The organism is Microbulbifer elongatus (assembly GCF_020524885.1).
GTDB classification, from domain to species: domain Bacteria; phylum Pseudomonadota; class Gammaproteobacteria; order Pseudomonadales; family Cellvibrionaceae; genus Microbulbifer; species Microbulbifer elongatus_A.
This window is the reverse complement of the sequence record NZ_JAIVKJ010000002.1, coordinates 401689-459359: the sequence shown is the minus strand read 5'-3', so window position 1 is coordinate 459359 and position 57671 is coordinate 401689. Positions and strand designations below refer to the sequence as shown.

Below are 57671 nucleotides of genomic sequence, written 5' to 3'. Positions count from 1 at the left end.
TCCCCGGAATCGACAGGACACAACATACAGTTCTGATTGACGATAGCTACTGGATCGGAGGCATTCCGTGGACTGCCTCCACAGATGTAGAATGGCTCAATATCGACGACAGCGGCGTGACCGGACAACCCCTTACCATAAATGCCGTCACAGATGGTCTTCTGCAAGATACCCTGCACTTGGCAACCATCACTATTTCATCTACAAATCCAGCAGTTGAGGGAACAGAAAAAATCCATGTTAGTTTATGGGTTGGCAGCGCGGATCCGGAACCGAAGCGCTACGCCTCGGTTACGGATGACCAATATCGGCAAATAGCTTCCGACCCGCTAAGACCATTGCTCTACGCAAGTAGAGAATCGGAAGTGGATATTTATAACATCTACACCGGAGAACTCGTTGATAGCAAAGACCTAAATCTTAGCGCCATTAATTCTCTTACCATTTCTTCCGATGGGAAGTTCCTGTACGCCTCATCGAATGTGGATAAAAGAATCTCCCAAGTAGAACTTCACACCTGGAGTGAAAAATCATGGCAGTTTGATAGCAACTCAACGCTCCTACGACTTCGCTTCGGACGGGTAAACGGCACTCCCTTTGTAATACCGTACTATGCCTCTTCGCCATTACATGGTGAGACTGGCGCAGCGATCAATCAAAACTTCTCATTCGGCGGAGATGATGACTGGGTATTTAGCCCCGATGGTCGCAGCTATTGCCACACATTCTCCAGCTCCATACGCTGTGACTCAGTCACTTATTCAAGCCTGAGCAATACACTTAAACGAGATTTCCTCTGGCAGGATTCAAACCTTGGAGGAAACGACGTAGCTATTAGTAACGACGGAAAATATGTTTACTCCGGAGACGATGTAAACAAGTTCGATGCCTCAACCGGCGAATGGCTAATGGAATTACCCGTGACGGGACGCCTAATGGCACTGGACGCTGGCCCCGACGGCGAGCTTGCAGTAGGCACTTCCTGGATCTACGGGGAGCTGGATTTCTGGCGCCTCGACAGCGCCGGCAACGTTATTCACAGCGATCGTCTCAGCTCTTCTAGCGCGAGCATTTTACAGGGACAAATGTATTTATCCGCTGATGGTCTGATGGCTATGGCACTGTTTGGGAGCTCCGACAAAACCATCGTCTTCTCTCGAAATTACTGAAGGGCAACTCCTCCTCACCAATTAAAAGACATCCGGGGGGTGCACCTACATTGTGCACTCCCGTCACCCTATAAAGGGCTGGGATGTCCATTAGTGAAGGCGCTGCACGCCGGTGCCAGTTTTCAAGTCCAGAATGAGGGCTTAGCTCCGGCGCACCAAAATCATATCTTGCATACTTCTCCATCCTCCAACCGCTCCTCTCGGTGGTACTCCCCCTCATTGGTTAACTTCCCCGCCAAGTTAAGCCCCAGAGTGAGAGCCGGGTCTACAATTCTTCATGGACAGTAACGATAAATGCCAAGGACGTGCAGATTATGTTCACCCCGAAAATGCTCGCCCGCCTGATCGGCGTGGCAGCTCTCACCGCTCTGCCGCTGATGGGACTCAGCCAGGGCGACCAAAGCGATAGTGCCGAGCGCGCTGCACTGGACGCTGAATCCCGCCTGCCGCTGGAAGACCTGCGCAGCTTCGCCAAAGTCTTCGAGCAGATTCGCCAGGGCTACGTCAACGAAGTGGACGACAGTACCCTGCTAGAATACGCCATCAAGGGCATGCTGCAGGGGCTGGATCCGCACTCCGCCTATTTGGACAGCCGCTCCTTCGACGACCTGCAGGCCAACACCACCGGTGAATTCGCCGGCCTCGGCATCGAGGTGGGGATCGAAGACGACTACATCACCATCATCACTCCCATGGATGGCACACCTGCCGAGCGCGCCGGACTGCGCGCCGGCGATGTCATCCTGCGCCTGTCCGGCAAATCCATGCGCGGCGTCAGCCTGGACGATGCGGTGGAAAAAATGCGCGGCCCGGTGGGTTCCTCGGTAACCCTCACTATCGGCCGCAAAGGCCACAAGGAACCCTTCGATGTCACCGTCAAGCGCGACAAGGTGCGCGTGTACAGCGTGCGCGGTGAAATGCTTGAGGAGGGCTACGGCTACCTGCGCATCAGCCAGTTCCAGCTGGATACCGGTGGCGACCTGATGCGCGCGATGAAAAAGCTCAAGAAAGAGGGTGAGCTGAAGGGCCTGGTCCTCGACTTGCGCAACAACCCCGGCGGCGTGCTGCAATCGTCTGTGGAAGTGGCGGATGCATTCCTGGAAGAAGGCCTGGTGGTGTACACCGAGGGGCGCAATGAATCTTCCAACCTGCGCTACTCGGCCAGTTCCGGTGATGTCAGCAATGGTGCACCACTGGTAATACTGATCAACGACGGTTCCGCGTCTGCGGCAGAGATCGTGGCCGGCGCGCTACAGGATCACCGCCGCGCCGTGGTAATGGGTACCGACAGCTTCGGTAAGGGCTCGGTGCAGACGGTTATCCCGATCAATGAAGACCGCGCGATCAAGCTCACCACCGCGCTCTACTTTACGCCCAAGGGCCGCTCTATTCAGGCACAGGGCATCAAACCGGATATCACCGTAGAGCGGGTACAGGTGACCCGCCTTGACGGCCGTGCGCGCACTACCGAGGCAGATCTCGCTGGCCACCTGGGCAACGGTAACGGCGGCAAGGAAAGCGGCTCGGAAGACCGCAAGCGCGCAAAAGCGAAACAGGACGACTGGTACAGCCGCGACAACCAGGTATTCGAAGCGCTGAACGTACTCAAGGGCCTGAACCTGTATGTGCATCGCACTCCGGTCCGCGGTGATGAGAGCAGTGCTCCGAAAGCGAAAGGACAAGTAGCGCAAATTCGCGCCGAGGACCTGTAAAAAATCGGCGAGCGTAAACAGCAGCACCCGGTTATTGGCTAGCCTTTTAACTGGGTGCGCTTTATCCGTACTGAAGTATCAGCAGTAAAAGTGGTAGCAGTAGTTGTAGCGAGGTTGTCATGCAGCAGTATCGTCGTGGCGAAAATGGAACATCTATTCCCCCTCGCGCAGATCGCTTTTTCAAACTTGATGACGACTGGTATTTTACTGTGCGCGGCGGCAAGACCTTTGGCCCCTATGCCTGCCGAGAAGAGGCCGAAAAAGCGGTAGATAACTTTCTCAGCCCCATCAATAAATACACTGGCAACGTGCGACCGTTCGGTAGCCTGCGTGCAAGGCGCTGGCGCGACGCACACAAGTTCTAGTGCTCACTGCATTGCCGATCAACAGATCGCGATTTTCAAATCACTTTGCCACCAGAGGCTCAGATGTTGAAGTTTGGGGCCGCCGTATCGACTGGGGTTCCAGGTAGGTAAGGCTGCGCCATAGCCATTCGACCGGTCCGAAGCGGTAATATTGCAGCCAGACAGGGCTCCAAGCCAACTGCACCAGCCAGACAGCGGCAACGAAATAGTAGAGTTGATAGCCGTATACAGAGCCGTAAAGATTACCGGCAAATCCGTAAAAAACCAGCGCCCCAAAAAGCGATTGCATCAGGTAATTGGTCAATGCCATGCGACCGACGGATCGCAAGGAATGCTGAAGCCAACGCAGCAGATTAGACTTGGCAAACAGCGCGAGCGCTGCGATGTGCCCCAACGCCATGGAAAGGCGCCCTAAATCGTAGGTTAAATTCGTGATCGCCTCAGCCATTGGCGAAAAGCCATTACTGGCCAGGTACCAGCTCTCCCAGACCGAAACAGGTACGCCAATGCCATAACAGAGCAATAGCATCCGCAGGTAAAAGCCCATATTTTTTTGCCCAGAAATAATACCCGCTTTGAACAAGGCCATACCCAACAGAATCGCCATGAGCGCGTCACCGAACCACATGCCAGTGTGAAGCTGAGTCTGTACAAAACGGCTTTCACCTGCACGCAGCATCCATGTATCGACAAAACCGCCCCGCATGGCCGTCAGTGTCTTCTGATTTTCCTCGCTGGAAACGCTCTCAACTTTGCTCTCCCAAGTCTCAATTGCTTTTTCCTGCTCTTCCGTTAGCTGCACCGCTTCATTATCGTCAACCTGCTCGGCAGTTCCGCTATCTTTGTTCTGGGTTTCTTCCTCTCCGCTACTGAGAACGACCCTCCCTTCATCACGCACTGTGATTGCTGACTGGTAGGCGGCATGAGCCTGTACGGAGTCTAGGAGATCCAGCCCTCGCTTTGCTGTAACCAGAAGAACCGGAATCAGAAAGAGAAAAACCAATTGTCGGGCACTCAGATTGCGCAATGGAAAAAGCAGCAGCGCCGCAATTCCGTATACGTAAAGGATGTCTCCGGGCCACATCAGAATATAGGCGTTGAAAAGACCGAATAGCACCAGCCACAGGTTTCGCCGGTAATAAATATCCGCTGGTGCCAGCCCCTGGTTCCGCGCAGTAAGACGCTGCAGCAATAACATAGCGCCAGCGCCGAAAAGCAAACTGAACAAAGCGCGCTGGGAACCTTCGGCAAAAGTAAAAATTATTAACCAGGTGGCTACCGGCGCACCGTCAGTTTCACCGAAAAAATTGGGCGTTGTGTAGTACCCGAACGGAGCGGCAAAACCCCAGACGTTCATCAACAGAATGCCCAGCACAGCGACACCGCGCATCAGGTCGAGCGTGTGGTTACGTTCCCGCTCGGCGACGGGAGAGAGAGAATCCGACATGGCAACTCCTGTTTTTATATAAACTGGTCTGGGGACCCGGAGCTGCTGGGCCAGTGGTGGCACAACTGTGAAGCAGGTTTTGTATATCGCGATGGGACGGAGAGGTCAATCTCGGAAAATTACCCGATAGTCTGAATGGCAGTTGGTCTTATTTAAGGAGTTGAATTGAGCGCCAAGGAGTTAAAAAAAATTCCGCGGCGGCGGAAATTGGTCCTACAGACCAATTCCCTCTGCCGCCAGAATGCGCACTTTACAGCACATGACTACAGGCGCATCTCTATCCCCGCATCCTGCATGAACTGCTTGGCCTCACCCACAGTGTATTCACCGAAGTGGAAGATACTCGCTGCCAGTACCGCATCGGCACCGCCTTTGAGCACGCCGTCGGCAAGATGTTGCAGGTTACCTACACCACCAGAGGCGATAACGGGAACGGATACCGCATCGGAAATCGCGCGGGTCAGGGCCAGGTCGAATCCGTTCTTAGTGCCGTCTCTGTCCATGCTGGTCAGCAGAATTTCACCGGCGCCGTAGCTATCCATTTTTTTCGCCCATTCCACCGCGTCGATACCGGTGGGCTTGCGCCCGCCGTGGGTGAAGATTTCCCACTTGTTTTCCGCAACCTGCTTCGCATCGATGGCGACGACGATGCACTGACTGCCGAAGCGGTCAGCGGCTTCGCGCACGAAGTCGGGATTGAATACGGCGGCGGAGTTGATTGCTGTTTTATCCGCGCCCGCATTCAGCAGGTTGCGAATATCCTGAAGCTCGCGCACGCCGCCGCCAACGGTCAGCGGAATAAACACCTGCGAGGCCATTTTCTCCACGGTGTGTAAGGTGGTATCGCGGCCTTCATGAGTGGCGGTGATATCGAGGAAGGTGACTTCGTCGGCACCGGCCTCGTTGTAGCGACGGGCGATTTCCACCGGGTCACCGGCATCGCGAATATCGACAAAGTTCACACCCTTGACCACGCGGCCGGCGTCAACGTCGAGGCAGGGAATAATGCGTTTGGCGAGTCCCATTGAATTCTTCCGCTTAATGATTCCAGTTATCGCACAGCTGCTGGGCGGCGCGCAGATCGAGCTTGTCTTCGTAGATTGCACGGCCCGTAATAGCACCGAAAATTTCGGTCTTGCCGTCGCCCGCCTGAAGCAGCTGTTCGATATCTTCTATACAGCTAACGCCGCCGGAGGCAATGATGGGAATCTGCACGGCGCGAGCGAGATCCATGGTGGCCTCGAGATTGACGCCCTGCATCATGCCGTCGCGGGCAATGTCGGTGTAGACGATCGCGCTGACACCGCAGTCCTGGAACTCTTTGGCAAGCTCTGTGGCCTGCACATCGGAGACCTGGGCCCAGCCTTCGGTGGCTACCAGGCCGTCTTTGGCGTCAAGGCCAACGATGATGTGACCTTCAAATTCACGGCAAGCTTCCTTGACCAGCTTGGGATTCTTTACCGCGGCGGTGCCGATAATGGTCCACTTTACGCCGGAGTCGAGGTAGTGCTCGATGGTTTTCAAATCGCGGATGCCGCCGCCAATCTGGATGGGGAATTGCGGGAACTGGCGGGCGATCGCGCTGACGGCGTCGCCATTGACGGGGTTGCCGGCGAAGGCACCATTGAGGTCGACGATGTGCAGGCGTTTGGCGCCCTGGCTGAGCCAGTGTTCGGCGGTGGCAACGGGGTCGTCAGAGAAGACGGTCGCGTCTTCCATTTCACCTTGGCGCAGGCGTACGCACTCGCCGTCTTTTAGATCAATGGCTGGAATTACAATCATTTTACTTAACTTCCTGTTGCCAGCTTTGCTACTTGCTAGTTTTTAGTTGCTGCCGTTCCAAGCGACAAAGTTCCTGAGCAGCTGCATACCCGCATCTGCACTTTTTTCCGGATGGAACTGGGTGGCGAAGATATTGTTTTTGGTTACCGCTGATGCGAGCTGCACGCCGTAGTCGGTCTCACCGGCAACGGTATCGTTGTTGTCCGCGGGCACATAGTAGCTGTGCACGAAATAGAAGCGGCTTCCGTTTTCGATGCCCTTCCACATCGGGTGGTCAATCTTTTGCTGAACCCGGTTCCAACCCATATGCGGCACTTTCAGGCGTTCGCCATTTTCATGCAGATCCCTGCCAAAGAACCTGACCGGCTGCGGGAAAATACCGAGGCAGTCGACGCCACCGTTTTCTTCACTGCTAGCCATCATGATCTGCATACCAACGCAGATACCGAGTATGGGCATACCGGTTTCGATGCACTGGTTCAGCAGCGGCACAAAACCGGGGCGAATAAAGCCTTCCATGCAGTCGCGGATGGCACCCACGCCGGGGACGACCAGACGGTCCGCGCCTTCAGCCTGCTCCGGGGTGGTGGCGAGGACGACCTCATCATTGGGGGCAACTTTCTGCAGGGCGCTGGCAACCGAGTGGAGATTGCCCATGCCGTAATCGAGAACAACGATCTTTTGCATCTTCGCTCCCGCCTTACAGCACACCTTTGGTGGAAGGCATGGCGCCTTCCATACGTGGATCCGGGGTCAGGGCCATACGCAGGGCGCGGCCGAAGGCCTTGAACACGGTCTCGATCTGGTGGTGGGCGTTGAAGCCACGGATGCAGTCGATATGCAGGGTCACCAGAGCGTGGTTCACGAAACCCTGGAAGAATTCGTAGAACAGCTCGGTATCAAAGTTGCCTATGCGCTTCTGGGTAAAGGGCACATTCATTGTGAGACCCGGGCGGCCGGAGAAGTCGATAACCACGCGGGACAGCGCCTCGTCCAGGGGGACGTAGCTGTGGCCGTAGCGGGTCAAGCCCTTCTTGTCACCAATGGCTTCGGTGACGGCCTTTCCGAGGGTGATGCCGATGTCCTCCACGGTGTGGTGGTCGTCGATATGAATGTCGCCATTACAGGTGATGTCCAGGTCGATCATGCCGTGGCGGGCTATCTGGTCCATCATATGCTCGAGAAAGGGCACGCCGGTGTCGAATTTGCCGGTGCCTTTACCATCGAGATTGAGGCTGACCTTGATCTTGGTTTCCAGGGTGTCGCGAGTGACGCTGGCGGTGCGCATGGGCTATACATCCTTGATGACGATTGGGGCATGCAGAGGCCCCTCTGAGACAGAAGGCGCGAATTATACGCCCAAATGCCCCCGAATTTGGGCGATAGTGTCAGATGAAACTTGATTCGTCATAGAGATTAAATATCATACGCCCCATGACTATGCACCCCCGCCAAAAGACCCCTGCCTGGGTCAGCTTTGTACTGCTGTTCGCGCTGTTGCTCGCGCAGCCGGTGCTGGCGGAGCATATTCACATCGATGACAAGGCGCACGCCATGTGTGACCTGTCCCACAACCACACCCCTGCACCCGCAGGTAGTGAGTTTACCTTCGAGTCCTCAGACCTGGCCCCGCTGTATATCGAGCAGCAGGCCCCGGTGGCCCTCGACTGCCAGCCGGAACGCCAGTCTGCCCGCGGCCCGCCCGCACTCCTGTCACTCAGCTGATCGCTCTCGCTGCTAGCCCCGGCTCGCCTGCTTTGGCCTGCCGTACCAGCTCGCAGCTTAATAACGCATAAGTTTTCGGGCACCGGCCTTTTGGGTGGCCGCTGCCTGTGATTGACAGGAATAATTCGAAATGTTTCTTGAAAAGTACCGAGTAAACACTCTGGCGCTGGCCGTTGCCTGCGCATTCTCTTCTGCTGCGTCTTCTGCCGTTTCCGCCGAGACCGTCGACAGCAAAGAATCCATTGAAGAGGTGAACGTCACCGTCTCGCCGCTGGCGAAGCCGGCAGACGCGGTAGCTGCACCGGTGACGGTGCTGTCTGGTGAAGCGCTGCGCCAGGAGGCCGCGGGCACACTGGGCCAGACCCTGAACAACCAGCTGGGTGTAGCCAATGCCTCTTTCGGCAGCGGCGTGGGCCTGCCGGTCATCCGCGGCCAGAGCGCCAACCGGGTGAAGGTGTTGAGCGATAACCTGGACGTGGCGGACGCCTCCAACACCAGCTCCGACCACGCAGCCAGTGTTGAGCCCCTGCTGGCAGAGCGCATCGAGATCCTGCGCGGCCCAGCCGCCCTGCGCTACGGCAGCGGCGCCATTGGCGGTGTGGTGAACATCCTTGACGGCCGCATCCCCACTGAAGTGCCCGAAGAAATGGAAGGCGCGGTGGAAATGCGTCACGACACCGCCAACAGTCAGGACGCGGGAGTGTTCCGCCTGACCGGTGGTGCAGGCAATGTGGCCTGGTACCTGGATGGGGTCTACCGCGACAACGACGACACCCAGATCCCCGGCCTCGCCATCCTCGAGCACGAAGAACATGAGGAACACGCCGACGAATCGACCGGCGAAGAAGTGCACGAGGAAGAGCTCAACACCGACGGCTTCGTCGGCAACACCAACGCCCGCGCCAAGAGCGCCAGCGCTGGCCTGTCCTGGGTAACGGATACCGGCCTTGTGGGCTTTTCTGTCAACCGACTGGAAAACAATTACGGTATTCCGCTGGGTACCCACGAGCACCATCACGACCACGAAGACGCGCTTCACGAAGGTGAAGAACACGCCCTCGAGGAAGAGCACGAAGAGCCCGGCGAAGACGCCGTGCGTATCGATTTGGCGCAAACCCGCTACGACCTGAAGGGCGAACACCGCTTCAATAGCGAGTACTGGGACAAGCTGAGCGTGCGCCTGGGCTACAACGATTACGAGCACGTTGAGCTGGACGCCGGCGAGCCCGGCACCCGCTTTACCAACCATGCCTGGGAAAGCCGCGTGGAAATGACCCACGATAACGGCGGCCAGTGGCGCGGCGCATATGGCCTGCAGCTGACCGACAAGGACTTTGCCGCGGTTGGCGACGAGGCGTTTATCCAGCCCAGCAACACCCAGAGCATCGGTCTGTTCACCATGAAAGAGCGCGCCTGGGGCGATTGGCACCTGGACCTGGGTGGCCGTGTAGAGCAGGTGACTGTGGACCCTGAGCAAGGCGAAACCCAGGACTTCAACCTTCTCGGCCTGTCCGGTGCCATCCAGTATTTCCTTGCCGAACACCAGCACCTGAGCTTTGGCGCGACCCACGCCGAGCGCGCACCGGTGGCCGAGGAACTGTTTGCAGAAGGCGCCCACCTGGCGGAAGCCCGCTATATCGAAGGTGAAGAGGATCTCAATAAGGAGAAGTCCTTTAACCTGGAGCTGGGCTACCACCACCACAATCAGGAAGCCTCCGGCTGGCACGCAATGCGGGTTGAGACCAACCTGTTTTACAACCGCGTGACCGACTACATCTACGCCGCCAACAGCGGTGAAGAGAACCTCGACGAAGAGCTGCCAATCTACGGCTACACCAACCGCGATGCGGTGTTCTACGGTGCCGAGGCCTCCATGCGCCTCCCCTTTACCGGCGGCCACTACGTTGAACTGTTCGGTGACAGCGTGCGCGCCAGCTTCACCAGCGATCTCGAACTGCACCACGAGGAAGAGGAAGGCGAAGCAGACCACGCGCATGAGCACGAGGAACTGGCAGGTTACCACCGCGCTGTTCCGCGCATGCCGCCACTGCGTGTCGGCCTGGCGTTTGGCGGCAACTACGATCAACTGAACTGGGAGCTGCGCACTACCAGGGCCGCCGCCCAGGAACGCGCCGGCGCTTTCGAGGAAGAAACCGAGGGCTACACCCGCATGGACCTGACCGCACGCTACAGCCTGAATCTGGGCGGCACCGATGCGGTCCTCTTCGCCAGCGCGCGCAACCTGCTGGATGAAGAAATCCGCAACTCCACCTCACTGCTGCGCGACTTCGCACCGGAAGCGGGACGCAGTGTAGAAGCGGGAATCCGGTTTCAATTCTGACCGGCAACTGCTTCAATAGTCGCATCCGCGGTGCTGGAGCACTCTAACCAAGAGCGCTCCAGTACCGCTTCCCTATCGCCAAAGTCAGATTAAGGATGCGCTCTGTATGGCCTGGATCAAACGCGGTCTTATCACCCTCGTTGTTCTCTTTATCCTTTTCGCTGGTGTCATTGCCTGGTTTCTCTCCGGTCTCGACGCCAACCAGTACAAACCCAAGATCGTAAAGCTGGCCGCAGACCAGGGTATCGCCCTGACCCTCGACGGCGATATCGGCTGGCAGATCTGGCCGAATATCGCGCTCAAACTCGAAGGGGTAAAGCTCGCACCTTTGGCGCTGCCCAGTGAATCTTTGCTGGAAGCAGACAAGGTCGCGGTCGGCGTCGCGTTGATGCCGCTATTCGACAAGCGTATTGAAGCCAAGGAAATCGTACTCCTCGGCCCACAGGTAGCGCTCACCGTAGACAAGAACGGCAAGGGCAACTGGGAGTTGATCACCGAGGCCATGGAGGCAAAGGCAGCACAGGACGCCAAGACCCAACGGGAATCCCCACCCGCGCTGGATATCCCCCAAGAAGAACAGGCCGCTTCTGGCGGTGGCCTCGAGCTGGCGCTGGAGCAACTGCGCCTGGAAGACGGTGTGCTGCGCTATACCGACAAGCAGACTGGCACCGAGTACGCCATTAGCAAGCTGCACATTGCCGCGGACAACCTGGTTCCCGGTGGCAAACCCGGCGACGTGCGCCTGCAGGCGGAATTAGCCGGCAGCGACCTGCCCGAGCCCGTGAACCTGGATATCCACAGCAGCCTCGCCATCGATGAGGGCCTGAACGGTCTGCGCCTGCAACCCGCCAACATCAAGCTTACCGGCGCCGAAGGCGCAAAAGCCGAGGTTAATCTGCGCGGTAACATTCGCCGTGTCGAGGCCGATGCCCCCTGGCAAATCCAGCTAAACGTGAAGGTAGATGTAGAGCCGATTTCCGGCTGGCTTGCCGCTGTGGGTAGTGAGTACAAGCCCCAGAGCAGCAGTGCCCTCAAGCACCTGCGTATCGAGTCCGATATCAGTGGAACCGACAAGCAGATGAACCTGCAGCCCTTGGAACTGGTGCTGGACGACAACAAGTTTACCGGTAGCGCCAGCTTCCAGGCGGCCACCAACGCAAAAGCGGTGCCGAGTGTTTCCCTGAGCCTGAAGGGCGGTGAACTGAATGTTGACGACTACCTGCCCCCGCCCGCTGCCAACCCCGAACAGGACGAGCTGAGTGCCGATGTGGCCGCAGCCCAGCCGGTGCCTCTGCCCCTGGAGTCCATGCGCGGCTTCAACGCCAAGCTGGACCTCACCCTGGAGAAGCTGCACGCGCTCGATTTCGACATCGACAAACCCGAGCTGGCAGTGAACGTGAACAATGGCCTGTACCAGCTGAACAAACTGGCAGCCGGCGTTTACGGCGGCACCCTGAACAGTACCGGTGTATTCAACGCCCGCGGCAGTTCCGCTCGCGGCGAACTGAGTGGTGGCCTCTCCGGGGTCGAAATCTCCAAGGTGCAGGAAGCCCTGTTTGCCAGCGACGAGCCGGAAGCAGCGGACAAGAAAAAGGTCACCCTGTCCGGCAAAACCGATCTCACCTGGGTGGGCCAGACGACCGGTGCCGACACCCTGGCCCTGCAGAAAAACCTGCGCGCCGCGGTGCAGCTGAACTCCAAAGAACTGGCACTGGCGCCATTCAACCTAGAGAAAGGCATGTGCCAGCTGGTGAGCTACGCGGAAAAAACCGCAATGCCGGAAAAAGAGTGGCCCGCACAGACCCGCCTGCAGGACCTGCGCACCAGCGTAAACCTGACCGGTGATGTGGCTAAGGTTGAGGGCATCAATGCCGGTATCGAGAATATCGCACTGACCGGCGACGGCACCGTCGACCTGGAACAGCAGCAGTTCGACTTCGCCCTCGGCCTCGCACTGGTAGGAGAGAAGACTTCCGGCAACGGCTGCTCGGTGCAAAACTCCCGCTGGCGCAATCGCCCGCTGCCGCTGCGCTGCAAGGCCAAGTTCAACGAAGCCGGCGGCACCACCTGTAAACCCGACAGCCGCCGACTCGACGACCTGATCCGCGCAGAACTGAAATATCAGGCGGAGAAAAAATACGGGGACAAGGTGGAATCGAAAACTGAAGAGCTGAAAGACAAGCTGAAAGACAAGTTCAAAGGCCTGTTTAACCGCGGGGACTGATCCCCCTACCTCTTGCGGCTTTATCCCGTTAGCATGGGCACCCTCCGCGGTGCCCATTTTTGTTTCGACCTATGCCAAACCCTGCCCCCAAATCCCAAACCAAGCCCCAAACCAAGCCCAAGACCCCAGCCCGCTTCCAGCAGGCCCTGCTCAAATGGTTCGACCAGCACGGCCGCCACGACCTGCCGTGGCAGCAGGACATCAATCCCTACCGGGTGTGGGTATCGGAAATCATGCTCCAGCAGACACAGGTCACAGCGGTTATTCCCTACTACCAGCGCTTTATGGAATCTTTTCCCACGGTTGGGGCGCTCGCCAGTGCGAGCCAGGACAAGGTGCTCGCCCACTGGAGCGGCCTCGGCTACTACGCCCGCGCGCGCAATCTGCACAAATGCGCCCAGACGGTGGTGAGTGAACACGGTGGAGAATTTCCGCAAAGCGTAGCGGCCCTGTCTGATCTGCCCGGTATCGGCCGCTCCACCGCTGGCGCCATCGCCAGCATCAGCATGAACCTGAAAGCCGCCATTCTGGATGGCAACGTCAAGCGTGTGCTGGCCCGTATCCACGCCGTCGAGGGCTGGCCGGGTCAAACCGCGGTGGCCAACAAAATGTGGGATATCGCCGAGCGCTACACCCCCGGAGAACGCACTGGCGACTACACCCAGGCGATGATGGACCTGGGCGCCACCCTCTGCACCCGCGCCAGGCCCGCCTGCGAACGCTGCCCCTTTGAAAACCACTGCATTGCCCGCGCCCAGGGCAACCCCACCGACTACCCCGGCAAGAAGCCGAAAAAGGAAAAACCCGAGCGCCAGACTACCCTGTTGCTGATCGAGCACGATGGCGAACTCTATTTGGAGCAGCGCCCGGCTAGCGGCATCTGGGGCGGCCTGTGGACACCGCCGCAGCTGGAAGGGGACGATGGCGGCGAAGCCAGCGCCCAGGAATGGCTAGCGGCACAGGATCTGGACGCCAGCGAGATCCAGGCCCTGCCGCCCATGCGTCACACCTTCAGCCACTTCCACCTGGATATCCACCCTGTGTGGATAAGCCTGCCGCGCAAGCCCACTCAGGTGGCAGAAGGAGCCAGCGGCTGGTATAAACTGCGCCAGCTCGACCGCCCCAGATCCGGACAGGATCTGGGCCTGCCCGCACCAATCGCCAAGCTGGTCAAACAGCTCGTGGCTTTGCGGGCCCCACTATTGGCACCCTGTTAGGAGAACCCATGTCCCGCACCGTCTTCTGCCGCAAATACCAGGAAGAACTGGAAGGCCTCCCCAACCCGCCGTTCCCGGGCCCCAAGGGGCAGGACATCTACGACAACGTCTCCGCCAAAGCGTGGCAGGAGTGGATGGCCCACCAGACCATGCTGATCAATGAAAAGCGCCTCAACATGATGGAACCCTCCTCCCGCGCCTATCTCGCCGAGCAGATGACCAAGTTCTTCAGCGGTGAAGACTACGACGACGCGGAAGGCTACGTGCCGGAGCAAGACGGCGACAAGTAAGCAACCGCTTACAAACTGCAAAAACTATTTATCAATCAAGGGGTTGACTCCCCCCGATAGAGCAGGTTTAATACGCGCCTCGCTGCCGGGGACAACCCCGAACCAGCAACGCCCAGATAGCTCAGTCGGTAGAGCAGGGGATTGAAAATCCCCGTGTCGGTGGTTCGATTCCGCCTCTGGGCACCATACAAAAAGCCGCTCCCGAAAGGGTGCGGCTTTTTTTGTATCTGTTGTCCGGAGCCGGATGACAAAACGCCGGGAGCGTTTTGGTCTGCCGAAGGCACCCGAAGGGTCAGGCGCATGGATGCGCCTGAGACAGAACCACCGCGGTTCGACAAATCGCGAAAGCGATTTGCAACGAGCGCACAGCGTGAAGCCCGATTTATTAAAAATCTCACTGGACGGCCAGAGCTTGCGCGCAGCAGCTTTACGCCCGCAAATCAAAGCTTCATATCTCCGACCTGCCAGTACTCCCCGGTGAGCATTTAGAATGTCGTCATTACTTCGCAAATAACTCACTTTCAATATCGCGAAAACCTTTGAATTCCAGCGCGTTGCCGCTTGGATCCATAAAGAACAGCGTACCCTGCTCGCCAGTCTGACCGGCAAAACGCACATAGGGCTCAACGATAAATTCATCGACAAATCCCTGCGCTTTCTGTGCGAACACTTCCCACTCTGAGAATGGCAGGATCACACCAAAATGTGGAACGGGGACACCGTGGCCATCTACAGGGTTGGCGATGGTCGGAACTTTGCCGTTTTTGCCAATAGCCGGGTTCAGGTGGGTCACCAGCTGGTGGCCAAAAAGATTCCAGTCAACCCAATGCTCCGAACTGCGCCCCACTGAGAGCCCCATTTTATCGCCATAAAATTCACGCGCTTCGGCAATGTCACGAACCTGTATTGCGAGATGGAAGGGAGTAAGAGACATAAATTAGCCCATAGTTCCAAATTAATAGAGAGCAAGCATAGTACCGCAAGTTGCTGACACAGCAGTTTCTGTAAAACTGACAGACGTAAAACCCGTTGTAACACTCGTGTGCCCGCTGCTAGTGTGAAGGCCAAAATTACTAACTAACAGTCAGCCAGTAGTAATACTTGAGATACAAAGCCTGGCAAGCTGAGAAGGTCTTCTGGTTATAATCCACACACGATTTACAAAAATCTAACAATATAAGGAAACCATCATGCGCCTGCTCCCTCTCCTTATCCTGTTACTGAGCTCTGTAGTCCAGGCCAAGGAAAATAAAGTCAATGTCACTCTCAACCAGAGCTATGGAAAGCCAGAAGTGCTCGTTAGGGCAGATGGCGATATCGATCTAAAGCCGGTCTTTGCCGACGCAGAAATCAAGTGTCGGAAGCCGGGCTGGCGAGCCAGTGAATTAGCAGGCGAGTCATACCTTCCGACCAAGGTAAATGAGAGTGTAACCAAGAAAAAAACAGTCGCCTCTCTGGAGGACAAAGACGCCAGTCAATATAAGGCTCTGAAAAGCTGCGTTAGCGGAAAGCCCACCACGGTGACAGTTTCCTATGGAATTTGGGGGCAATGCCAGAAAACCAAGGCAGTGATACGCGGAAAGGAAAAGCCAATATGGGGGCGTGAAAAAGTCAACGTTCAGGTTTCCTGTGACAAGAAATTCCGAATGCTCAGGTAGTCACGGCAGTATTTGAAATACCGTAACTAAAGCGGGGAGACGCACCGGCAAAAACTGGATTGTCGCAATGGCGAACATGGTGAACTCTCCGTGTAATCCAGAGCGGGAATGGTTTACAAAGTGTTAACTCCCCCACATTATCCAGGCGCTCATTCAGCATAAATTCATCTGTACAAGCCAGAATTACCCCTACAAATTTTCACCACGTTTGGAGAGAACATGAACAAGTTTCTTACCGCAGCAGTCGTCAGCCTCGTATTTGCCACTCCCGCATTCGCCGACAAGCCTGAAGCCACCGGCAAGGAAATGAAGGAAGCCAAGGTGTCCGAAGAAGCCAAGGCTGGCATGGAGAAGCAGGCTGCCGTGGCTGCTGAAAAACGCCAGATGGCGGAAGAAAAGTCCAAGGAAGAAAAGTCCAAGAAGGGCAAAGAGAAACGACCCAGCGCAGACGAAACGGTAAAAGAGGCCAAGGAGATGCCTAAAGGTCTCGAAAAGCAGAGCGCCAAAAAGGCTGAACAGGAACGCAAGGAAATGGACAAAGGCTCCGAGAAAGGCCAGGCAGCACGCGCTGAAAACAGCAAGAAGTGGTGGCAGTTCTGGAAGTGATTATTTGAGAATCAGGGGCGGCATATTCCCTATCCGCACAAAGTGGAAGTGCCGCTTGCTTCAGGCGCCGGTAGTCTATTACCTTGACCGGAAAACCTACAACACGTTGTGGTCCACCAAGTTGCGACGCGCAATTGTGACCAACCCACTCCCCTATTCTGCAGCAAGCGTCACGCAGCGATAGTGGCTTTCACCATCCTCACTCAGCGCTTTGGCAAGCGGGGGCAATAGCGCTTCCATCTGCCCACGGAGCGTCCAGGGCGGGTTGATCACGATCATGCCTGCCGACGTCATACCGTGACCACCGGCATCGGCGCGAATTCCCAATTCAAACAGTTCGATATTGCGAATGCCGGTATCCGCCAGTTGCCTTTCCAGGGCGTCGATACGGCCACGTTCTACCACGGGGTACCAGAGGGCGACGGTGGCGGTAGCCATTTTGCGGTGAATCAGCTGCAACGCAGAGATCACCCGCTGGTAATCGGCTTTCTGCTCATAGGGCGGGTCAATCAGGATCAGCGCGCGGCGAGACCTGCTGGGTAACTGGCTTGCCAACGCGGCGAAGCCATCTTCTTCTCGCACCTGAAACTGTCGCCCGCGAGGCATGTTCCCGCGCAGCTTTTCGGCATCGCTGGGGTGCAACTCAAACAGCCAGGCCTTGTCCTGCGGGCGCAGGGTCTGGGAGGCTATCAGTGGCGATCCGGGATAATGCTGCAATACGCCCTGCGGGTTAATGCCCTCTATAAGACGCAGGTAATTCTGCAACCCGGGCAGGTCGCACTGATTGAAGAGGCGGTAAATTCCGTTTTTGTACTCACAATTCTTCTGCGCCATATCCGAGGCAAGCGCATATTTTCCGGCGCCGGCGTGGGTGTCGATGTAGTCAAAAGCTGCGTCCTTTTTCTGCAGATGGGAAATAATTTCCACTTGCACACAATGTTTGAGCACATCGGCAAAATTGCCGGCATGAAAACCGTGACGATAACTGAGCATGAGCCCCACCCGGGTACAGGTTCAAACGAAACCAGAGAAGGAAAACACTGCCAGGCTGTGAAGGTAGGTGCCGGCAGCGGCAGGTGAGCATCCTCGAGGAAGGGAGAGGGCCCGGACTTTTGGGCTCACCGGGAAGCCGGCGAACTTTAGGGGCCTTTGCGGCCCCTGTAAATCAATTTTTGAGCAAACTTACCGGGTGATCAGAACCACATGGACCAGAAAAGTCGCACTACATGGGCATTGAAGCTGTAAGTGGGCTCTTCCCCGGGCAGGTAGTCGGTGCTGCCGTCGTGTACCCGCACATCGTGGAAGTTGTCGTAGTCAAAAAATATGTAATCCCAGTAGAGATTCACCGTATTCCTGCGGTTGAACAGTGCCCAGCGCTCCGGCAATTGATAGGTCGCGCCGAACCCGATGGCGGTGGTGGTGAAATCACTCAGCTCCTTGTCACGGGCGCGGAAGTTGGTGGCATCTGCGTAGGGGAACAAATCGCTGTAGAAGTCTGCTCCCGCCTGCTTGTAAAAACGAAGCTTGCCTTCAAGGATCAGGCTCTTTTCTTCCAGCGGGTGGGTGTAGCGCAGCTCCAGATTGTTGGAACTAATACCCCAGCTGTCCGCGTAGCGCCGGTATTCGCTTTTGATCGCCGCCCGGTAGGGCAACATATACTTGGCACGCAGGGCTACCGCATCACTGTTACGGGTCCTCGGATACAGCTCGGACTGATAGGAAAACCCGAGTTCAGTACCCGGGTTGAGATAGCGCACGCTCCGATAAGGGTTGTTCAGGAACCCTTCGTCGGAGACGGTTTCAACACTCAGCTCGGCAATCAGTTTGGTGGTAAGAATCTGGCTCCAGCCGAGGGAGTAGCGGCGGTGCTCGGCGAAATCGGAAAAGTCGCCGTCGTCATTGCGCATGACCGTGTCGCTGCCGTAACTCGCGCGCATTGACAAGGTACTGAGATCGCCAAAGAAATCCTGGCTGATACCAAAACCAACCGTTTCCGCCTGGTAGTCACTTTCACTGGAGTTGGTGTAATTCAGGCTCATGGTGGTCTTCTCCACCAGATAATCCGCCCCCAGAGAAAACTCGTCCCGCTGTTCTTCATAGGGGCTGGCGGTGGCCTGCACGTCGATGGACGCACCGGAAATCATGTCCACGTAGTAGTTGGCAGACAATGAAACCGAGTTGCCAATGTTTTTACGCACCAGCACCGAGGGCCCATCAATGGTCACCCCGCCACCACTGTAGGCGTGGTACATCGTGTCCGCACGCTCTTCTGGCAACACAGCGGCAAATGCATTGGTCGTCAGCAGGGAGACCGCCAGTAGAGACAGCAGTCTCTTCACATCAGTTACAGCCACAGCCGCCTCCGGAGCCACCTTCCGCGCCGCGGGCCGCTTCGCGCGCTTCGTATACATGGTTCATATAGCCCGCCGCTACCGGGTCCCGTTCAAAACTCATGATGGGATCGGCGAGATAGTGTCGCTCGTAGGGCTTTACCCAGGGCTCCGGCATCAGGGTTTCACATCCGCCGAGCAGCAGCATGACAGGCAACAAGAGAAGCGCGCGTTTGCTCATGGCTTATTCCCGGATCAGTTCCTTGATGATTTTCTTGTACTCGGCTTCGTCGCCGGTGCGGTAGCCCTTGTGCACGTAACGCACATTGCCGTCGCGATCGATAAATACCGAGCTGGGCATGGCCTCTACTCCGAACAATTTGCTCACGTCACTCTGGGAGTCGAACAGCACCGGGAATTCCACCGGTATCTTGTTCAGCATGGCCTGTGCGTCTTCACGGTTGGCATCCACATTGACGCCCCACACCTGAAAACCCACCGGCTCGTAGCGCGCATGCAGGTCGTTCAGCAGCGGCATTTCCTCGCGGCAAGGGCCGCACCAGGAGGCCCAGAAGTTGAGCATGATCACTTCGCCGCGCTGTTCGCTCAGCTTGAGGTTGCCGTCCTTGAGGGAGGCGAGGGTAAAGTCCGCGGCAGGCATATTGGCGGAAGCTGGCGCGCCCGCCAGTAATGCAGCACTGGTACAGAGAGCGGCAATCAGTTTACGCATCGGGTTTCTCCGGTTGTTTTTGTCAGTTTCTTATCAATCAGAAATAAATGGAAATGCCCAGCTGGGCGGAAAGGTTGTTGGTGGTCAGCGGCTCACCAAAAATTTCGTGCTCGAAAATGTGGTCGCGCATATCCAGGCGCAGGGCCAGCCAGTCCTGGGCCAGCATACGCACCCCCACACCCACGTTGTAGGTGAAGTGCTCCTGGTCGGCAAAACTGGTATTGCCCACGCCACCAATCAGGTACAGGTTACTGTTCAGTGCCCACTTGTCGAAAATGAAAATTTCCCCAGGCAGGAAGTTCCAGGCCAGCGACAGGTTGTACATGGAGAGCTCGCGCTCTTCCTCGGTAAGCAGCGGTGCGGAACCGCTGAGGCGCTCGTAGCTGGACTCACCCAGGGTGGTCTGGCCGTAGGCCGCCTCCATGAAAAAGTCTTCATTGATGTGGTAGGCAAGACTGCCGCCGTAGAGAGCGTTACTGCCGAAATCTTCCACATTCATGATGCCACCGAGGTAAGCGGTAAATTCGAAATCCTCACTGTCGATTTTGGCCTCGCGAATTTCGCGGCGCTCCAGATCCGGGGAAATGATCTCGTCGATCACGGCATCGCCCTGGGCCAGTGAAAGCGAGGAAAACCCGGCGATAGACAGGGCGCAAGCGATATTCCTAAAAATCGTCGCGAGCGGGAGGCTGGTTGTGGCCGCCGGAACACAGGAAGCGGAGTGTATATGTGATACATGAGCATTCCGAGCACCGCCGGACGCCGCCAGGCGCACGCGCAGTAGATTTTTCACATAAATACGTCGAATCCGAGCTTCCATTCGACTATCTCCTGGTTGTTTTCCCGCGAAGTGAGCAGGTAGTGATTGGCAACTTCCGCGCGCAGCGCAAAGCGGCGGGACAGATAAGTGGTCACGCCGATACCGGTCAGCATGGTAGTGTCCTGGCGATCTTCGGTGGCGACGATGGTGGCGTTTGGCGAGGTGATATTGATACCCGTACCAAGCAGGAAGTAGGGCGAGAGCCGCCACTGCGGGAAGGGCTTGTGCAGCAGCGCTACCTGGTAGGTCTGGCTGTCGGAGTAGGCCCCGATAGTCTGCGCTGCCCGCAGCTCGGCGGATATATTTTCGGTAAAGCGATAACCGAGAGACAACCCCAGGGAATTTGCGCCTTCGAAATCCCCGTAAGCGAATCCGAGCCGGAAGCCCTGATCGCGGTAGTCGTCGATACCCGGAGTGGGAACGGCCACCTGCTCACCTTCGGCTGCGAAGATTTCATCGAGATCAGAAATCTTCGCCCAGCCGGTTTTGCCGGTGCGGGTCATCACCTTGACCCAGTCGGTGCGGCGCTTCAGCAGCCACAGGCGCTCGCCGTACTCCACTACATCGTCGATTACATAACCGCGCCCGGGGCCGGTGTACAGATTGAGGAATTCAGCACCGTTCACCACCTGCTCGACGTCGTCCGGCAGATCTGTGGGAATGCGCTCGCCAAACTGGCGGGCAGAGAAGCTCTCCACCACCGGCGGCTCCTGGCGTGCCGGTTCGTCTGCAGCCGAAAGCGCCGCGGGTTGAACAGCAAGCAACAGACCGCCGAGCAGCGCGCCAAGGCTGAAAGTTCTTTTTCCGGACTGGCAATTCATTGTTTAGTCGACCGGTGCTTCAAAGGGGTTGTTGTAGTACTGCGCACCGATGTCCAGCCACTCTGAAATCAAACGCAATTCCGCCGCGGACAATTCACCTTCGTGGAAACCGCCCGACCCGAAAACTTCAAAGAAGCGGCTGGCGTTGGCCCCATTGGTGTTCATGATCCGCTGGATATTGACGGTAACCATAACAGGAATCGGGTTGCCATCGGCATCGAGAATCAGCTCCCCCTCTTCATCCGTTTCAAACAGGGGGTTGCCGTCGTCGTCGGTATCCTGCACCAGCACATTCTGTACCGCGCCATCGCGCAGTTCCTCGGTGGGGTTGTCGAAGATCAACTCCACATAGGAGGTGCTGAAATTGTTGTTTACCCCGGACTGGTCGCCGCGCAGATCCAGCTGCCCGGGAGGCACCTGGGCCATGCCAGCGGCATCGCGGTTGCTGTGGCAGGCGGTACAGGTACGATCTTCCAGTACGTTGCCGTCTGCATCGGTAATCTCCCGCGGCAGATCCCAGATGGGCTGGATGTGTGCCTGGTAGTGGATTACCGAGCGGCAGGCGCTGGTCCAGGTACTCTGACAGGCGACCGTCGTAGGTGCCGGGGTCAGCAGTTCACTCATCAGCAGCGCACTGCTGGGGTCTTTTGCCCGCAGGGCGGCATCCGTCCACAGATCAGAGAAGACGAGATCCCCCTCGAGTTCCGGGTGACCGGCCACGCGCGCCATGAGCTGGGCCATGGTCTCACCCATATCCGCGGTGAGCGCGGGCTCGGTATTTGGGAAGGGGGCGGCGCTGGTGGCGGCACCGGCCCAGGCGGACTCAGGCTGCTTGTCGGTGCGCCCGTGAGGCACTTCGCTATCTCGACTGTGGCAACCCTGGCACATGCGCACTTCACCGGCGCGGAACTGCAGCCAGTTATTATGACGGCCAACAATACGGCGGCCATTGGCATCCACCACGGAAATTGCCAGGGGCATATCCGCAGGCACTTTCACACGCACCGAACCGTCCGGCTGGATCGGCGTGTAGCCGATAATTTCCCGCATCAGCTGGGAGCGGTTGCGTCCAAACGCCGAGCGATCGAAGTCGCGGGTGTCCTCGTCGGGAATACCCACTGCTTTGACCACCCGCAGAAAACGCGCGGGGCGCTCGGCGGCGGTGGTCTGCATCGGGTCAGCGACTGCGGCAATATCCAGTGCGGCGGTGCCATCAAAATCGTACACGCTGCGAATATCGAGTACCGCCATCCCTTCATCGAACAGGTCGCGATCAATATCGATCCCGGGGATGGGCTGCGGGATAAATTCCGGTACCGGGCGGGTATCCGCGGTCACTGCCTCGCTGATCATTTCCCCTTCGACAGGCTGAATGATCGGGCGCTGCGTGCCCTCTACGTAGTCATAAATCCACAGACCGTAGAGCGGGTCGGCGGGAACAATATCCGGGGTTGCCAGCCACTCATCGGTACACGGCTGCGGTAATTCCGTTTCCGGGTCGATCACCCGGCATTCACTCCAGCTCACCAGCAGGCGGCTGGTGCCATCGTGAAACGCCCAGGCATTGGCAAACAGTCCGTGCGGCGACAGGCCACCGTCGGTGATTACCTGCTCTACCGAAAGTGACTCCTGCCCCTGCAGCACACCTTGCTGTTCCGGCTCGCTGTAGGCCTCGGTAAAGTTTTCCGCATCGATCACCACCATATCGCCGCCGTAGGTAATCCCCTCAGGCGCACGCAGGGTGACGAGAATTCGCCCGTCCGGCATCTGCTGGGGTTTACTGAAGGCGGCAGGCACCGGATCAGATCCGGTACCCGTTCCGGTTGCCTGGCTGTGGTAGCCGTAGTGGAACTGCAGGTCGGTACCATCCGGTTTAACGGTATACAGACTCAGGCGGTCCACACCGCCCATATTGTCCCAGCGGGTAAACAGGATGCGACCATTAAACAGGACCGTGGGAGAAAGGTCGTGACTCTGGTTGTAGGAAATCTGCTGGATATCACTGCCGTCCGCTTCCATGACGTGCAGCACGAATGCAGGTTCATCCAGGTTTTCGGCGAGCGCCGAGAATTGTGGCTTGTTGTCGTCCAGCAACAGCGCGCGAGACCGCCGCTGACGGGTAGAGGTGAAAGTGATACGACCGTCCGGCAAAAATGCGGGGGCGATATCGTCGCCCTCTTCCGCAATCAGGTCAGATTGAATCACCCGCTTCAGCTCTGCGGATTCAAATTCATACAGCCAGATATTCCAGCTGGGCTGCTCGTCGTCATCCAGGCCTTCGATATTGGGCGCACGCATGGCAAACGCCAGTTGGGCGCCATCGGCAGAGACTGCCAGATCTTTTACGTCATAACCGCCTTCAAACACGATGCCCGCCTCTTCGTCGCTGACAAACAGGCCTTCCGTAAGTATCCGCTCTGGCGCTGTGGCAGTGGCGCGATCGCGCATTACCAGTTCCGCGCCGGGGTTGAAGGTAGATGGTGCGTAGAGATCATCGCCCATCAATGCGTCTTCGTCATCCCTGTTCAGGGCGCGACGCACATAGACCACAGGGTAATCCACTACTACCGGGTCTTCTGCCTGGTCGCCTCCGCCGAGACTGGAACCTTCACCACTCCCACCGGAACACCCGGCAAGTAGCAGCAGCGAGAAAAGTCCGCCGGCAGTCGCGGCCAGCGTACGAAATTTATTCAAGGGGCGATCCTCGTATCAATGCCATCACCACCGCTTCCCTGAGGACGCGTTACTGTTTACAAGTGATCACTCACTGTGAGCACCGCGGAATAACTGGTACTAACGTACAACAAATGCAGGTGGTGTGTTGTGTCCTGATTTTCACGATTGCCCCGCACAGTCTCAAGCTGCGCACAAGGTTTTTGCCAACCAGCACACGCTTTATCTTTTTGCCGCTGGCGAATCATTCAGCATTCTTTAGTATCGGTGACCGGTTAATAGGCAAATAAGAACGCGCTGGAAGCTCTCAACTCCCTGCCGGCGCGACGAGAACCCAACGCGTACCCGCCCATGAATATAAAATCGTCCGCTGCGCGCCTGCTGCTCGCGGCGACCACCTGTGTTAGCGCCTCGCTCACCGCCCCCGCCTTTGCCGGACCGGAAGAGCAGGCAGCGAGAATCCACAGCCGCATCACCGGCATCAAACCCGATGTCGAGGTGTTAAAGGAAATGGCCGAAGACATTGCCAATAGCAATGCTCAGGCCGCAGCCTACAAGGCCATGGATAACGATGCCTTCTACAATGTGACACTGAAGAACCTGGTCACCCCGTGGACCAATCGCGACGGCGACAACTTCGCCCCGCTGAATGACTACACCGCGACGGTGATTGGCATGGTGCGCGACGATGTAGACTTTCGCGAGATACTCTCCGGCGACATCATCTATACCGGCGCTTCCGGCCTGGGTCTTCCGGCCTACAGCAACAGCAACAACAACCACTACGAAGAACTCGAGCACAGCGGCTATCCACTGCAGGCAGCGCTGGAACGTCAGACCCAGTCTTCGGTCACCGGCCTGCCCGGTGAAGCTACCGCCGGCGTTATGACTACACGTGGCGGGGCCAAGGCCTTCTTTTACGCTGGTACCAACCGCGCCATGTTCCGCTTCACCCTGATGAACCACCTGTGCCGCGATCTGGAACAGGTGCACGACACTTCAAGGCCACCGGATCGCATCCGCCAGGACGTGAGCCGCAGCCCCGGTGGCGACAGCAGGGTATTCCAGAACAACTGCGTGGGTTGTCACAGCGGCATGGACCCGATGGCCCAGGCGTTTGCCTATTACACCTACGACTACGATGTGGAAAACGACCCCACCGGTGAAGATGGCCGCCTGCAATACAACAGCGCCGGCGAAACAGATCCCGCTACCGGGACCCGGGTAACGGCCAAGCACCACATCAACAGTGCGACCTTCCCTTACGGATTCGTGATTCCCGATGACAAATGGGACAACTACTGGCGGGAAGGACCAAACATGCACCTGGGCTGGAGCAGTGAGCTTCCCGGTTCCGGCAATGGCGCCAAGTCCATGGGGCGCGAGCTGGCCAACAGCGAAGTCTTTGCCCAGTGCCAGGTCACCAAGGTGTTCGAACAGGTGTGCCTGCGCGCACCGGAAGACAGTGCCGACCGCGCTCGCATTTCCAGCATGACCGACAGTTTTACCGGCAATGGCTACAAGCTGAAGCAGGTGTATGCAGACGCTGCGGTTTACTGTGCGGGAGAATAAGACAATGAAAACTGCATTCACGCCCTCGCATAAAAAAGCCGCGCTATTATGTGCACTGCTCACTTCCGCGCTGCTGACGGCCTGCTCCGGCGGCAGCGGCCAGTCCACCGAAGAACAGCCCAACACCAACCCGGACACCAACGACACCAGCTATTCCGGCCCCGCGCCGGAAAGCGAAGACGTTCAGAACTACAAGCGTTATATCTGGGACAACCTGGCCGCGGAAAATCGCTGCGGCAGCTGCCATATCGAAGGCAACCAGAGCCCGCGCTTTGTGCGCGGTGACGATATCAACCTCGCCCACGGCGAAGGGCGCGACCTGGTCAACCTGGGCAGCCCGGAAGATTCCCGACTCGTTACCAAGGTGACGAGCGGCCACAACTGCTGGCTGGCAAACGCCAATACCTGTGGCGAGATCATTACCAACTACATCGAGGAATGGGCCGCTGCCGCGGGATCCGTTGCCAGCACCATCACCCTGACACCACCGCAAGAGCGGGATGTAGGCGCGAGCAAAAGCTTCCCCGCCTCCAGCGGCAATTTCGCCACCACCGTATACCCGCTACTGGAAGAGTACTGTGCAAGCTGCCACAGCGAAGATGCGGAAACCGCGCAACAGCCTTACTTTGCCAGCAGCGATGTCGACCAGGCGTACGAGGCCTCCAAGGCGCGGATGGATCTGGACACCCCGGAAAACTCCCGCTTTGTGGTGCGTCTCGGCAATGACTTCCACAATTGCTGGAGCAACTGTACCCAGGACGCCGACACCATGACCGCTGCAATACGCAGTTTTGTCGACGGCATTGCGGAAACGGCCGTCGATCCGAACTGGGTGATCAGTAAAGCCCTGTATCTCACCGATGGCATAGTTGCCAGCGGCGGTGGTCGTATCGACAACAACGCCATTGCCCTGTACGAATTCAAGTCCGGAAGCGGCACCATCGCCTATGACACATCAGGTATTAACCCGGCCATCGATCTCAACCTGTCCGGCGATGTGGAATGGCTCGGTTCCTGGGGCGTCCAGCTAAATGGCGGCAAGGCGCAGGCGGCCACCGCCACCAGCAAGCGCCTGTTCGACACCCTGACCGGCACCGGTGAATACTCCATCGAAGCCTGGGTGGCACCGGCCAATGTGGTACAGGAAGGTCCCGCGCGGATTGTGACCTACTCCGGCAACAACGAAACCCGGAACTTCACCCTCGGCCAGGCGATGTACAACTACACCTTCCAGAATCGCAACGATGCCAGCACCGACGCCGACGGTATGCCAGCACTGATCACCGATGACATGGCCGAGCGCGCCCAGGCCACCTTGCAGCATGTAGTGGCCACCTTTGACCCGATCAATGGCCGCCGCCTGTATGTAAATGGCGAATTCACCGGCGATGCAGACCCGGTGGAAGCCGGCCTGCTGTCTACTTGGGACGACTCCTTCGCGCTGGCGATCGGCAGCGAGGTGTCCGGCGACAACGTGTGGCAGGGCTCCGTGCGCCTGCTCGCGATCCACTCCCGCGCACTGACCCAGGATGACATCCTCACCAACTACGAAGCCGGTGTGGGGGAAAAATTCCTGTTGCTGTTCAAGGTTGAAGAGCAGACCGATGTGCCCCAGGGCTACGTGATGTTCGAAGTGCAGCAATACGACAATCACGGCTACCTGTTCAGCGAACCCAAGTTCATCACCCTGGAGGATGGCGTCACACCGGACGGCGTGGTGATTCAGGGAATGCGTATCGGTATCAATGGTCGCGAAGCCGTCGTTGGCCAGGCATGGGCCAACCTCGACACGGTCGTTACAGCAACCGATTACGACGCACAGAACGGCCAGAAACTCTCGCCGCTGGGCACCATCATTACCCTGGAAAAGGGCCCGACCTCGGATGAGTTTTTCCTGACTTTCGAGCGCCTGGGCAATGAGGAGTTCGTGCGCATAGAGGCCACTCCCGCAGCACCGGCGGCACCGGCGGACCTCACCCCGCAACCGCGTATCGGCATCCGCCGCTTCGAACAGATTCACGCGGCACTGTCAGCGGCCACCGGCATCTCCAGCGCGCACCCCGAGGTGGTGGCGACCTGGGAGAAGGTCAAACAGCAACTGCCGGTGGAAGCCGATGTGCGCGGTTTCCTCGCCGCCCACCAGATGGGTATTACCCAGCTGGCAGTGAAATACTGCAGCACCTTGGCAAACGACATCGACGCCCGCGCGGCCTACTTCCCGGGTTTTGATTTCAGCGCGAGCGTTGGCCAAGCCTTCGATACTCAGGCCAAGCGCGACCAGATCATCAATCCGCTGCTGGACAAGCTGCTCGGCCGTCCCATTGACTGGCCTGCGGCAATTGGCCACAACGAGCAACTGGACAGCGCACCGGACGAAAGTTTCGTGCGCGCGGAGCTGGGGGACCTGATCGATAAGGCCTCCGTCTGCACCGTGGGCGACTGCAGCAAGGCGGCAACCACGGTCAACACTGTTACAGCCACCTGCGCGGCAGCCATGGGCAGCGCAATGATTCTGATTCACTGATAACCGGAGCCAAGGCACCGGGGTATGAAAACATGAGCAAGAAAAAACATTTCGAACTGGATCAGCCACTGCGCCACCCGGACCACCACCGCCCGGTGAGCCGGCGGGACTTTCTCGGCCAGGGGTTTCGCGCGGGTATGGCCACGGTACTGGGCGGCTCGATCTTCAGTCTGTTCGCCAACCCCAGATCTGCACAGGCAGCACTGTCATCCGATCTCGAAAGTATTCGCGAGCTGTGCGGTGTCAGCGCCAATGGCGCCGGCAAGATCCCGTTTATCTGCTTCGACCTCGCTGGCGGTGCCAACATCGCCGGCTCCAACGTACTGGTTGGCAAGCAGGGCGGGCAGCTGGATTTTCTGAGCACTGCCGGTTACAGCAAACAAGGCCTGCCAGGTGATATGGTGCCGTCGCTCACCGACGCCGCCGGTAACAGTTTTATCAACAGCGAGCTCGGCCTCTCTTTTCATAGTGACAGCCAGATGCTTGCCGGCATTCTTGAGAAGGTGGCCATCGGCAATCGCGCTGCCATCAACGGTGCGGTGATTCCCGCGCGCTCCGAGAATGACACCGGTAATAATCCGCACAATCCTATGTACGGCATCAACCGTGCCGGTGCCAACGGCTCGCTGCTCGCGCTCATTGGCTCCCAAACCAGTGAATCCGGTGGCAATTCCATGGCCCCGGCGGACCTGATCAACCCGGAAGTGCGCCCGACCAAGGTGGACCGACCATCTGACGTGACCGGCCTGGTGGACGTGGGTGATCTGGTGGGCCTGTTAAACCAGGAAGACACAGTGGAAGTCATGGAATCCATGTACCGGATCTCCAACGCCAAACTGGGCAAGGTCAACACCCGGGTAACCAACGATGCCGTGATCAAAGACCTGGTGAAGTGCGGCTACATGAAGAGCGCCGATCTCGCCGATCGCTTTGGCAACCCGAGTGACCTGGACCCGGCACAGGATCCGGATATTGTCGGGCCGAGCGGAATTTTCACTTCCGCGGAATTCTTTGGCGATCGCGAATTCCAGAAAGCCGCCTCCACCATGAAACTGGTGATCAACGGCTACGCCGGTGCCGGCACCATTACCATGGGCGGTTACGACTACCATACCGGCGACCGCGCCACCGGCGAGATTCGCGACCTGCGCGCCGGCCGCTGTATTGGCGCCTGCCTGGAATACGCCGCGCGTGTCGGCCAACCCCTGATGGTGTACGTATTCAGTGACGGCTCCGTATTCAGTAACGGTATGATTGACGACTCGCTGGAAGGCCGCGGCAAGGGTGTCTGGACTGGCGACAACCAGCAGACCGCCGCTTCCTATTTCCTGGTGTACAACCCAAGCGGCCGTCCGCAGCTTCTCGGCGGCACTGCTGAAGAACAGGCACGCCATCAGCAGCTGGGCTATATGCGCCCATCCGGTGATGTGGAGACCGCCGGCAGTCCGGCGGCGAACAACGTGAATCAGTTGGTGCAGACGGTGGTGCTGAACTATATGGCGCTGCACAATGAACAGGACAACTTCGCCAGCCTGTTCCCCAATCACGGACTGGGTAACGCCAGCCTGATGGACAGCCTGACGGCCTTCGCACCGATTAGATAAAACGCTTTTATCCAATAAACAGAAACTACGATGTACCTCGCGCGCACTTTCGCTCTAATTGCCGGCCTGCTCTTCTCCGCACACTCATTGGCCGAGTGGCACTACGAGAAGCAGGCCATTATGGGCACCGAGGTGCACCTTCAGTTCTGGTACGAAGACAAAGACCAGGCGAAAGAAATCACCGCAGATGTGATGGAGGAGTTTCATCGCATCGACGCGGCGCTGTCCCCCTACAAGGAAGACAGCGAGCTCTCCCGGGTGAACCGCGAAGCGGGGCAGGGGCCGGTTCCGATTACCGAAGAGCTGGCATCCATCGTCGAAAAATCCCTGTGGTACAGCGATAAGACCGCGGGCGCTTTCGATATCACCTATGCCACCCTGGGCAGCCTGTACGACTTTCGCAAGGGCGAGCAGGCAAACGAGAAAATTACCGAAACGCTGCTGCCCGCAGTCAACTACCGGCACGTTCAATTAAACCGAGAACCGCGGGAAGGAATAAGGACAACGCTGGCGTTCTCGGACCCACGCACCAAAATTGACCTCGGCGGTATTGCCAAGGGTTACGCGGTGGACCGCGCTGTCGCCATTCTGCAACAGCACGGAGTACACAATGCCAGCGTCAGCGCAGGTGGCGATGCGCGGCTGTTGGGTGACAAGCGTGGCAAACCCTGGCTGATCGGTATCCGCCACCCGCGGGACAAGTCAAAGAATGCCGCGGTGATCCCGCTTGAAAATACGGCAATCTCCACCTCGGGAGACTATGAGCGGTTTTTCATCGATGACGACGAGCACCGGGTGCACCATATCTTCAACCCGGCCACCGGCAAGCCCGCGGAGACCGATTCCCGCGGAGATACCGCAGACGGTGACAAGCTGATCAGCGTGAGTGTGATAGGCCCGCACGGATTCGATACCGACCCGCTCTCCACCAGTGTTTTTGTTCTGGGCAAACAAAAAGGTATGGCGCTGATCGAAGAATTGACCGGGTTCGAGGCTGTTGTGATCGACGCGAATCACCAGATGTTTTTTACCAGTGGATTGCAACAGTAATTGCCAACTGGATCACACCGGAAACGAGGTACCCTGACATAATCTCAGGACATACAATACACACTGTTACACAATAAATTTTTCAGGCTTACCAACCCTCAGGCTTCACCATGTTTTCCCCCCGTCGTTCCCTATTCGCTCGCGCCCTGCTGGCCACCCTAACTCTGGCAATCTCCGGCAGCGTACTCGCGCAGAGCGGCGATTTCCCCGGTGGCGACCTGGAGGACCTCAAGCAGGAAGTATTGAAGCTCAACCGGGATCTGCTGGTACTGGAAGAAGACCTGCTATTCCCGGCACAGAGTCAGGTGGCGGTATACGTGTCCATGGATGTTGGCCACTTTTTTGACCTGGATACGGTCAAATTACATATCGACAACAAGCTGGTGGAAACGCACCTGTACACCAAGCACCAGAAAAAGGCCCTGTACCGCGGCGGTATCCAGCCCCTGTTCAAGGGCAATCTGAAATCCGGCGAGCACACCATCACCGCCTATTTCACCGGCATCGGACCGGAACAGCGTGAATTCAAGCGCGCCGCCACCATCGAGCTGAAAAAAACCGACGAACCCGCGGTGATCGAACTGCGTATTTCCGATTCCAGCGGTAAGCAACAGCCGGAATTTACCGTCGTACAGTGGCCCGCCCCCTGAGCCCGCCATGCTGTTTGCCGCTGTGAATAACATCTCTCCCATGCGACTGGCACTGGCCCTGTCGGCACTGATTGCGGGCGTCGCACTGCCAGCCGTCGCTGAAGAGCGCCCTGCACCCCCCGACAAAAAATTTCAGCAGGCGCAAGATATGCGCTACGGCGCTGCCCTGTATCACTATTTTCAGGGCAACACCTTCGATGCCCTGAGCACACTGATGGTATCCGACCTACGCGGCGGCATTGCCCACCATGCGGACAACGCCGACCTGATTCGCGGCGGTATCAGCCTGGCCTTTGGCCTTGAACGCCAGGCCGCGGATTTGTTTGAAAAACAGTTGCAGAAAACAGCGGATGAAGACAACCAGCAGCGCATCGCCCGTTTCCGGGAGATCGCCTGGCTCAAGCTGGCGGAACTGAATTACCGTCATCAGAACTGGGATACCGCGGCCAATCAGCTGCACAAATCCGGCGCTATTCACCAGTCCACGCTCACCCTGAACCTGGCAATTCGCAGTGGCGACCTGGAGCAGGCGAAGCAGCTTTTGGCGATGGCTGACCTGCCCCTGGCGGAGCAAGTACTCGGCCACAACAACCTCGCTGCTGCCTTCGCCCGCGACCAGCAGCTGGTGGCCGCTGCCGGTGAATACCAGCGCGCTGCGGCGCTGGTGGAACAACACCCGGATGCCGGCGAAGAACTGCGCATACTGCGCGACAAGGCACGCATCGGCGCCGGTTATGCGCTGGCGCTCAACGGAGACCACAAGGGCGCAGCGCGAGAATTCCGCGGCGTGCGCCTGGACACACCCTGGTCGGGCGACGCCCTGCTGGGGCTCGGCTGGGTATCGGTGAACGGCGGCGATCATCAGCAGGCCGTTGATGCACTCGGCTACCTGATCGATAAAAACCCTCTGTCCCCACAGGTACAGGAAGCACTACTGGCCCTGCCATACAGTTACGAAGCGCTGGACAGGCCCAGACTCGCGTTACAGTCCTACCTGCACGCGGAACAACAGTACCAGCAAGCGCTTAATGACCTGGAGGCGCTGCAACAGGCTTCTGCAGATTTACAATTTCCCCTGCCTGCGGAAACCGAAACCCTCAACCTGCAGCGTTACGGTTGGCTCGAAGATGCCGAGACCCCGGCACTTATTCGCAAGAACCAGCGCTACCTGCTACAGATGATGCAGAGCGATCGCCTGCAGTTGCAGCTGTCGGAATTGCGCGACCTGCACCAGCTCACCCGGGTACTCGAACGCTGGCAAACACGTCTGCCGGAATTCCACACCCTGATCGATGAGCGCGAACAACGCCGCGTCGCCATTGTGCAGCAGCACGACAGCGCCCAGTACGACCAGCAGGTGCAGATTGCTGAACAGGAACTCGCGAGACTGAAAGCTTCGCTGACGCGTATCGAGGCGGACCAGGACGGGCTCGCCATGCTCGCCGCAACCGAGAGTGAAGCAACCGAATACCTCGATATGTTGCGCGCGGCGGAAGTGCGCTACCAGCGCCTGAACAGGGCCGGCAAAACCAGCAACTACCAGCAGCAAACCCTGGCCCGCGCCCGCGGTATTCTGCAGTGGCAGGCCGCGGATCAGTATCACCATAACCTGTGGCAGAAACGCAAAACCATCGATGCGCTGGAACAACAACTTGTTGAGGCCGCCCAGCGCCAGCGCCGTGTGGCACGCATCACCGCAGAAGCGCCGCAACTCAATCTTCTGGCCGGCAGCGTCGACGACGCCGGCCTGCGTCTGGCACAACAGCATCGTGCCGTCGACCGCGCCAGCCACACCATTCAAAACCAGATCCGCCAGGATCTGCACCAGGCCCTCGGCACAGCAAAGCAGAGGGTCGCCCAGTACATGGCGCACACCCGTCTTGCCATTGCGCGTATTCAGGACGCCACCATACAAGGCATATATGACGCGCCCGCCGAGCAGCCCGCTGCGGAAACAGTACAACCGGCGGCGGAGGAGCAGTCGTGAAGTCCACCTGGCCACGCAAAAGATTCCTCGCCCTCGCAATTTGTGCCAGCGCCTCCCTTGGTGGCTGTGCCAGCCAGTTCGACCCGGGTACCACGCTGGCAAATCTGCCTGCAGCAACCCTGCCACCGGAACCGCAGGTTGAACTGCCCCGTGTAGCGCTGCCGGTGCTGATCGACAGCTACGAAAAAGCACTCGCAGCCAACCGCGATCCGAAAACCCGCCGCCAGATCCAGTTGCGTCTCGCCGACCTGGAAATGGAACGCCTCGAGCAACTACAGGCGGACAACCCGGAAATGGCCGTGGCCTACAGCGAGGCAGTACGCCACTACGAGGCGCTGCTGCAGACTTCCGCCGACGACGATTACCTGGCCTACCGCCTGGCACGCGCGCGCGCACTCGATGGCAACCTACCCGGCTCGCTGCAGGCACTGGAAAATATCGTCGACACCGCCCCGGAATCCCCGTTTATCGCCGAGGCGCTGTTCCGTCGCGGCGAGGCAGCCTTCAGTCAGAAAAAATACCGCGCGGCGGAGCGCGACTTCGCCGCGGTGCTCACGCAAGGTGAATCGCCCTTCACACAAAACGCCCGCTATATGCTCGGCTGGAGCCAGTTCAAGGACGCGCGCTATCGCGATGCCAGCAATACGTTCCTCGGCTTGATGGACCTGCTGCTCGCAGAGGACCAACCAGAGAAGCGCCCGCTGGAAGAACTGGAAAAGGGGGAGCGCCGCCTTGCCGACGACACCCTGCGGGTACTGGCACTCGGCTTTAACTATCTCGGTGGTGCCGAGGTCATCGAATCATTCAATCCGCAACAGCCAGATACAAACAGCACAGGCCAAAGCGGCCGCAGCTACCAGCACCTGCTGTATCGCGCGCTCGGCGACTGGTATGCGGAGAGCGAACGCTACCGCGACGGTGCCCAGACTTTCCTCACCTACGTAGAGAAGAACCCACAGAGCCGCGAAGCGCCGGCCATGCATGTGCGCGCGGTTGAAATCCTCCAGCAGGGCAACTTCCCCAGCGAGGTAGTGCCGGCCAAGCGCGAATTTGTCACTCGCTACGGAATCCGCAGCCTGTACTGGCAAAATGCCGACGAAGAGTTACACAGCGAATTGCGCGGTTTCCTGAAACCCTGGTTGGAGGAGCTGGCGCGCTTCGATCACGCGCGCGCACAGGCACTTGCCAAAGAAGCGGGCAATGCCAAAAACAACCGGAAAACCGTTGCGCGCGCCGAGCGTGAATCCCGTGCAGCGTTCCTGGCGGCCGCAGAGCTCTACAGTGAGTTTATCGAGACCTTCCCGGGCGATGACAAGACTCCACTGCTCACCTTCCTGATGGCGGAAAGCCTGAACGACGGTGGCGAGTACGCGCGCGCTTTTGACGCCTACAACCGGGTCGCCTGGGGCTTTACCGAGGAAACTCAGCAAACTCCCGCCAACGCCGTCGAGGCAGGCTACGCCGCCATCCTGATGGCCGGCGAAATGCACAAGCGGGAAAAAGAGGTGGAGCTGGCGAACCTGTGGCTCGACCGCAAGACCGAGACCAGCCTGCGCTTCGCCGACTCCTGGCCGGGTGACCGGCGCGCACTGCCAGTACAACTGGACGCAGCACACAACCTGTTCGAACAGTACCGCCACGCCGAGACCATTGCCGCTGCAGAGAAGGCCGCTGGCTGGCAACCGCCGCCCAATGCCAAGCAGCGCCGCAGTATCCTGATACTGCTCGGGCACAGTCATTTCGAGACCGAGAACTTCCCCGCAGCGGAAAACGCCTACTCCCAGCTGCTGGCCGGCATGGCCTCCACGGATCCGGAGTACCTGAACACCCGCGATCGCCTGCAGTCCTCCATATACAAGCAGGCAGAAATCATTCTCAAGCAGGTGCAACTCACCACCGACAGTATGGAATTCGTGGCACCCACGGAAGAAGCCATCGCGCTGCTATTGCGGGTGCGCGACAGCGGCCGCTCTTCCATTGCCGCTACCGCTCAGTTCGACGCCATCAACCAGCTTATGCGGCTCAAACGTTGGCCGCAGGCGCAGGCGGAGCTGGCGGATTTCCGCAAACATTATCCAGAGAACAAGCTCACACCTTCCCTGACCGCGAAAGCGGTGGCGATTTACCAGGGTATGGATATGCCGGAAGCCGCCGCTAGCGAACTGATGGCCCTGGCCAACAGCGACCCGGATCCGCGCGTGCGCCGAGACTCCCTGTACCTCGCCGCGGAGCAGTTCGAGCAGTCCGGCAATACCGGCCGCGCCATCGAAGCCTATCGCCAGTATGCACGCCAGTGGCGCGAACCGGCGCTGCAGAATCTGGAAGCCCAGTATCAACTGGTCTCGCTGTACGAAAAAGCCGGCAACCAGCGCGAGCGCAACTTGTGGATAAACAGCCTTGCGGGCAACAAGGTTTCGGAGCCACGCGGACGCTACCTCGCTGCCTACGCGCGTAACGAACTGGCGGAGCAGAGCTACGCCCGCTTTGAGCGCCAGAAGCTTACCCTGCCGCTGAAGCAGAGCCTCAAGAATAAGAAGCAGGCGATGGAAGCAACCGTAGCCGATTACAAGAAAGTGCTGGATTTCGGTATTTCCGAATTCACCACCGCGGCCAATTTCCGTCTCGCCGAAATTTACCGTCAGCTCAGCCGTGACCTGATGGATTCCCAGCGCCCCAACGGCTTGAGCCCGCTGGAACTGGAGCAGTATGAAATCCTGCTGGAGGAGCAGGCTTATCCATTTGAGGAAAAGGCCATCGAGCTGCACGAAGCCAACGTGAAGCGAACTGCGGACGGCGTATACGACGACTGGGTAAAAAACAGTTTCTCGTCACTGGAAAACTTGCTCCCCGCACGCTATCGCAAACCCGAAACCACGGTGGAGTGGAGCGATGCGGCTTACTGATATGACACTCTTGTTGAAAACCCCTAGAAATGTGCTTCTGGCAACACTCTGCTCGGTGCTGCTGAGCGCCTGTGCCGGCAACCCAACCGCGCCCACTGACACCACTGCAACACTGGAGGAGTCGGGCAAACGCATTGTCAGCCCCAACCCTTATCTCGCTGGACCCTCCAGCGTACCGACCGGCGCCAAGCAGGGCATTAGCCGCGCACGGGACTATTTTTTGCAACAACAATACGCCGCCGCAGAAACGGAGCTGCAACAGGTAGTGACCCAATGGGCCGCGCTCTCCGGAGCCTGGCTGAACCTGGCCAAAGTGCAGCTGAAGCTGAACAAGCCCGAGCAGGCCGAAGCCAGCCTGAAGCAGGCAGCCACCGTCAACGAGAACAATGTATTCGCCTGGAATACCCTCGGTGTCTTGCTGCGTGATCAGGGTCGCTTTGAGGAAGCCCGAACTGCCTACGAGAGTGCGCTGGCCCGCTGGCCGGATTTTGCCGCGGCACATCGCAATCTGGGTATTCTTTTTGATCTCTACCTGCACCAACCGGAACGAGCCTTGCATCACTACCGCGAAGCGCGCGCACTGGAGCCGGAGGAAGACCGGGTGCTGGTGGGATGGATCGTTGACCTGGAGCGGAGGCTGTAGCCGGTGATTAAAAAAATCTTGTCGGCACTCGCCGCGTATATACTGCTCGCCCCCGGTGTGGCGATATCACAGGAAGATAATGGTGAGGTGATTACCCTCGAATCCACAATTATCGGCAGCCAGGAACAGCCCAAGGTGCTGTATATCATTCCCTGGAAGCAGGCCAACAGCCTGGAAAAAATTGAAAGCACTTTGCCCAACGCCATCAACCACACATTTCAGCATCAGGAATACTCGGAGCTGCAGCGGGAAATAAAACTGCTGCAGCCAGATAATTCAGAACAGCAATAAAGCACCAGAACAATTTTTATAAACAAAAATCTTACGTCCCGGAGATTTGACCATGGAATTTTTCAACACACTGCTGCGTTTCTTCCAGAACGGCGGTCCCTTCATGTACCCCATCGCGCTGGTACTGGTGATCGGCATCGTTCTTGTAGTGGAGCGCTGGGTATTCCTGTCCCGCGCCAAAATGGCCAACCGCCGCGCTTACGGTCAAGTACTGCCGATGATGCAGCAGCGTAACTTTGCCGCCGCACTCAAGTTCTCTCAGGGTGAAAAAGCGCCGATGAGCCAGATCGTCGCCGCTGGCATTTCCACTGCCCAGCATGCGCGCAAGGATGAGAACATTGCCATGGCCATCGAGGAGAGCATCCTCGAAGCGGTGCCGCGCCTGGAAAAACGCACCAATTACCTGGCCACCCTCGCTAATATCGCCACCCTGCTGGGCCTGCTCGGCACCATTATCGGCCTGATCGCCGCCTTTACCGCGGTAGCCAATGCGGATCCGTCCGAGAAAGCGTCCATGCTTTCTTCCAGTATTTCCGTAGCCATGAACACCACCGCCTTCGGCCTGATCTCTGCGATTCCGCTGCTGCTCGCCTATTCCATGCTGCAGAACAAGACCAACGAGATTATCGACAGCCTGGAAATGGCCGGTGTGAAATTTCTCAATCTGATTACCCTGACCCGTGGCCAGAAAACTGAATCCGCGGCGCGCCCGGCAGCAAAAGCTGGCGCCACCGCCTGATTTGAGGCGACGTAAAACTAACGCGTAATCAGATAACAAGAGAGAGCCATGGCTATCCGACGCAGGCTGGAAACCGATCCGGATCTGGACATCACCTCATTTATGAGCCTGATGACCGTGCTGGTCCCCGTATTGCTGTTGAATATGGTGTTTTCCCATATTTCTGTGCTGAACCTTAACCTTCCGGGGTTGAGTGACCCCGCCGTTGAGGACCAGAAAGAAAATCGGCAGCTGGAGCTGGTGCTGCGCAAAGAGTACATCGACATCAACTATCCGGCGGGAATTCGCGTAAAGCGTATTGCCAACCGGGACGGAGAGCCGGATTTCAAGCTGGTGTCCGATGTATTGCAGGAAGTGAAACGGAGCCTGCGGGAAAAGGATATCGACAAGAAAGACCTGGTCATCCTCTCTGAACCGGGCACCCCCTATTGCACCCTGGTGACAGCCATGGATACCGCGCGCTCTTTCCGCGCAGTCGTGGCTGCCTCGGTAGTGGATGCGGAACTGTTTCCGCAGATCTCCCTGGGGGACGCGCCTGTGATTGACGCACAGGCAACAGACGAACAGCTGGCAGGCAACGGAATATGAAAGCGACGATCGGCGGAAAGCTGAAAGGGCGCAAGCAGCGCCGGCACAAGCAGACCAAGCTGAACCTGGTATCCCTGATGGATATCTTCACCATTCTGGTGTTCTTCCTGCTGGTGAACTCCTCTGAAGTGGAAGTACTTCAGGCAGACAAGACCATCAAACTACCGGAGTCCACGTCCACCGAGAAGCCGGACACCACAACCGTGGTACGGGTAAACGGAGAGCAGTTACTGGTGGGCAATCGCGTAATCGCGAATGTGGCACAGATTGATGCGAATAAGGAGCAGATACAACCACTGCTGAAAGAGCTCCAATACCTGGCCAGCCGCGCAGAGCCGCTGCCGGAAGAAAAGCAATCAGTGGGCCGCCCGGTGACCATTCTCGGGGATGAGGAAGTGCCCTACGCACTGCTCAAAAAAATCATGAATACCTGTGCCGCGGCGGACTACCGGGATATTGATCTCGCCGTCACCCAGACAGCACCGCAAGACCCGGCCGCACCGGCCGCCGGTCGCTGAAGGAGGGGCCGCAATCATGAGCACAGCGACCTTCCATTCAGCCAATTCAGTACTCGCCCAATCCCAGGGACGCCCGGCAATGATGCCGTGGCACTACTACAACTCCGTGTTGCCCTGGGCCTCTACCGAAGAAGAAGACCAGCGGTTTAGCAAGTTCCTCAAAAGCGGCATGGCAGCTTTTTTAGTGGTGGGCGCACTTTTTACTTTTATTCCTGCGCCGGAGCTTACCCGCGAGCAGGCCGAGAAACTGCCGCCGCAGCTTGCACGGGTGATTCTGGAAAAGAAAGAATTACCCAAACCGGTTGAAAAACCCAAGCCGAAACCGGTAGAGAAAAAGAAAGAAAAGCCAAAGGAAATAAAAAAAGAAAAACCCAAGCCAATTGAAAAGCCAAAGCCCAAACCAGAGCCGATCAAGACCGTAAAACCGAAGCCTTTGACCGAGAAGGCTCCGGCTGCGGAGGTCGCCAAGGCGCGGGAGAAGGCGGCTAATAGCGGCCTGATGCAGCTTCAGGACGACCTCATGGATATGCGCGACAGCCTCGACGTATCCCAGGTGGCCAATGCCAACAGCCTGGCCAGCGGCGCGGCAACAGCGCAGAAAATCGACCGTTCCCTGATCAGCGACAAGTCCAAGGCATCCAGCGGCGGCATCAATACCGGACAGCTGAGTCGCAATACCGGCGGTTCGGCCCTGTCTGGGCGTGAGACTACTCAGGTCGAAGTCGCTGAGGCCACAGTGGCGGCCAAGTCCAGCGCCAGGGAAGCGCGCCGCGAGCGCGGGACCCGCGGCGAGGAATCCATTCGCCAAGTAATGGAAGCCAACAAGGGGGCCATCTTCGCGATTTACAACCGCGCCCTGCGCCGCGATCCCACGCTTGCCGGCAAGGTGACCGTGAAGCTGGTGATCGAAGCCAACGGGACCATTTCCGCGGTCAGTCTCGTAAGTAGTGAGCTGGACAGCCCAGATCTGGAGCGCAAACTGTTGGCGCGGATCAGGCTGATCAATTTCGGCGCGGCCAACGTGCAGAAATCTACGCTCAACTACTCCATTGACTTCCTGCCCTCCTGACGAATACCGGCAACCTCGCCAGACTTCGCTCGCGGCCCACCGGTATTGTGTGGCCGCGAATGGAGCAACAGCCAGTACATCCTCCCTCCAGACCCGCCACGAAACATTCATTCCTGTCTTGGCGCAAAATTATTCCCTGCAATTTGCGCATCCGTACCAATTAGTGTTGGTTTTAAGCCTCAAAGCTGATACAAAAGTCTCAGCAATCTTGTGACGCAAATCACATTTGCGCACAGTGACGCATTTTGTAGAAAAATTGTACGGGCCTCCCTGGCACGGGATTCGGGATACTTAAGGACTCTCAGACGTGGCTAAAGAGATTCTAGAAACAAAACCAAAAACCGCGCTGTTGACGGATGTATGGGACGGCCGCAGAGCGCTGTTCGCCAAGCGTAAGACCGAGCTGGCACAGTTCAGGGTGGATGACCTGGTCAGCTCTATATTCAGTAATGGCCCCTTCTACCACTACGTGTTTGACCTGTTTGATCTGGAGCTGCTTTATGTAAGCCCTCAGGTAGAGCAGATGCACGACCTCGATCTGGAGACCGTCACATTCCAGGGTATTCTCGATCAGATTCACCCCGACGATATGGAATTTGTCGCTCGCGCCGAGGCTACCGCGATCCGGTTATTCCAGGAAAAAATCGGCATGCACAAGGTGAGCGACTATAAAATTTCCTACTGTTTCCGATTCCGGGTCAGAGGCGGCAGCTACCGCCTCTTCAACCACCAGTCGGTGGTACTGACGACCGATGGACAGGGCGGAATTGGCAAAGCACTCAACGTGCACACCGATATTTCTCACCTGACCGTTAGTAACAACCGGCGTCTCTCACTGATCGGGATGAACGGGGAGCCCTCCTATCTCAACCTCGCTGTCGATGGTCACGTAGACGATATTCGGGCTCGCGAGCCACTTTTTACCGCGCGTGAGATTTCGGTGATCAAGCTGGTGGCAAAGGGAATGACCAGTGCAGAAATTGGCCGGGAACTTTCACTATCGGAATTCACCATCAAAAATCACCGGAAAAGGATTTTGAAAAAGGCTGACTGTCAAAACATGAATCAACTTATGGCCCTGTGTATCACGGAGGGATTTATTTGAACCCTCAAACATGCCTATTGTGACTTTGCAGCATCATCGAGGATAAACCCGATTTTAATTCAGACATAACTGATCGATCGTCTAAAAACCGTGTGTCAGCTATTACTTTTTTTGCTATAAACCCAGAGCAGCTTCGCGATGGAAATCACATCTTTGTGATTGCAAACAGCATAAGAAGAAAAATTAAAAAAATCAGACGAGAACGGGGAAATGGGGTCGGATTTTCTAGAGCCACAAAAAAGTCCGAACCATCGGGCATGGCATAGTATTCCCGAATTTTTCGGCAAACGGGATATCGCCAGCTCCCAGCAACGCTATGAATTGGACCAGTTTATAGCAAGCACTTTCAGTGCGGGCAGCACATACTATTACGTGCTTGACGCCTCCAGGCGGGAAAAGCCCATGCTCGTCAGCCCTGCAATCAAACATATCCTCGGGCTGGACCCAGAGCTCACCACTATTCAGTCGATCATTGATCGGAGCCACCCGGACGATCTTCTCTTTACCAGCCGAGCGGAACAGACTGCGCTGTCATTATTGAAAAACCGCATTGGTATTGGGCGGATAAAGGACTACAAAATCTCCTACAGTGGAAGAATGCTCGTAGCGGACGGAAGTTATCGCCTGTTCAATCGCCAGGCGATCATTCTGGCAACCGATGACAGGTATCGCGCAACCAAAACGCTCTGTATCCATACGGACGTATCTCATCTCACCAATCGCAACAACCACAAACTCTCGCTGCTCGATCTTCACGGGCGGGAAAGCTTTCTGAATATCGACGTGCTCGATGAAGACGATAAACCCATGGCAACACATTCCGTGTTGACCAAGCGAGAACTGGAAGTGCTCAATCTGTTGAGTAGTGGGAGAACCAGTGTCGATATCGCAAAGATCATGAATATCTCTCCCAATACGGTAAAAAACCACCGGAAAAATATCCTCAAAAAAGCCAACTGCAAAACGACCGGTCAGCTGATCTCCAAGTGCATGAGTGAAGGGTTGATTCAGCAATAAGTGAATAAAGCTTCGGGAAGCGGTCACAAATTCACGCTAATTTCATCGAATTTGATCAGTAAGAGCTATTGTTGAATTTCGGTAACAGGCGCATTCTATCCATCGAGCGGGTCAGTTTCTCAGAGAGAGAAATTGGCCGGAATGGAAACCGCGCTCACCAACATTCTTCATCCTGTGAGTTGGTTATCAGCCGCAAGGCTGGCTCTGGGTAAGCCAGGAGGGCTTACTTCAGAGCATCTTTATTTCTCTCCAGTATTTCTTTCCCGCCGCCATTTTCAACGCAAGCGCTGCGATCAATTCAAATCGGCCGCGTACTGCCGCAAAACTTCCAACGGAACAATTTCCAAAGCCCGTACGTGAGTGCGCTGCAAAAACACCCGCGGTGCCATATTGGCCTGCTCCGCCTCCAGCCAGCGCGCCGCACACAGGCACCAGCGATCTCCCGGGTTCAGCCCCGGAAATCCGAATTCCTCTACTGGAGTACTCAGGTCATTGCCACGATCACGTGAAAATCGTAAGAAATCCCGGGTCACTTCAACACAGACCGTGTGGGACCCCATATCCTGATCGTTGGTATTACAGCAGCCATCGCGGAAGAACCCGGTCAGTGGGTCGCTACTGCAGGGGATGAGGGGCTCACCGAACACATTCTTCGAATCGTGCATTTCCAGTGTGATTGCCATGCTCATTCCTCTTCACTTTGTAAGTTGATCAAGTGTCTGCCCAACATTTCTATCAGGCGGTCTTGCGCAATTATATGTGCGCAATGGTAGCGCCCAGAAGGCCCAATTACAGGCGCTTACAAATAGGGGCATACCGCGCCAATCGCCTTCGGACCTGTGTTATCGTTGCAGGCCCTGTTGCCGGCTCCGGTTTTCTACTGGGAAACCGGCTTTGGATGTATGGCCGGCACCAAGAATGACAAAAAAAATCGATCAAGGAATTTCGACCATGAGCAGTGATATCTACAATGCGCCACAGGCCGAACTGGCGGCTGATCACGGCAGCAGCGCCAATATGGGCTCCATCCCCGGGGCACTCGCGGGGGATTACCAGGTCGCCATCGGCGATACCCTGAGTGAAGCGTGGGCCAAGACCAAGGGCAACAAGGGCACCGTGTGGCTGGGCGTTCTGCTGTACATGGTGGCTTATGTCGCTATTTCATTAATTGCCACCATGGTTACCGGCCAGTCGTTCACCGACCCGGAAGCCAATCAGGGCGTGGGCGCGTTGCTTTCCCAGCTGATTATCCTTTTTGCCACAGCACCCCTTGTCGCCGGCATGATCATGATCGGCGTGAAAATCGCGCGTGAAGAAGAAGTTTCCGGCACCGAAGTATTCGCCCATTTCGACAAGATACTGCCACTGGCACTGGGCATGATTCTCATGTACCTGCTGGTGGGACTGGGCTTTGTACTGCTGATCTTGCCCGGTATCTATCTGATGATCGGTTACCTGATGATGATGCCCCTGATCGTCGACAAAAACATGGGCCCCTGGCAGGCTCTGGAAACCTCTCGCAAAGCGATCACCAAGCACTGGTTCCCGGTATTTGGTTTTGCCATCGTGATGATGCTGCTGTACGTCGCCGGCTTTCTGGCGCTTTTGATCGGCCTTATCTGGGCAATTCCGATTCTGAGCATCGCTTACGGTATCCTGTACCGCAATATGTTTGGCGGCCATGAAGCCAATCCGGAAATGTGATTTCCAGTCCGGAGGAAGCACTGCGACAAGCAGCGCCCCCTCCGGAGCTTTCTGGATGCACCTTCAGGTTTATCTCAGAATTCCCATGTCGCACAAGCCGTAGTTCTGCCCGATGCCAAACAACAGCCCGTCTTCGTCACACCCGCCTGCCGATATCACCGGCCTCGACACCCTGTACGAAATTGAAACCCCCGAAGGGATCGATCTCACTGCACAGGTCGCGGGTCCTGTGCCGCGCATGCTGGCCTATTCCGTCGACCTGTTTTACCGCACGCTGATCTTGATCGTACTCGGGATAGCGATGACCATCGCGGGCGACGCCGGAGTGGGCATCTGGCTACTGGTATCGTTTGTGCTCGAGTGGTTTTACCCGGTTGTGTTCGAGGTAATGCGCGGTGGTCAGACCCCTGGCAAGCGTGCGTTTTCCATTGCCGTGGTCAACGACAACCTCACCCCCATCGGCTGGGGCCCGTCCATCATGCGTAACCTGCTGCGTTTTGCGGACTTCCTACCCTTCGGTTATTGCGCAGGCATTATCAGTATGACCTGCAGCCGGGACTTCCAACGCCTCGGCGATCACGCCGCGGGTACTCTCGTGATACACCGGGAAAATGCCTCGGCATCTGCCGCACTGCCGCAGGTCACGCCGCTAGCACCACCGCGCGGACTGCAACTGGAAGACCAGCAGGCCATCGTAAGCCTGAGTGAGCGCAGCCAAGAGCTGAGCCGCGCTCGGCAACGGGAACTGGCAGACCTGCTGCAACCGATTACTGGTAAATCAGGGGATGATGGACTTAATCGGCTGCACGGCATCGGGCGCTGGCTGCTCGGCGCGCGCTCAGCCGAAGACCACAAAGACAGTGGATCAAAAACGAATAAGCGGGTGGGTGGCCAGTGAAACAGCGGGATTTTGAGCAGCGCCACCAACCCCTGTGGCTGCAATTGGAGAACACGCTCGCCGGCTACCGGAAAAATGCAGCCGTTGAAAGCGAGAGCGCCGGATTGATCGAGGACCTGCCGGCAAGTTACCGACGTCTGTGCCAGCATCTTGCCGTGGCCAAAGAGCGCCAGTACACGAGCAACCTGATCGCGCGACTCAACCAGCTGGTAATGGCCTGCCATCAGCGGCTCTACCAGGAAAAGTCCGTATCCAGAAGCCGCTGGCTGGAATACCTGTTCAGTGGATTCCCCCGCGCGCTGCACGAGCAGGCCCGATTTGTCTGGCTGTCCTGCGCGCTGTTCCTGGCCCCGGCACTGGTGATGGGGCTCGGCAGCTACTGGAACGACTCGCTCATCTACGCCGTGATGTCACCGGAACAGGTGCTGCAGATCGAATCCATGTACGACCCGGCAAACCGGGTATTGGGGCGCGAACGCGGCTCGGATACCGATCTGCAAATGTTCGGTTTTTATATTAAGAAGAATATCGGAATCGCCTTTCGAACCTTTGCCTCGGGCATACTGTTCGGTATCGGTTCCATTTTCTTTATCGTATTCAACGGCGTTTTTCTCGGCGCAATTTTCGGGCATATCACCCGGGTCGGATTCGTCACCACTTTCTATCCATTTGTGATCGGACACGGTGCCTTTGAGCTGACCGCCATTGTGTTTGCCGGAGCCGCCGGCCTGCGCCTGGGACACTCCCTGGTTAATCCCGGTAACCTGAGTCGCCGGGAGTCCCTGCGCGTCGCCGGGCGCGACGCCATGAAAATCATGTACGGCACCTTTCTGATGCTGGTCATTGCGGCCTTTCTTGAGGCCTTCTGGTCGTCCAGCACCGAAGTCAGTATCGCGGTGAAACTCGCGGTGGGCGGCTTCTTCTGGTTGCTGGTCCTCGGCTACTGTTTCCTCGGTGGTCGCAACCAGCCTTCCGCGAATACACACACGGGGGGCCGGCTGTGAACCTCGATCGTCTCGCCGTGCGTGCCCGCCAGCGCTCGAGCTGGGAATCCGTTGACCTGGGAATTCTGTTGGCACGTCAGCACTGGCTTCAGTTGAGCACCCTTTGGCTGCTGCCCGCCGCCGCTCTGTTTGCACTGCTGGCTCTGATATTTCCCGACAGTCCCAACTGGATCATTTTCGTCATCTGGTGGCTGAAGCCCCTGTTCGATCGCCTGCCGTTGCTGGTGGCAAGCCGCAAACTGTTCAATGAACCCATGGGTTTCCGCGATGCCCTCGGCCAGTTTCGTCGCGCCAACAGCGCCGACTGGTTTCCCTGGTTGACCTGGCGGCGCCTGAGTTTTACCCGCGCCTTTGATCTACCGGTAACCGTGTTAGAAAATGCCCGAGGCAAAGCCCGTGCGGCTCGCCTCTCCCTGCTGCACCGTAAGGCCGCTAATGCCGCGAGCTGGCTGCACATCGTTGGCGTGCACGTGGAGATGATTCTCGGCCTCGGCCTGGCGGCACTTTTCTACCTGATGCTGCCGGAACAGATCGAGATTGACTGGATGCCGATACTGAATGACAGCAACTCGATCTACGCCTGGATTGCCAATGGTTTTACCCTGCTGATCATGGCCGCAGTAGCGCCGTTTTATGTGTGCGGTGGTTTCATGCTGTATATCGGCCGGCGAGTGGACCTGGAAGCCTGGGATATTGAAATCCATTTCCGCAAGCTGCGCGCGCGCTTGGAAATCCAACAAACTCGCGAGCGCAAACCGGCGCGTACATCGGCACCCCGCGCGACAGCAGTATCTCTCGCCTGCGCCCTGGGCCTGACACTGATCGTTGCCATCACCGGACCTCAGTCAGTACAAGCCGATGTCGCGACCCCGGCACAGGCAGAGGTACTGATCGACGAAGTGCTGGCAGAAGATGAATTCCACCAGCGCGAGAAAATCAGCAGCTGGCGCATGAAGGATTTCGAATCCCGCGAATACCGCTTCCCCGACTGGTTTATTGCTTTTATCGAGTGGCTAGAAGGACTGGGAAGCGACGAGCAGGAGGTCTCGGACTCAGACCCCGAGTTTGGCCCGTTGCTCGCCGGGATTATCGAGGTGCTGTTGTGGATCACCGCCATCGGTCTGGTTGTCTACCTGCTGTGGCATTTCCGTGATCATTTACGCAGCCTGCTCGGCTACCGGCCCAAAATTAAAAAAGCAGAGGTCGAACGCCCGGAAACTCTGTTCGGCCTGGATGTGCGCAGGGAAAGCCTGCCCGACGACGTTACCGCCGAAGTGTTGCAGTTATGGAATGCGGGCCATCAACGGGAGGCGATGGGGCTGCTGTACCGGGCGAGCCTGTCCAACCTGATCTCTCGTTTCGATTGCCCCTTCCGCGACCACCACACCGAGGCGGAATGCGCACAGCTGGTACGCGAGGAGGCCGATCAGGATCCACGCCTGCAACCCGCCCTGGTGCAATTTTTCGGCGTGCTGACAAAAACCTGGCAGCGCCAGGCCTATGCCCACCAGCCTCCCGCAGGCGCACAACTGGAATCCCTGTGCATTCAGTGGCAGCGGGTATTTCAGGATAAAGGCCTGGGCCGCGACGGCAAGGCACAGGAGGTGCAGCCGTGAAACTGAGCCGTATCGCGATCATTTGGGCTGTGCTGCTGCTCGCCGGCGCCACCGCATTGTTTCTTTTTTTCTTCGAGCGTCACACCGAAGAAGTCGACCTTGGCTTTGGCCCCGAGGCCCGTCGCAATCCGTTTCTCGCCGCCCAGCGCTTCCTCGATCGGCTGGATATCCCGCACCGCCGCGCTGACAACATCTCTATCGTTTCCACTCTGGACGACGGCGATGCCCTGTTTCTCGCCAGCTCCAGTCAGGTGTACAACCATGACCGCCTGTGGGAGTTGCTCGACTGGGTAGAAGCCGGCGGCCACGCCATTGTCATCGCCCATAGCGGTGACGGCGACAACGAGCAGGATCTGCTGCTGGAAACCCTTGGGCTGGAAGTCACTAACGGAGACCTGGACCTTTATTTCAATCGTCAGGTGCGGGAAGTGTTCGGTGAGGAAGCCAGCGATCTGCAGGACAAGACCGCCAGCGAAATGATGCGCGAGCACAACCGCAAGCTCGCGGAGAAGGAAAGCAAAAAAGACAAGCAAACATCTGACGCACAGGAGGGGGAACCCACACAGGACGAAGCAACGGCAGACGAGCAATCCCCGCGCAACCCGGATGTCGACCCGGAGCGACTGGTCAACCTCACCAGTGCCAGCGGCACCAGCTATGCCCTGTATTTTGATCCGCACCGGGTACTTACCCATGAGATGATGGGCCAGGGTTCAGATACCGATGTGGATGGCGGCCCCCTGCACTGGGTGCCCTTCCAGAAAGTTTCTACCGAAGCGCCGCTGGTTTATTACGAGCGGGGCCGCGGCCGCCTGACCCTGATGACCGATGGCGGCTTGTGGCGAAATCATCGCATCGGTGAATTCGACCACGCCTATTTTCTCGCACACCTTGTGGGCGAACGCGAACTGGTGATGATCACCCAGCCCCGCTTTGACACCCTCGGCACCCTGATTCAGCGCTACGCGCTTGAGCTGTTTTTTGCCGGACTGCTTGCCCTCGTGGCGTGGATCGCCAACCGCAGCCGCCGCTTCGGCCCTATGGCACCGGCAAGCGCCAGTGAGCGGCGCTCGCTACTGGAGCATATCCGCGCCTGTGGATACTTTTACTGGCGTCATGACAAGGGGGAGAGTCTTTTCCTCCAGGCCCGCAAACCGCTGCTGGTAAAACTCAGCGGTAACCGCCAATTGAGCGAAGACCGCCAACAGGAGATCGCCGAAGTCATGGCGGAGAAAACCGGGCTGGCGGCGCGAGAGATATTTGACACCCTGTGGGGCAAGGCGCCCCGCAGCCAGGACGACTTTACCGCGCGACTGCGCAGCATTCAGATCATCGAGGCCGCCCTATGAGCGAAACGATCAGCGAAACTATTAGCCAAAATACGAGCGAAACCAGCCTGGACCAGAACCCGGTAAATGCTATCGACAGCGAAGCTCCAGTCGACAATCGCTGGCAGCAGGCCAGCGCCCGGGTGAACGCGCTGCGTGAACGTATCAACCAGGTGGTGATTGGCCAGCAGGCGGTAGTGGATCAGGTACTGATCGCACTACTCGCTGGTGGCCACGTGTTGCTGGAGGGCGTGCCCGGACTCGGCAAAACCCTGCTGGTACGCAGCCTCGCCCGCGGCTTCGGCGGCGACTTCCGCCGTATCCAGTTCACCCCCGACCTGATGCCCGCCGATGTCACCGGCCATGCCATCTACCACATGGCCGAGAGCCGCTTTGAGGTGCGCCGCGGCCCGGTGTTTACCAACCTGCTACTGGCGGACGAGATCAACCGCGCCCCCGCCAAAACCCAGGCCGCACTGCTGGAAGTAATGCAGGAACACCAGGTCACCATCGATGGGGAAACCCACGCTACCCCGCAACCGTTTATGGTACTGGCCACCCAGAACCCGGTGGAACAGGAAGGCACCTACCCGCTGCCGGAAGCGGAGCTGGACCGTTTCCTGCTCAAGGTGTTGATCGATTTCCCCAGCCAGCAAGCAGAAGAGCAGCTGGCGGCGGCGGCCAGCGGCGGACATATCGAAAACAAACTGCGTGATTCAGTACAGGCAGTGTTTGATGCCGACGAATTGCAACAGCTGCAGGTACTTGTGCCGCAGATCCAGGTGGATCAGCAGGTACTCGGCTACGCCGTGCGCCTGGTACGCGCCACCCGCGAGTCCTCCCAGCTGCGTCGCGCCGCCGGCCCCCGCGCCAGTATCGGCCTGATTCTTGCGGCTCGCGCCCACGCCCTGCTGGAAGGCCGCGAGTTTGTGCTGCCGGACGATATCAAGGCCATGGCCATCCCGGTGATGCGCCATCGCGTGGCGGTATCCCCGGATATGGAGATTGATGGTGAAACCGCCGACTCCGTGCTGGCGCAGATCATCGAGTCCGTGGAGGCGCCGCGGCTGTGAAGCCCTCTCCGCTCCTGATCCGGTTACTGCTGATTGCCACCGGCTGCGCGCTGGCGGTCAGCGCCGCGCGTATCTGGTTGCCCACTGCGGCCGGCTTGCTGAGCAGTGCCTGGTGGCTGGGTATGGGCACGCTGGCGCTTGCGGCATTGCTGGACTTCGCTACCGGCCGGCGCACCGACGGCCTCGATGGCCGCCGCAGTCTGCCCGGCAACCTCGCACTGGGCGTCGAGCAGGACATCGGCCTGAGCCTCCGCAACCACGGTCTGCGCCCACTGCGGCTACTGGTATCCGACCAGCTGCCGACACAACTGTGCAGCGCCGATCTGCCGCTGCAGGTCCAGTTAAATCCGGGACAGGAAATCCACGCAAACTACACGGCCACACCGGTACACCGGGGTCTCGCCGCATTCGGCCGCATCGAGGTACTGGCCAGCTCGCCGTGGCAGTTGTGGCAGTGCCGGGTACTGCTTGGCGAACCCCAAGATGCCAAGGTCTATCCCAATTTTCTCGGCATTTCCTCACTGCAGGCGCTGTCTACGGAACAGTCCCTACGCTATCTGGGTGTGCACCAGCAGCAGCGCCGCGGTGAAGGGCTGGACTTTCGCCAGCTGCGCGAATTCCGCCAGGGCGACAGCCAGCGTCAGGTGGACTGGCGGGCCAGCGCGCGCATGCAGAAACTGATCAGCCGGGAATACCAGGACGAGCGCGACCAGGAAATCATTTTCCTGCTGGACTGCGGCCGCCGCATGCGCACCCGCGACGGCGATCTGAGTCACTTCGACCACGCGCTCAACGCGCTGCTGTTATCCGCCTACGTAGCGATACGCCAGGGCGACGCGGTGGGCCTGCAGTGTTTTGCCGGCAGCCACAGCCGCTTGCCGCCGGTAAAAGGCGAGGGCGGTATCAACCTGCTGCTGAATCACGTCTACGACCTGCACTCGGGCACTGCCCACAGCGATTACACCGCCGCCGCCGAACAGTTGCTGGCCCGCCAGCAGCGACGCGCGCTGGTGATCCTGCTGACCAATGTACGGGACGAAGACAACGAAGACCTCACCGCCGCGGTACAGCAGCTCTCCCGCCACCACCTGGTGATGGTGGCCTGCCTGCGCGAACGGGCGCTGGATGAATTGCTGGAAAAGCCGGTAGGCGACTTTGACGATGCACTATTAAACGGTGCGGGAAGAGACCTGGTGGCGCGTCGCGAGCGGCTGCTGCAACAACTGCGCGCACGCAATACGATTCTGGCAGACGCCCTGCCCTCGCAAATGCATATGTCGCTGGTGGAAACCTACTGGCAACTGAAGCGCAGTGGTAGACTCTGACCCCGGGATTATCGCTTTTTCCAGACGAACCACCCCAGTGAATAACAGCTCAGCGCACACGAAAGATGTTCGCCGCTGCCTGCCCCCGTGGCTGGCGGTGTTGCTGCTGGGTATGTTTCTCGCCGTGCGCGGCCTGGTGCCGGCAGGCTTTATGCCCGCGCCCATCGCCGGGGGCTCCCCCTACGAACTGTGTCACGGCGACAGCCGCAGCGCACTGCTGTTAAACCTGGCTAACGGCGACAGTCCATCCGACCATCACCAGCCGCACTACGCCCCTGCTCACGCACACCACCAGGGCCATGCTCACGAGAACGCCCATCATTCGATGGCGGAGCCGGCTGGTACCGAATCGGCAAATCCTGACCATCAGCACGACAGTGCCACTGCCCAGGCCTTTTCCGACAACCACTGTAATTTCTCGGCACCCGTGGCGTTTGCCGTTGGCGTGGAGCCTGTGTTGTGGGCGCCTCTGCGTGGTCCCTCGCTGCCCATATTCACGCCACATTCCATCGCGATCAAACCGCGGAGTTACCTGCTTCCCCCCGGGCGCGCGCCCCCCATCGTTGCCAATCTCGCTTAACAACAACCCCGATACATTCCCCCGCAGGCTCATGGCAGTCCCTGTGGCGCGTCCGCGCCCGCTCAGCTGTGCCCGCGGGTACCCCAGCCCGTGGCGCAACCACCGGCGGGCTGCTTTTCGTTAGATTGAGAATGAACAATGAATAATTCCCGTATTGAAGCCGGTAAATCCCCGGCGGCCGGCGCACGCGTATTCCGACGTTGCGCCCTCGCCTTTGTTGTTACCGCCTGCTGCGTGTGCGCCAACGGCACCCAGGCAGACACCACCGGCTTGGAAGAGATGGTTGTCACCGCGGTAAAGACCGAGCAACCACTGAACCTGGTCACTGACCCCAAGAAACCCCGCCAGCCGCTGCCTGCCAACGATGGTGCGGACTACCTGAAAACGATTCCCGGCTTCTCGGTAATCCGCAAAGGTGGCACCGACGGTGACCCGGTGTTGCGCGGTATGGCCGGATCGCGACTGTCCATGTTGCTGGATGGCGAATCCATTCTCGGCGGCTGCTCAAATCGAATGGATCCACCCACCGCGTATATCTTTCCGGAGACCCTGGACGTGATCAAAGTGATCAAGGGTCCACAGACGGTCAAGTACGGTCCAGGGAACTCTGCCGGCGTCGTGCTTTTTGAACGCAATCGGGAGCGCCCGCAAACAACAGAGTGGGATGTGCACACAAGTCTGCTGGCCGCCACTGCCGGACGCCAGGACGGCCTCGTCGATGCCGCTTACAGGTCGCCAGAGTTTTCTATACGCGGCACCATAACTTCTGCTTCGGCAGGGGACTATCAGGATGGAGATGGCGTTACCGTTCACTCCCGGTATGAGCGCTGGAATGGTCAGCTCGGGTTCTCCTGGAGCCCGGACGACGACACTCGCCTGGAACTCAGCAGCGCACGCAGCGATGGCGAAGCGGCCTATGCCGACCGCGGGGTAGATGGTTCCAAATTCGCCCGCGAAAACGTCAATGCGAAGTTTGTCCGCAACAATATCTCGGATCTCATCCAGTCGGTGGAAGTGCAGGGGTACTACAACTACGTGGACCACGTCATGGATAACTACACCCTGCGTGAGCCCAGTGGAGTGATGGCCATGCAAATGGCGATGAATCCAGACCGCGAAACCAGCGGGGGCAAGCTGCTGGTGGAATTGGAACCGCAGCAGGATATGGAACTGAGCATAGGGCTCGACACCCAGCAAAATCGCCACAGCAACCGCAGTAGCATGAACCAGAGCATTGGGGACTACCGCGATCTAAAGCGGGTAGCGGATGCGGAATTTTCCCAAACCGGCCTGTTTACCGAACTTAGCTGGGAACCAACCCCAGGCGGTCGCTGGGTTGCAGGTGCCCGTGTCGATGACTGGAGCCTGCGCGATCTACGCAATGAAGTGCAGTTGTCGATGATGTCGTCCGCTGGAAACCCTACCGCGGGTGAGAAACGGGAGGAGCAGCTATACAGCGGCTTCATGCGCATTGAAAAGGCTTTGGAACACAGTGCCCCATCCTCAACCACCTTCTATGCCGGGGTGGGTTATACCGAGCGCTTCCCCGATTACTGGGAAATCATCGCCAAGGAATCCGCCGATTCGGTGAGCGCACTGGATATCGAATTCGAAAAAACCGCACAGCTGGATATCGGCTATATCTATCGCGGTGAAAAACTCTCAGCGAGTGCATCGCTTTTTGCCAACATCATCGACGACTACCTGATGATTCAATCGGGCTATGGCAAATCGAATATGAGCGGAAGCATGGATGGCATGAGCGACACTCGCACCACCACCATTGTGCGCAATACCGATGCGCGAAGCTGGGGTGCGGAGCTCGACCTGGGGTATCACATCAGCGAAAACTGGCGCTCGGAACTGACTCTGTCTTCGGTGCGTGGAGCCAATGAATCTGACGGCGCGACCCTGGCACAATTACCGCCGCTGGAAGCTCGCCTTGGATTGCACTATGAATACTCGGCCTGGTCAGGAGGGATTCTGTGGCGTGCGCTTGCTGCGCAGGATCGGGTAGATATTGGCAAGGGCAATATTGCCGGCCAGGACTTTGGCCCCACGGATTCGGCTAACATCCTGTCGCTTAATGGAGGCTGGCGTGCCATACCAGAACTTCTGGTAACCGCAGGGATCGACAATCTGCTGGACGAAACCTATGCCGAACATATCAGCCGTGCCGGCACTGCCATTCCCGGCTTTGAACAACTAGCGCGGGTTAACGAACCAGGTCGAACACTGTGGATGAAAGCGGTGTACCGTTTTTAAGGGGATGACTTAGTTCAACTAAATTTCAGCCGGTGCGGATCAAGGATCCACCGGCTTTTTTCTGCTTAAAACCGATAGCTGAAATTAACCGTGAGCGTGCGCAAATGCCCGAAATTCAGGCGTAAATCTGACACGCCATCGTTAACCCAGACGCGCGCATCTACATCGTTGTAATTGTATTCAATGGATGTGTCGAAATCCTGGGTCCATTTGTAGCGGTAACCGACACCGGCGTTCCAGTAATTGTCATCGGTTTCGCCATTGATGTCGTACAGGATTCCCCGCTTCTCGATGCTGTCGATATCGAAGTCGCCGTAGTTCCAGCCCACCATCCAGTAGAGGCACTGCACATCGCAGGTCATGGTAAAGTCGACCTTGGCCCCTATGCCCCACTGATCCACCGAAACGCTGCCGTCGTCAAAACCGGTGTAGCGTAACTCTACCTGCCATATGCCCACATCCGGCGTCACGCCAATACTGGCGTAACCGGCGAAATCCCTATCATCATTGATCTGTAGCTCGCCAGCACCGAGCCCGATGGTACCGACGATGTGATACTCACCATTGCAGTAGCCATCGATGGGGTTGTTCCACTGGGCCAATGTCGCGCTGGATGCGAATAGAGCCAGAAGGAATACCAGACCTTTCATTGTCACCATCCTTGGTTCTTCAAAATTGGTTTTACTAGCCGGCATTTATGCCGTTTTTAAAGTGCCACTGCCTGCTCGATACGCGCTGTCGGTGAATGTTAGCGCTCAGGATTTCGGGCTCATTTCATTTTGTTCGATATCGATGATTGCCCATACGCCACCGGCAAAGGCCGGGTTTTTGCGTAGCAGGTCGAGCTCGCCCGCCTGCGGTGGCGGATCGCCGGCAGCTTCCAGTTCATCCAGGCGCTCGACAATGGTTTCAGCCATTTTTTGCAAGGCAGCTTCAAGGGTTTCGCCATGACAATGGCAGTGGGGAAGATCCGGCGCTATGGCACCGTAACCGGCAAATTCGATATTGTGGACCACGACCGGGTAACGCATTGGATTTACTCTTTTAAGTTAGCGTTTATCCCACCAAGCGTAGACCCAATTACCAGAACTTGAACAAAATTCTCGGCAAGTAAAATATTTAAGCGACGATTGAGGAAACGACTGCAACTTTTCAGAAAAAATTCCCACAGAATTCGGAACAAAAAGATTCACGCGAGTGTTCATTCCGGAAAAATTCGGCGCTATTTGTTAATCGTAAAAAGGGAGGACATACCCTGGAAGACGCTCTCAGCGGGGAATTCGCCCGAGCAGGGCGCGGCGGGAAAAAATCATTTCCCGGTAGGTCTGGAGAAGGGAAATATCGAGAGACTCATCGGCTCCCTGAAGGTCCTGCATCTGCCGGGAAAGCCAGGTAATCTCGATTTCCAGGCGATGACGCAGGTGGCGGGTTTCCATTTCGCTGATATTTACGTGCGGATAAGCGGATCCACTGTGATTAATTGTCATAGGCATTACCTCCCCATTCCCTGTAGATGGACGGAGCCGGCCGTCGTCAAAATCCACACGACGACCGGGATATAAGGTTAAGCCTAGACCAGATTCGGCGAATTGCCCCGGTCAGACCGGGACCAACCCTACGGATTAACCCAACAGCAGGGCCTTCCAGTCGAATGAGCGATCCCCGATCACGTAAAAGAACGGGTTCAGCAGTGCCTCTTTCTGGTTGTAGCGCAGCAGCTCAAACTTGTCGTCCACCACGACGCCACCCGCCGCTTCCACCACGGCCTGGGCCGCTGCGGTATCCCATTCACAGGTGGGCGCAAGACGCGGGTACAGGTCGGCAGCCCCCTCGGCAACCAGACACAGTTTCAGGGAACTACCCATATTCTTGAGACCAGTCTCGCCCAGGCTGCCCTCGATACGGGACAGCAGCGCGTCCACAGCGCCGGCGCCGTGGCTGCGGCTGGCTACCACTTCAATCGGTTGCTTGTCGTCCAGGCGCGGGGCCATGGCGCGCACAGAGATCGGGGTCTCACCGGCGGAATCGCGCTTGAACGCGCCGAGAGATTTGGCCCCAGCATAGGTGATATCCAGCACCGGCACATGTACCACCCCCATTACCGGCTCGCCGTTTTCGATCAACGCCACGTTGACGGTGAATTCACCGTTGCGACGGATAAACTCCTTGGTACCGTCCAGCGGGTCGATGATCCAGTAGCGCTGCCACTTGCCGCGCTCGTCAAAGGAGGGCATTTCGCCCTCTTCGGACAGTACTGGCACGCCGTCCAGCAGCTTTTCCAGTGCCGGGGCGAGAATCTTGTGGGCCGCGAGATCGGCCGCGGTGACCGGGGAATCGTCCGACTTGGTGTCGACTTCAATATCGCCACTGGCGTTATACACCTCAAGTATCGCCTCTCCCGCCGCTACCGAAGTGGCGATAACCTGATCCAGCAGCTCCCTGCTTACTACGTTGTCCATGATTCCCCCTATTGTGACTCTGAGAAGTGTTCTGATATGTCTGAAGCGGGAGATTATACGCGGCCGCGGCAGGATTTGTGGTTTGATCCTGCCGCTGCGGCCACCCCCCCACCCAGAGTTCGATCAGGCGCTGAACAGGTCGTCGATGGACAGATAGCGTTCGCCGGTATCGTAGCTGAACACCAGTACGCGGCTGCCCGGCGCCAACTCCTGCTCCCGCTGCTTGAGCGCGGCGAGGGATGCACCGGAGGAGATGCCCACAAAAATGCCTTCCTTCAGCGCGCACTGACGCGCCATCTCAAAGCTGTCTTCTTCGCTAACCGGAATGGTGCCGTCGAGCATCTCTTTATTCAGCACTTCCGGCACAAAGCCGGCGCCGATCCCCTGTAACCGGTGCATCCCTTTTTCCTTGCCGGCAATGACCTGGGATTTCTCCGGCTCCACGGCGAACACCTTGAGATCTTTCATGGTTTCTTTCATCACCTCACCGCAGCCGGTGATATGGCCGCCGGTACCGACACCGGTGATCAGGTAGTCCAGCCCATCGGGGAAGTCGGCAAGAATCTCCCTGGCGGTGGTATTTTTGTGCGCGGTGACGTTGGCGGGATTGGTAAACTGCTGCGGCATCCAGCTGTTGTCGTGTTCAGCGAGGATTTCCTCGGCCTTGGCGATGGCCCCGGGCATACCGTTCTCCTTGGGAGTGAGCACCAACTCAGCGCCCAGGGCTTTCATAATCTTGCGGCGCTCGACAGACATGGATTCCGGCATGGTGAGGATCAACCGGTATCCCTTTACTGCGGCCACCATGGCGAGACCGATACCGGTATTGCCGGAGGTGGGCTCGACAATCACCCCGCCGGGCTTCAGTGCGCCACTTTTTTCCGCATCCTCGATCATGCCCAGAGCAATCCGGTCCTTGATACTGCTGCCGGGATTGAAGCGCTCTACCTTCATCCACACTTCGATATCATCCCGGAACAGGTTGTTCAGTTTTACGTGGGGGGTGTTGCCGATGGTTTCGAGAATATTGTTGGCCTTCATCTGTCGCTCCGTGAGGTGATGTTGTGATATCGCGCACTAGTGGATTGAACCGCCAGCCGCTTTGTCGAATACTCGCGCAAGAATACTCGCAAGATTTGCAAAGATAAAAAAAGACAAAATAAAGAAAGAAACTGGAGATGACCATGTCCGAGACAGCGATGACCGCTCAGCCTGCGGTAACTTCGATGATTACCCCCCCTGGCGCTCT

General features: G+C 57.8%; 54 protein-coding genes and 1 tRNA gene (2 of these 55 only partly in view). 36 read left to right on the top strand and 19 right to left on the bottom strand.

Annotated elements, in window-relative coordinates; translation table 11 throughout:
- The 3 genes from LC059_RS09355 to LC059_RS09345 all read left to right on the top strand — a co-directional run.
- A protein-coding gene (locus LC059_RS09355; RefSeq protein ID WP_226703583.1) for a thrombospondin type 3 repeat-containing protein crosses the window boundary here: on the top strand, positions 1-1169 show its 3' end. Its footprint begins 1843 nt before the window's first position; 1169 of the gene's 3012 nt are visible here — the last part of the coding sequence; the start codon falls outside the window, past its left edge; it ends in the stop codon at positions 1167-1169.
- A gap of 314 nt (positions 1170-1483) precedes the next feature.
- Positions 1484-2881 (top strand): S41 family peptidase, encoded by a 1398-nt coding sequence (locus tag LC059_RS09350; RefSeq protein ID WP_226703582.1) that lies wholly within the window; start codon positions 1484-1486, stop codon positions 2879-2881.
- Positions 2882-3000: 119 nt separating this feature from the next.
- Positions 3001-3246, top strand: coding sequence for a DUF6316 family protein (locus tag LC059_RS09345; protein WP_226703581.1), 246 nt, complete (start codon positions 3001-3003; stop codon positions 3244-3246).
- 40 nt (positions 3247-3286) lie between these two features.
- Here LC059_RS09345 and LC059_RS09340 read toward each other — a convergent pair whose 3' ends face one another.
- From LC059_RS09340 to hisB, 5 genes are all read right to left on the bottom strand, one after another.
- Positions 3287-4693 (bottom strand): DUF418 domain-containing protein, encoded by a 1407-nt coding sequence (locus tag LC059_RS09340; RefSeq protein WP_226703580.1) that lies wholly within the window; start codon positions 4691-4693, stop codon positions 3287-3289.
- A 263-nt stretch (positions 4694-4956) separates the two neighbouring features.
- Entirely contained in the window at positions 4957-5718 is a 762-nt protein-coding gene (hisF, locus tag LC059_RS09335; protein WP_226703579.1) for an imidazole glycerol phosphate synthase subunit HisF, read from the bottom strand.
- A 13-nt stretch (positions 5719-5731) separates the two neighbouring features.
- Positions 5732-6475 carry a 1-(5-phosphoribosyl)-5-[(5-phosphoribosylamino)methylideneamino]imidazole-4-carboxamide isomerase gene (gene hisA / locus LC059_RS09330; protein ID WP_226703578.1) on the bottom strand — a complete coding sequence of 248 codons (744 nt, stop codon included), beginning with the start codon at positions 6473-6475 and terminating at the stop codon, positions 5732-5734.
- A gap of 42 nt (positions 6476-6517) precedes the next feature.
- Entirely contained in the window at positions 6518-7162 is a 645-nt protein-coding gene (hisH, locus tag LC059_RS09325; protein ID WP_226703577.1) for an imidazole glycerol phosphate synthase subunit HisH, read from the bottom strand.
- Between the two features lie 13 nt (positions 7163-7175).
- Positions 7176-7763 (bottom strand): imidazoleglycerol-phosphate dehydratase HisB, encoded by a 588-nt coding sequence (gene hisB, locus LC059_RS09320; protein ID WP_226703576.1) that lies wholly within the window; start codon positions 7761-7763, stop codon positions 7176-7178.
- Between the two features lie 146 nt (positions 7764-7909).
- On the opposite strand from hisB, the gene LC059_RS09315 reads away from it, so the two are divergent.
- From LC059_RS09315 to LC059_RS09290, 6 genes are all read left to right on the top strand, one after another.
- Positions 7910-8200: a hypothetical protein gene (locus LC059_RS09315; protein WP_226703575.1), complete on the top strand. Its 291-nt coding sequence runs from the start codon at positions 7910-7912 to the stop codon at positions 8198-8200.
- Between the two features lie 130 nt (positions 8201-8330).
- Entirely contained in the window at positions 8331-10541 is a 2211-nt protein-coding gene (locus LC059_RS09310) for a TonB-dependent receptor (protein WP_226703574.1), read from the top strand.
- 106 nt (positions 10542-10647) lie between these two features.
- Positions 10648-12765, top strand: coding sequence for an AsmA family protein (locus LC059_RS09305; RefSeq protein ID WP_226703573.1), 2118 nt, complete (start codon positions 10648-10650; stop codon positions 12763-12765).
- Between the two features lie 71 nt (positions 12766-12836).
- Complete coding sequence (gene mutY / locus LC059_RS09300; protein WP_226703572.1) at positions 12837-13982, top strand: A/G-specific adenine glycosylase; 1146 nt, start codon at positions 12837-12839, stop codon at positions 13980-13982.
- Between the two features lie 8 nt (positions 13983-13990).
- Entirely contained in the window at positions 13991-14272 is a 282-nt protein-coding gene (locus LC059_RS09295; RefSeq protein ID WP_226703571.1) for an oxidative damage protection protein, read from the top strand.
- Between the two features lie 110 nt (positions 14273-14382).
- Positions 14383-14458: transfer RNA gene (locus LC059_RS09290), tRNA-Phe, on the top strand.
- A gap of 313 nt (positions 14459-14771) precedes the next feature.
- On the opposite strand, the gene LC059_RS09285 is transcribed toward LC059_RS09290, so the two are convergent.
- Positions 14772-15206 carry a VOC family protein gene (locus LC059_RS09285; RefSeq protein WP_226703570.1) on the bottom strand — a complete coding sequence of 145 codons (435 nt, stop codon included), beginning with the start codon at positions 15204-15206 and terminating at the stop codon, positions 14772-14774.
- Positions 15207-15462: 256 nt separating this feature from the next.
- On the opposite strand from LC059_RS09285, the gene LC059_RS09280 reads away from it, so the two are divergent.
- Positions 15463-15930 carry a hypothetical protein gene (locus LC059_RS09280; RefSeq protein ID WP_226703569.1) on the top strand — a complete coding sequence of 156 codons (468 nt, stop codon included), beginning with the start codon at positions 15463-15465 and terminating at the stop codon, positions 15928-15930.
- Positions 15931-16149: 219 nt separating this feature from the next.
- Entirely contained in the window at positions 16150-16536 is a 387-nt protein-coding gene (locus LC059_RS09275) for a hypothetical protein (RefSeq protein WP_226703568.1), read from the top strand.
- 153 nt (positions 16537-16689) lie between these two features.
- Here LC059_RS09275 and LC059_RS09270 read toward each other — a convergent pair whose 3' ends face one another.
- The 7 genes from LC059_RS09270 to LC059_RS09240 all read right to left on the bottom strand — a co-directional run bounded on the left by LC059_RS09270 (position 16690) and on the right by LC059_RS09240 (position 23931).
- A complete protein-coding gene (locus tag LC059_RS09270) occupies positions 16690-17529 on the bottom strand; it encodes a 23S rRNA (adenine(2030)-N(6))-methyltransferase RlmJ (RefSeq protein ID WP_226703567.1) in 840 nt (279 codons plus the stop codon).
- A 200-nt stretch (positions 17530-17729) separates the two neighbouring features.
- Positions 17730-18890, bottom strand: a complete 1161-nt coding sequence (locus LC059_RS09265) for a DUF3570 domain-containing protein (protein WP_226703566.1) — start codon at positions 18888-18890, stop codon at positions 17730-17732.
- Positions 18877-19074 (bottom strand): DUF4266 domain-containing protein, encoded by a 198-nt coding sequence (locus LC059_RS09260; RefSeq protein WP_226704112.1) that lies wholly within the window; start codon positions 19072-19074, stop codon positions 18877-18879. The genes LC059_RS09265 and LC059_RS09260 overlap by 14 nt, the downstream gene beginning before the upstream one ends.
- Before the next feature lie 36 nt (positions 19075-19110).
- Positions 19111-19596 carry a TlpA family protein disulfide reductase gene (locus LC059_RS09255; RefSeq protein ID WP_226703565.1) on the bottom strand — a complete coding sequence of 162 codons (486 nt, stop codon included), beginning with the start codon at positions 19594-19596 and terminating at the stop codon, positions 19111-19113.
- A 37-nt stretch (positions 19597-19633) separates the two neighbouring features.
- The gene (locus LC059_RS09250; RefSeq protein ID WP_226703564.1) at positions 19634-20416 is read right to left on the bottom strand and encodes an outer membrane beta-barrel domain-containing protein; all 783 of its coding nucleotides are present in this window, start codon (positions 20414-20416) and stop codon (positions 19634-19636) included.
- Entirely contained in the window at positions 20386-21237 is an 852-nt protein-coding gene (locus LC059_RS09245; protein ID WP_226703563.1) for a hypothetical protein, read from the bottom strand. The genes LC059_RS09250 and LC059_RS09245 overlap by 31 nt, the downstream gene beginning before the upstream one ends.
- A 3-nt stretch (positions 21238-21240) precedes the next feature.
- Positions 21241-23931 carry a hypothetical protein gene (locus tag LC059_RS09240; RefSeq protein ID WP_226703562.1) on the bottom strand — a complete coding sequence of 897 codons (2691 nt, stop codon included), beginning with the start codon at positions 23929-23931 and terminating at the stop codon, positions 21241-21243.
- Positions 23932-24261: 330 nt separating this feature from the next.
- Here LC059_RS09240 and LC059_RS09235 point away from each other — a divergent pair, with 330 nt between their 5' ends.
- The 15 genes from LC059_RS09235 to LC059_RS09165 all read left to right on the top strand — a co-directional run bounded on the left by LC059_RS09235 (position 24262) and on the right by LC059_RS09165 (position 42170).
- Entirely contained in the window at positions 24262-25482 is a 1221-nt protein-coding gene (locus LC059_RS09235; RefSeq protein WP_226703561.1) for a hypothetical protein, read from the top strand.
- 4 nt (positions 25483-25486) lie between these two features.
- Entirely contained in the window at positions 25487-28006 is a 2520-nt protein-coding gene (locus LC059_RS09230) for a LamG domain-containing protein (RefSeq protein WP_226703560.1), read from the top strand.
- A 32-nt stretch (positions 28007-28038) separates the two neighbouring features.
- Positions 28039-29610, top strand: coding sequence for a general secretion pathway protein GspF (locus LC059_RS09225; protein ID WP_226703559.1), 1572 nt, complete (start codon positions 28039-28041; stop codon positions 29608-29610).
- A 30-nt stretch (positions 29611-29640) separates the two neighbouring features.
- Entirely contained in the window at positions 29641-30660 is a 1020-nt protein-coding gene (locus LC059_RS09220) for an FAD:protein FMN transferase (protein ID WP_226703558.1), read from the top strand.
- A 110-nt stretch (positions 30661-30770) separates the two neighbouring features.
- Complete coding sequence (locus LC059_RS09215) at positions 30771-31310, top strand: AraC family transcriptional regulator (RefSeq protein WP_226703557.1); 540 nt, start codon at positions 30771-30773, stop codon at positions 31308-31310.
- A gap of 7 nt (positions 31311-31317) precedes the next feature.
- On the top strand, positions 31318-33297 hold the full coding sequence (locus tag LC059_RS09210) for a hypothetical protein (RefSeq protein ID WP_226703556.1): 1980 nt from the start codon (positions 31318-31320) through the stop codon (positions 33295-33297).
- Positions 33294-36200, top strand: coding sequence for a tetratricopeptide repeat protein (locus tag LC059_RS09205; RefSeq protein ID WP_226703555.1), 2907 nt, complete (start codon positions 33294-33296; stop codon positions 36198-36200). Before LC059_RS09210 ends, LC059_RS09205 begins: the two co-directional genes overlap by 4 nt.
- Positions 36187-36843, top strand: coding sequence for a tetratricopeptide repeat protein (locus LC059_RS09200; protein WP_226703554.1), 657 nt, complete (start codon positions 36187-36189; stop codon positions 36841-36843). The genes LC059_RS09205 and LC059_RS09200 overlap by 14 nt, the downstream gene beginning before the upstream one ends.
- 3 nt (positions 36844-36846) lie before the next feature.
- Positions 36847-37134 carry a hypothetical protein gene (locus tag LC059_RS09195; protein WP_226703553.1) on the top strand — a complete coding sequence of 96 codons (288 nt, stop codon included), beginning with the start codon at positions 36847-36849 and terminating at the stop codon, positions 37132-37134.
- A gap of 52 nt (positions 37135-37186) precedes the next feature.
- A complete protein-coding gene (locus LC059_RS09190; protein ID WP_226703552.1) occupies positions 37187-37873 on the top strand; it encodes a MotA/TolQ/ExbB proton channel family protein in 687 nt (228 codons plus the stop codon).
- Between the two features lie 48 nt (positions 37874-37921).
- On the top strand, positions 37922-38461 hold the full coding sequence (locus tag LC059_RS09185) for an ExbD/TolR family protein (protein ID WP_226703551.1): 540 nt from the start codon (positions 37922-37924) through the stop codon (positions 38459-38461).
- Positions 38458-38979 (top strand): ExbD/TolR family protein, encoded by a 522-nt coding sequence (locus tag LC059_RS09180; protein ID WP_226703550.1) that lies wholly within the window; start codon positions 38458-38460, stop codon positions 38977-38979. Before LC059_RS09185 ends, LC059_RS09180 begins: the two co-directional genes overlap by 4 nt.
- A 16-nt stretch (positions 38980-38995) precedes the next feature.
- Positions 38996-40048 (top strand): AgmX/PglI C-terminal domain-containing protein, encoded by a 1053-nt coding sequence (locus LC059_RS09175; protein ID WP_226703549.1) that lies wholly within the window; start codon positions 38996-38998, stop codon positions 40046-40048.
- 307 nt (positions 40049-40355) lie between these two features.
- A complete protein-coding gene (locus LC059_RS09170) occupies positions 40356-41153 on the top strand; it encodes a LuxR C-terminal-related transcriptional regulator (protein WP_226703548.1) in 798 nt (265 codons plus the stop codon).
- Between the two features lie 402 nt (positions 41154-41555).
- Positions 41556-42170 (top strand): LuxR C-terminal-related transcriptional regulator, encoded by a 615-nt coding sequence (locus LC059_RS09165; RefSeq protein ID WP_226703547.1) that lies wholly within the window; start codon positions 41556-41558, stop codon positions 42168-42170.
- 293 nt (positions 42171-42463) lie between these two features.
- Here LC059_RS09165 and LC059_RS09160 read toward each other — a convergent pair whose 3' ends face one another.
- Positions 42464-42853 carry a DUF2237 family protein gene (locus LC059_RS09160; RefSeq protein WP_226703546.1) on the bottom strand — a complete coding sequence of 130 codons (390 nt, stop codon included), beginning with the start codon at positions 42851-42853 and terminating at the stop codon, positions 42464-42466.
- Positions 42854-43121: 268 nt separating this feature from the next.
- On the opposite strand from LC059_RS09160, the gene LC059_RS09155 reads away from it, so the two are divergent.
- From LC059_RS09155 to LC059_RS09115, 9 genes are all read left to right on the top strand, one after another.
- Positions 43122-43874 carry a hypothetical protein gene (locus LC059_RS09155; protein WP_226703545.1) on the top strand — a complete coding sequence of 251 codons (753 nt, stop codon included), beginning with the start codon at positions 43122-43124 and terminating at the stop codon, positions 43872-43874.
- Between the two features lie 112 nt (positions 43875-43986).
- A complete protein-coding gene (locus tag LC059_RS09150) occupies positions 43987-44772 on the top strand; it encodes an RDD family protein (protein ID WP_226703544.1) in 786 nt (261 codons plus the stop codon).
- Complete coding sequence (locus LC059_RS09145; RefSeq protein ID WP_226703543.1) at positions 44769-45776, top strand: stage II sporulation protein M; 1008 nt, start codon at positions 44769-44771, stop codon at positions 45774-45776. Before LC059_RS09150 ends, LC059_RS09145 begins: the two co-directional genes overlap by 4 nt.
- Positions 45773-47392, top strand: a complete 1620-nt coding sequence (locus LC059_RS09140; protein ID WP_226703542.1) for a DUF4129 domain-containing protein — start codon at positions 45773-45775, stop codon at positions 47390-47392. The genes LC059_RS09145 and LC059_RS09140 overlap by 4 nt, the downstream gene beginning before the upstream one ends.
- Positions 47389-48741 (top strand): DUF4350 domain-containing protein, encoded by a 1353-nt coding sequence (locus tag LC059_RS09135; RefSeq protein WP_226703541.1) that lies wholly within the window; start codon positions 47389-47391, stop codon positions 48739-48741. The genes LC059_RS09140 and LC059_RS09135 overlap by 4 nt, the downstream gene beginning before the upstream one ends.
- Before the next feature lie 47 nt (positions 48742-48788).
- On the top strand, positions 48789-49793 hold the full coding sequence (locus tag LC059_RS09130; protein ID WP_413231561.1) for an AAA family ATPase: 1005 nt from the start codon (positions 48789-48791) through the stop codon (positions 49791-49793).
- Positions 49790-51118, top strand: a complete 1329-nt coding sequence (locus LC059_RS09125; RefSeq protein WP_226703539.1) for a DUF58 domain-containing protein — start codon at positions 49790-49792, stop codon at positions 51116-51118. Before LC059_RS09130 ends, LC059_RS09125 begins: the two co-directional genes overlap by 4 nt.
- Before the next feature lie 37 nt (positions 51119-51155).
- Positions 51156-51698 carry a hypothetical protein gene (locus LC059_RS09120; RefSeq protein WP_226703538.1) on the top strand — a complete coding sequence of 181 codons (543 nt, stop codon included), beginning with the start codon at positions 51156-51158 and terminating at the stop codon, positions 51696-51698.
- A gap of 138 nt (positions 51699-51836) precedes the next feature.
- The gene (locus LC059_RS09115) at positions 51837-53963 is read left to right on the top strand and encodes a TonB-dependent copper receptor (RefSeq protein ID WP_226703537.1); all 2127 of its coding nucleotides are present in this window, start codon (positions 51837-51839) and stop codon (positions 53961-53963) included.
- 65 nt (positions 53964-54028) lie between these two features.
- On the opposite strand, the gene LC059_RS09110 is transcribed toward LC059_RS09115, so the two are convergent.
- The 5 genes from LC059_RS09110 to cysK form a co-directional block, all read right to left on the bottom strand.
- Entirely contained in the window at positions 54029-54613 is a 585-nt protein-coding gene (locus LC059_RS09110) for a porin family protein (protein ID WP_226703536.1), read from the bottom strand.
- A 105-nt stretch (positions 54614-54718) separates the two neighbouring features.
- Positions 54719-54994: a type II toxin-antitoxin system HicB family antitoxin gene (locus tag LC059_RS09105; protein ID WP_226703535.1), complete on the bottom strand. Its 276-nt coding sequence runs from the start codon at positions 54992-54994 to the stop codon at positions 54719-54721.
- A gap of 237 nt (positions 54995-55231) precedes the next feature.
- The gene (locus tag LC059_RS09100; protein ID WP_226703534.1) at positions 55232-55450 is read right to left on the bottom strand and encodes a hypothetical protein; all 219 of its coding nucleotides are present in this window, start codon (positions 55448-55450) and stop codon (positions 55232-55234) included.
- Positions 55451-55585: 135 nt separating this feature from the next.
- Entirely contained in the window at positions 55586-56422 is an 837-nt protein-coding gene (gene cysQ, locus LC059_RS09095; RefSeq protein ID WP_226703533.1) for a 3'(2'),5'-bisphosphate nucleotidase CysQ, read from the bottom strand.
- A gap of 123 nt (positions 56423-56545) precedes the next feature.
- Positions 56546-57463 carry a cysteine synthase A gene (cysK, locus tag LC059_RS09090; RefSeq protein ID WP_226703532.1) on the bottom strand — a complete coding sequence of 306 codons (918 nt, stop codon included), beginning with the start codon at positions 57461-57463 and terminating at the stop codon, positions 56546-56548.
- Between the two features lie 143 nt (positions 57464-57606).
- Between cysK and LC059_RS09085 the strand changes: the two genes are divergently transcribed.
- A protein-coding gene (locus LC059_RS09085; protein WP_226703531.1) for a lysoplasmalogenase crosses the window boundary here: on the top strand, positions 57607-57671 show its beginning. The gene runs 625 nt beyond the window's last position; 65 of the gene's 690 nt are visible here — the first part of the coding sequence; it begins with the start codon at positions 57607-57609; its stop codon lies beyond the right edge, outside the window.

Coding starts and splice junctions, on each gene's coding strand:
- LC059_RS09185 (WP_226703551.1), top strand. CDS start 37,922: ATGGCTATCCGACGCAGGCTGGAAACCGATCCGGATCTGGACATCACC.
- hisB (WP_226703576.1), bottom strand. CDS start 7,763: ATGCGCACCGCCAGCGTCACTCGCGACACCCTGGAAACCAAGATCAAG.
- hisA (WP_226703578.1), bottom strand. CDS start 6,475: ATGATTGTAATTCCAGCCATTGATCTAAAAGACGGCGAGTGCGTACGC.
- LC059_RS09115 (WP_226703537.1), top strand. CDS start 51,837: ATGAATAATTCCCGTATTGAAGCCGGTAAATCCCCGGCGGCCGGCGCA.
- LC059_RS09155 (WP_226703545.1), top strand. CDS start 43,122: ATGAGCAGTGATATCTACAATGCGCCACAGGCCGAACTGGCGGCTGAT.
- LC059_RS09340 (WP_226703580.1), bottom strand. CDS start 4,693: ATGTCGGATTCTCTCTCTCCCGTCGCCGAGCGGGAACGTAACCACACG.
- LC059_RS09315 (WP_226703575.1), top strand. CDS start 7,910: ATGACTATGCACCCCCGCCAAAAGACCCCTGCCTGGGTCAGCTTTGTA.
- LC059_RS09310 (WP_226703574.1), top strand. CDS start 8,331: ATGTTTCTTGAAAAGTACCGAGTAAACACTCTGGCGCTGGCCGTTGCC.
- LC059_RS09215 (WP_226703557.1), top strand. CDS start 30,771: ATGTTTTCCCCCCGTCGTTCCCTATTCGCTCGCGCCCTGCTGGCCACC.
- LC059_RS09160 (WP_226703546.1), bottom strand. CDS start 42,853: ATGGCAATCACACTGGAAATGCACGATTCGAAGAATGTGTTCGGTGAG.
- mutY (WP_226703572.1), top strand. CDS start 12,837: ATGCCAAACCCTGCCCCCAAATCCCAAACCAAGCCCCAAACCAAGCCC.
- LC059_RS09190 (WP_226703552.1), top strand. CDS start 37,187: ATGGAATTTTTCAACACACTGCTGCGTTTCTTCCAGAACGGCGGTCCC.
- LC059_RS09305 (WP_226703573.1), top strand. CDS start 10,648: ATGGCCTGGATCAAACGCGGTCTTATCACCCTCGTTGTTCTCTTTATC.
- LC059_RS09250 (WP_226703564.1), bottom strand. CDS start 20,416: ATGGAAGCTCGGATTCGACGTATTTATGTGAAAAATCTACTGCGCGTG.
- LC059_RS09350 (WP_226703582.1), top strand. CDS start 1,484: ATGTTCACCCCGAAAATGCTCGCCCGCCTGATCGGCGTGGCAGCTCTC.
- cysK (WP_226703532.1), bottom strand. CDS start 57,463: ATGAAGGCCAACAATATTCTCGAAACCATCGGCAACACCCCCCACGTA.
- LC059_RS09230 (WP_226703560.1), top strand. CDS start 25,487: ATGAAAACTGCATTCACGCCCTCGCATAAAAAAGCCGCGCTATTATGT.
- LC059_RS09225 (WP_226703559.1), top strand. CDS start 28,039: ATGAGCAAGAAAAAACATTTCGAACTGGATCAGCCACTGCGCCACCCG.
- LC059_RS09285 (WP_226703570.1), bottom strand. CDS start 15,206: ATGTCTCTTACTCCCTTCCATCTCGCAATACAGGTTCGTGACATTGCC.
- LC059_RS09200 (WP_226703554.1), top strand. CDS start 36,187: ATGCGGCTTACTGATATGACACTCTTGTTGAAAACCCCTAGAAATGTG.
- LC059_RS09180 (WP_226703550.1), top strand. CDS start 38,458: ATGAAAGCGACGATCGGCGGAAAGCTGAAAGGGCGCAAGCAGCGCCGG.
- LC059_RS09110 (WP_226703536.1), bottom strand. CDS start 54,613: ATGAAAGGTCTGGTATTCCTTCTGGCTCTATTCGCATCCAGCGCGACA.
- LC059_RS09260 (WP_226704112.1), bottom strand. CDS start 19,074: ATGCTGCTGCTCGGCGGATGTGAAACCCTGATGCCGGAGCCCTGGGTA.
- cysQ (WP_226703533.1), bottom strand. CDS start 56,422: ATGGACAACGTAGTAAGCAGGGAGCTGCTGGATCAGGTTATCGCCACT.
- LC059_RS09270 (WP_226703567.1), bottom strand. CDS start 17,529: ATGCTCAGTTATCGTCACGGTTTTCATGCCGGCAATTTTGCCGATGTG.
- hisF (WP_226703579.1), bottom strand. CDS start 5,718: ATGGGACTCGCCAAACGCATTATTCCCTGCCTCGACGTTGACGCCGGC.
- LC059_RS09150 (WP_226703544.1), top strand. CDS start 43,987: ATGCCAAACAACAGCCCGTCTTCGTCACACCCGCCTGCCGATATCACC.
- LC059_RS09175 (WP_226703549.1), top strand. CDS start 38,996: ATGAGCACAGCGACCTTCCATTCAGCCAATTCAGTACTCGCCCAATCC.
- LC059_RS09275 (WP_226703568.1), top strand. CDS start 16,150: ATGAACAAGTTTCTTACCGCAGCAGTCGTCAGCCTCGTATTTGCCACT.
- LC059_RS09165 (WP_226703547.1), top strand. CDS start 41,556: ATGCTCGTCAGCCCTGCAATCAAACATATCCTCGGGCTGGACCCAGAG.
- LC059_RS09210 (WP_226703556.1), top strand. CDS start 31,318: ATGCTGTTTGCCGCTGTGAATAACATCTCTCCCATGCGACTGGCACTG.
- LC059_RS09345 (WP_226703581.1), top strand. CDS start 3,001: ATGCAGCAGTATCGTCGTGGCGAAAATGGAACATCTATTCCCCCTCGC.
- LC059_RS09220 (WP_226703558.1), top strand. CDS start 29,641: ATGTACCTCGCGCGCACTTTCGCTCTAATTGCCGGCCTGCTCTTCTCC.
- LC059_RS09235 (WP_226703561.1), top strand. CDS start 24,262: ATGAATATAAAATCGTCCGCTGCGCGCCTGCTGCTCGCGGCGACCACC.
- hisH (WP_226703577.1), bottom strand. CDS start 7,162: ATGCAAAAGATCGTTGTTCTCGATTACGGCATGGGCAATCTCCACTCG.
- LC059_RS09100 (WP_226703534.1), bottom strand. CDS start 55,450: ATGACAATTAATCACAGTGGATCCGCTTATCCGCACGTAAATATCAGC.
- LC059_RS09295 (WP_226703571.1), top strand. CDS start 13,991: ATGTCCCGCACCGTCTTCTGCCGCAAATACCAGGAAGAACTGGAAGGC.
- LC059_RS09280 (WP_226703569.1), top strand. CDS start 15,463: ATGCGCCTGCTCCCTCTCCTTATCCTGTTACTGAGCTCTGTAGTCCAG.
- LC059_RS09245 (WP_226703563.1), bottom strand. CDS start 21,237: ATGAATTGCCAGTCCGGAAAAAGAACTTTCAGCCTTGGCGCGCTGCTC.
- LC059_RS09105 (WP_226703535.1), bottom strand. CDS start 54,994: ATGCGTTACCCGGTCGTGGTCCACAATATCGAATTTGCCGGTTACGGT.
- LC059_RS09255 (WP_226703565.1), bottom strand. CDS start 19,596: ATGCGTAAACTGATTGCCGCTCTCTGTACCAGTGCTGCATTACTGGCG.